The sequence below is a fragment of the Mesorhizobium sp. B2-6-4 genome (assembly GCF_006441495.1).
GTDB lineage: Bacteria > Pseudomonadota > Alphaproteobacteria > Rhizobiales > Rhizobiaceae > Mesorhizobium.
On sequence record NZ_VFUE01000014.1, the window covers coordinates 57,001 to 113,692 of the forward strand.

A 56,692-nucleotide genomic window follows, 5' to 3' on the forward strand; every position below is an offset into this window, starting at 1 on the left:
CGACGATCTCGACCGGCTGGAACATTATCTGGCCGACGCCGTCGCCCGCGTGCCGATCCTGGGCACCGCCGGCCTGTCCAAGGTCATCAACGGCCCGATCCCCTATGCGCCGGACGGCAATCCGCTGATCGGGCCGATGCCGGGCGTCCCCAATGCGTTCGAGGCCTGCGTCTTCACCTTCGGCATCGCGCAAGGCGGCGGTGCAGGCAAGGTGTTGGCCGAATGGGTCACGCAAGGCCAGACCGAATGGGACATGTGGTCTTGCGACCCGCGCCGCTTCACGTCCTTCGCTTCGGCTCCGGATTACTGCGTTGCCAAAGGCATGGAGATCTACGGCAACGAATACGCCATCCAGTTTCCGCGCCATGCCTGGCCGGCGGGACGCGACAGGAAATTGTCGCCGATCCATGATCGCATGAAGGCGTTCGGCGCGCGCTTCGACGCCTATAATGGCTGGGAGCGCGCCACCTGGTATGCGCAGGATGGCGACGACGTCTCGGAGGAAGCAACGCTCACCTTCCGTCGCGACGGGCCGTGGCAGCACCGCGTGCGCGAGGAATGCCTGGCCGTCCGCGACGCCGCCGGCATCCTCGACCTGCCGGGTTTTTCGCGCTTCAACCTCGAAGGTCCGGGCGCCGCCGAATGGCTTAGCCGGCAAGTGACCGGCCTCGTGCCGAAGCCCGGCCGCATCGGTCTCGTCTATTTCTCCGACGACAAGGGCCGCATCGTCACCGAAATGTCGGTGGTGCGCCACGGCGAGGAGTCCATGACGCTGATCACCGCGGCGGTGGCGCAATGGCATGATTTCGAATGGCTGAAATCGCACATGCCCGTGGATGCGACTTTCAAGCTGATCGACCGGACCGAGGAATTCTCCACCCAAATCCTGGCCGGACCCAAGTCGCGGGAAATCCTCGCCGCCGTCTGTGAGGCCGACCTGACCTTGCCGTGGCTCACGCATCAGGAAACCAAGATCGCCGGGCGCTGGGCGAAGCTGGTCCGCGTCTCCTTCGCCGGCGAACTCGGCTGGGAAATCCACACCAGGGTCGACGACACCGCCGCCGTTTTCGACACCATCTGCGCGGCGGGACAGCCGCACGGCCTGAAACCATTCGGCATGTACGCGCTGGATTCGCTGCGGCTCGAAAAGGGCTACCGCACCTGGAAGGGCGACCTTTCGACCGACTATTCGATCCTGCAAGGCGGGCTCGAGCGGTTCGTCAAATGGGACAAGCCCGAGTTCCGCGGCAAGGCAGCGCTGCAGAACGAGAAACAGCAGGGCGTCAGGAAGCGCTTCGTCACGCTGGTGGTGGAAAACCCCGGCGATTGCGACGCGCCCTACATGTCGACGCTGTGGCGTGAAGGCCAGATCGTCGGCGAGACGACGTCGGGCGGCTGGGGCCATCGCGTCGGCAAGTCGATCGCGCTCGGCATGCTGCGTGCCGATCTGGCGGAGCCCGGCACCGCCGTGGAGATCGAGATCTTCGGCGACCGTTTCAAGGCGGTCGTGCAGAACGATGAGCCCTTGTGGGATCCGAAGAACGAAAGGTTGAGAGCCTGATGCCAAAACCATCATCGCGCATTTCAGGCATCGTGCCGTCGGGCAAGGATGGCTGGGAAGTCCACTTCGCCGCATGGGCCCGCAAGGAAGCCGGCGAGGACATCATCATGCTGTCGGTCGGCGATCACGATTTCGACACACCTTCCGAAACGATCGAGGCTTGCGTGACCGCGGTTCGCGGCAGCAATCACCACTATACCCCGTTGCCCGGCCTGCCGCGCCTGCGCAAGGCGATGGCGGCGGCCTCGGTCGCCTGCACGGGCGTCGGGACGACGCCGGACCAGGTCATCGCCACGCCGGGCGGCCAGGCGGCGCTCTACGCCGCCGTGCAGGCCGTGCTCGATTCGGGCGACCACGCCATCGTGGTCGCGCCATACTACGCGACCTACCCCAACACCTTCAGTGCCGCGGGCGCGACCTTCACGGTTGTCGAGACGCCGGCCGAGGACGGTTTCCAGCCCCGCGCCGAGATGATCCGCGCGGCACTTCGGCCGAACACGCGCGCCATCCTGATCAACACGCCGAACAACCCGACCGGAGCCGTCTATTCGCGCGAACGGCTGGAACAGCTGGCCGAGGTCTGCCGCGAGCACGATTTGTGGCTGCTGTCAGACGAAGTCTATTGGACGCTCGGCGGTGGCGAGCACATCTCGCCGCGTTCCCTGCCCGGCATGGCCGAGCGCACGCTGGTCATCAATTCCATGTCCAAAAGCCACGGCATGACCGGCTGGCGCATGGGCTGGCTGACCGGCCCGAGCGAGATGATCTCGCTGCTGACCAACCTCAATCTGGTGACGACCTACGGCCTCCCGGCCTTCATCTCGATCGCTTGCACCGAGGCGCTGGAGAAGGGTTATGGCGTGAAGGAAATCGCCGAACGCTATGCGGCGCGACGCGCCGTCCTGCTCGACGCCGTGCGCGGCATGAACGATGTCCGCGTGCGCGGCTCCGAAGGCGGCATGTATGTCATGCTCGACATATCGGCCGTCGAATCCGACGACGAGAAATTCGCCTTCGCCTTCCTCGACAAGGAGAAGGTCGGCGTCATGCCCGGCTCCAGTTTCGGCGAGGCCGCGGCCGGACATATCCGCGTCAGCCTGTGCCAGCCGGAACCCGTCTTGCGGGAAGCAGCGCTCCGGCTGCGCCGCTTTGTCTCCAGCTACCGCCGCGAGGCCGCATGAACACCCCTTCCCCCAGAACCATTCCCGCCAAGGCAAGAGCCGTCATCATCGGCGGCGGCGTTTCGGGCTGCTCGGTCGCCTATCACCTGGCCAAGCTCGGCTGGACCGACATCGTCCTTCTGGAGCGCAAGCAGCTGACCTCGGGCACGACATGGCATGCCGCCGGCCTGATCGGCCAGTTGCGCGGCTCGCAGAACATGACGCGGCTGGCGAAATATTCGGCCGACCTCTACGTCAAGCTGGAAGCCGAGACCGAGGTCGGCACCGGCATGCGCCAAGTCGGCTCGATCACCGTCGCGCTGACCGAGGAGCGCAAGCACGAGATCTACCGTCAGGCGTCACTCGCCCGCGCCTTCGATGTCGACGTGCGCGAGATTTCGCCCAGGGAAGTCAAGGAGATGTACCCGCATCTCAACGTGTCCGACGTCGTCGGCGCCGTGCATCTGCCGCTTGATGGCCAGTGCGACCCCGCCAACATCGCCATGGCGCTGGCGAAGGGCGCGCGCCAACGCGGCGCCACCATCGTTGAAAATGTGAAGGTCACCAAGGTCCACACCAAGGCAGGCCGCGTCACCGGCGTGTCCTGGGCGCAGGGCGAGGAGCAGGGCACGATCGAGGCCGACATCGTCGTCAACTGCGCCGGCATGTGGGCGCGCGAACTGGGCGCCCAGAACGGCGTCACCATCCCGCTGCACGCCTGCGAGCATTTTTACCTCGTTACCGAGCCGATCCCGGGGCTGAGCCGCCTGCCGGTGCTGCGCGTGCCCGACGAGTGCGCCTATTACAAGGAAGATGCCGGCAAGATGATGCTCGGCGCCTTCGAGCCAGTGGCCAAGCCGTGGGGCATGGATGGCATCCGTGAGGATTTCTGCTTCGACCAGTTGCCCGAGGACATGGACCATTTCGAGCCCATCCTCGAAATGGGCGTCAACCGCATGCCGATGCTGGCCACCGCCGGCATCCATACTTTCTTCAACGGCCCCGAAAGTTTTACGCCCGACGACCGCTACTATCTCGGCGAGGCGCCGGAACTGCGTGGCTACTGGATGGCGACTGGCTACAATTCGATCGGCATCGTCTCGTCAGGCGGCGCCGGCATGGCGCTGGCACAGTGGATCAACGACGGCGAGGCACCGTTCGACCTGTGGGAAGTCGACATCCGCCGCGCCCAGCTTTTCCAGAAGAACCGCCGTTACCTCAAGGAGCGCGTCTCCGAAACGCTCGGCCTGCTCTATGCCGACCATTTCCCCTATCGCCAGATGGCGACGTCGCGCGGCGTGCGCCGTTCACCCCTGCATGAGCATCTGAAGGCGCGCGGCGCCGTGTTCGGCGAGGTCGCCGGCTGGGAGCGCGCCAACTGGTTCGCGCGCGAGGGACAGGAGCGCGAATACCGCTATTCCTGGAAGCGGCAGAACTGGTTCGACAACCAGCGCGAGGAGCACCTCGCCGTCCGCAACAAGGTCGGCCTGTTCGACATGACCTCGTTCGGCAAGATCCGCGTCGAAGGCCGCGACGCCTGCGCCTTCCTGCAAAAACTCTGCGCCAATGAGATGGACGTAGCGCCGGGCAAGATCGTCTACACGCAGATGCTCAACCGGCGCGGCGGCATCGAGAGCGATCTCACGGTGTCGCGCCTGTCGGACACCGCCTATTTCCTCGTCGTGCCCGGCGCCGCGCTGCAGCGCGACCTCGCCTGGCTGCGCAAGCACCTGACAGATGAGTTCGTCGTCATCACCGATGTAACCGCTGCCGAAAGCGTACTCTGCCTGATGGGCCCGGATGCGCGAAAACTGATCCAGAAGGTCAGCCCCAACGACTTCTCCAACGAGAACAACCCATTCGGCACGTTCCAGGAGATCGAGATCGGCATGGGCCTCGCCCGCGCCCACCGTGTCACCTATGTCGGCGAACTCGGCTGGGAGCTCTATGTCTCGACCGACCAGGCGGCCCACGTCTTTGAAGCCATCGAAGCGGCCGGCGCCGATGTCGGCCTCAAGCTGTGCGGGCTGCATGCGCTCGACTCCTGCCGTATCGAAAAGGCTTTCCGCCATTTCGGTCACGACATCACCGACGAAGACAATGTGCTGGAAGCCGGCCTCGGCTTCGCGGTGAAGACGGCCAAGGGCGATTTCATCGGCCGCGACGCGGTGTTGAAGAAGAAGGAAGCCGGATTGAGCCGCCGGCTGGTCCAGTTCCGGCTGAAGGACCCGCAACCGCTGCTCTTCCACAACGAGGCGATCCTGCGCGACGGCAAGATCGTCGGTCCGATCACCTCAGGCAATTACGGCCACCATCTCGGCGGCGCGATCGGGCTGGGCTATGTGCCCTGCCAGGGCGAGACCGAGGCGGATGTGCTGGCCTCGTCCTATGAGATCGAGATCGCCGGCGAGCGGTTTGCGGCAGAGGCATCGCTGAAGCCGATGTATGATCCGAAATCGGAACGGGTGAAGACGTAGCGCGGTTTTCCCTTCTCCCACAAGGGGAGAAGGGCAGTTCGCCCCCTCAAAACCGCTCCAGCTTCGCCCGCACCTTCGCCAGAAACGCGGCCCTCGTCTTCGGCGTCGAGGCGTCCATCAGATAGTGCGCCAGGAAGAAGGTCCGGCAGCGCGTGGCGCACAGCGCGCGCATGCCGCGCAGCAAGGTTTTGCGCCCGGGCTGGCCGACGACGACGCTCCACCATGTCGGCGCGCCGCAGGTGGTGATGACGCCGACCTTGGTCACATGCCGCATCAGCGACTTGATCCGCCCCTTGCCGGCCGGCAGCTTGAAGGCGACGTCCGTCGCCCACACCCGGTCGAGCCAACCCTTCAGCATCGCCGGCAGCCCGTACCACCAGGTCGGATAGACGAAGAGGATTGCCTCGGCCCAGTTGAGCAGCTCGAAATGCGGCTTCAGCGCAAGGTCCTGCGGCGCCTGGTTGTTGTAGAAACGCCGTTCCTCGCAGCTCATCACCGGATCGAACTTCTCGGCGTAGAGGTCGAGCAGCCGCACCTCCCAGCCCTTTCGCGTCAGCACCTCCACGGCGGTGTCGCGGATAGCGGCGCAAAAACTCTCCGGCACCGGATGGCAATAAACCACCAGCGCGCGCATCAGAATCTGTCCATGCTGGCCGTGACCTTGGCCAAGAACGCCTTGCGCGTCTCGTCGCTCGAAATGTTCATCGAATAATGCGCCAGATAGGAAACCGAAGCGCCCGGCTTGACCGTGGCGCGCAGCACGCGCTGGACCAGTTTGCGCGGCGGGTCACCCATCAGCATGGCGCGGAACCGGCTGCCGCCATAGGTGGTGACCGCCGCGATCTTCCTGATGTTGTGCAGCGACGGCTGCGCCTTGCCGTCGACCAGCTTGAACGACACGCCGGGCAGGAAGACGCGGTCGAAGAACCCTTTCAGAATTGCCGGAAAGCCGTAATTCCAGACCGGATAGGAAAGCACCAGCGCATCGGCGCGCAACAGACGTTCGACATACGGCGCCGCAGGGTCGGCGGAGCCGCGCGGATTGTGATAGTCCAGCCGTTCCTGGCGAGAGAGCCGCGGGTCGAAGTCCTCGGCATAGAGGTCGCAGTCGTCAATCGCATGACCGGCAGCCGTCAGTCGCTCGACGATCGTCCGGTGCAGGCCGGCATTGAAGCTGGTTTCGACCGGATGGGCGTGGAGGACGAGGATGTTCATGGTGAGGCATTGCCTGGGTCAGCGCGAGGCACCCCCCTCTGCCCTGCCGGGCATCTCCCCCGCAAGGGGGGAGATCGGACTATCTCCCTGCTTTCGCCAATTGTCAGCGCGGCAGGTTGGCGGCAGCGCTTAAGCTGCCGATCTCCCCCCATGCGGGGGGTGAGGAGTGGTCCGCGCAGCGGACGGGAAGCCGATTTCTTGGCTTTCCGAGCGACGAACGCCCGAAGCGACAGCGAAGGGCCCGGGCCGGAAGGCCAGAGGGGGGTGTTCAAGCGCGAGCCTCTCCTCATCCCGTCCTCTGCAGCCCCTTGAACAGAAAAGTTCGTCCCGAACGGTAGTCATAATCCGGGTTTTCCCAGGCGATCATCTTGCCGGGATTGAGCAGTCCTTGCGGGTCGGTCTCGCGCTTGAAGGCGAGTTGCACCGCATCGGTCTGCTTCATGCCGCCCTCTTCCAGCGTGTAACGATGCGGGTTGAAGATCGGGCAGCCATTCTCCTCATGCAAGCGGATGATCTCGTCGAGCCGCGCCTCGGTGGTGAATTTGATCAGCGGCAGGCCGAAGCAGGTGATGTTGCCATCCAGCCGCACGAACTCCAGATGCGAGAACACTTCGCCCGGAAACATCGCGTCCATCTTCTCGACCAGCGCCAGCTGGTTGGGAAAGGGATAGAGCGACTGCAGATAGGTGATGTCGGGGTCGACCCGCAGCGCTCTGAGCGTTGTGTGATTCCAGGCCAGCTCATAGGCCGGCGGCAGACCCTTTTTCTCCTCCGGCGTCGCCGTCGCGGCATTGAATACCACCTCGCCTCCAGCCCGCCGCGTGAAAGCGAGAAAGGCGTCCAGCCCATGCCGCGCCACCATGACGACGCAGATGTTCTGCCCATCCTTCAGGAATTTCTGGTGGCGCTTGAAATAGAGCTGCGGCACGGGTGCCGCGATCGGCGTGATCAGCTTGGTCAGGATGCCGTCCTGGCAGCCCAGCGCGTTGCCATAGCGCGCCGCATCCATGAACTTGTCGAAGCCGACGATGACATCGACCCACTCATAGGCTGCGGTCAGCGGCATTTCGACTTCCGTGATGATGCCGTTGGTGCCGTAGGCATGCGTCACCTTGTGCAGATCCTCGCCGGTGAGTTCGAGCGCCCTCGGCTCGGCCTCCATGGTTACCACGCGCAGGCGCAGCACATTGCCGAAATCGCGCAAGCCGCCGAAATTGATCGAACCGACGCCGCCCGAACCGCCGGCGATGAAGCCGCCGATCGAGGCGGTGTTGTAGGTGGAGGGTGAGAGCCGCAGTTCCTGGCCGGAATGCGCCCGCGTTGCCTTGTCGATGTCGGCCAGCACAGCGCCCGGCCCGGTCACCACGCGCCCCGGCGCGATCGACTTGATCTCGTTCATCTCGGCGAGATTGAGCACGACGCCGCCCGAGAGCGGCATCGCCTGGCCGTAATTGCCTGTGCCGCTGCCGCGCGGCGTCACCGGGACGCCATGCCGGTGACAGGCGGCGAGCACGCGGATCAGCTCGGCCTCGTTTTTCGGCGTCACGACCATGTCGCCGGTGACGTGATCGAGCTGCTGCTTCAGCACCGGGCTGTACCAGTAGAAATCGCGGCTCTTCTGCTGGACGATGGCCGGATTGTCGTCGAGCTTTATCCCGTCGAGATGGCGTTTCAGCGCGGCGATATCCATCAGTCCACCATCAGCTCGTCGAGTTCGGCATAGTCGGGCAATTGCCGGTCGATCGCTCGCCCGGCGCGCACCACGATGCGATCCGATTCGGGCCGAGACAGCAATTCCGTCCAGCTGCGGCCCTTGAAGACGATGAAGTCGGCATCGCCGCCGGCGGCAAGCGTGCCGAAACCATCGAGCCGCATCACGTGAGCCGGCGTTGCCGTGACGGCCCGCGGCCAATCGGCGACCGGATGATCGAAATGCAGGATGCGCGTCGCCATGCGGTAGACCTCCAGCATGTCGAGATCGCCATAGGCATAGAAGGGATCGCGCGTGTTGTCGGAAGCGACCGCGACCGGAATGCCCCTCGCCTTCATCTCGTGCAGCAGCGTCACCCCACGCCAGCGGGGCGTGGTTTGATCGCGCCGCCGGTCCTGCAGATAAAGATTGCACATCGGCAGCGAAACGATCGCCAGCCCGGCTTTCGCCACCTTGTCCAGCGTGTCCAGCACCTCGAGGTCTGGCTGGCGCGCCAGCGAACAGCAGTGGCCGACGAGGATCTTGCCCTCGAAGCCGTTCCACAGCGACGCCTCGGCGATCTTCTTCAGCGAGATCGCCGCGACGTCGTCGGTCTCGTCGGCATGGAAATCGAGATCGAGGCCATGCTTGACGGCTTGGGAGAAGACATGGTCGAGCAGTTCTTCCAGATCCGGCACCATGTAGGTGACGACGCCAAGCACGCCCTTGGCGGCGGCCACCCTTTTGGCCAGCCTGTCGAACCAATTCTTGTCGCGCACGCCCTCGACGCCAATCAGGCAGGCGCCCTGCAACTCGATGCGGCCGCGCCACCTCTCGCGCATCGTCTCGAACACCGGCCAGGAGATTTCCTCCTGCGGCGGGACACTGTCCAGATGCGTGCGCAGTGCTTTGGTGCCATGCGCGTAGGCGCAGCGCAGCGAGAAATCCATGCGCCGCGCCACGTCCTCGGCACTCCAGCGGTCAGTGCGGTCGGCACCTGTGGCATTCAGCGCCCCGATGAAAGTGCCGTCAGGATTGGGTTTTCGCGGCCAGATATGGCCCTTGTCGATATGGGTGTGGCAATCGATGAAGCACGGCAGGATTATGCGCCCGCCGAGGTGGATCTCATCGGCAGGTGCGTTCGATTTGCCAGGAACAGCAATGCTGGAAATCTTGCCGTCGCCCACCGCGATGTCGGCAAGTGCGAAACCGTCGCCGTCGAAGGGCGCGGCAAGGCCAGGCGTGACGGACCGATGAACGCGTGCGTTGGCGAGTCGGTATGAACCTGTGTTCGGAATCAAGGCGCTACCGCTCCTGCTTCAGCGCGCTCTCGTGCCAGCGCCGTAAGATGAGATGCGAAATCAGCGACAGCACGAGGAAGATCAGGATGCCGGTCAGCGAGATCAGGAACAGCGCCGCGAACAGCCTGGGCGCGTTCAGCCGGTAGCCGGCCTCGATGATGCGCGAGGCGAGGCCCGAAGACTGGCCGGTGGCGCCGGCGACGAACTCGGCCACCACCGCGCCGATCAGCGACAGGCCGCCGGCGATCTTCAGCCCGCCGAGAAAATACGGCATCGCCGCCGGCAGCCTGAGATAGCGCAATTGCTGCCAGCGCGTTGCGCCGTTGAGCTTGAACAGGTCGCGCAGATTGCGGTCGACCGAGTTCAGGCCGAGGGTGGTGTTGGAGAGGATCGGAAAGAAGGCGACAATCCAGGCGCAGAGCAGAAGCTTGGTCGTCTGGTTGTCGACATAGATGTTGATCAGCGGGAAGATGGCCACGATCGGCGTCACTTGCAGCACGATGGCGAAGGGAAAGAACGACATCTCCACCCATTTCGACTGCGCGAACAGCACCGCCAGCCCGACGCCGCCGATGACGGCAAGGAGCAGACTGAGGAAGGTGATGCGCAAGGTGACCAGCAGTGCGGAGAACAGCAGGCCGGCGTCGTTGTAGAGTGTTGCCAGCACCACACCGGGACGCGGCAGGATGTATTGCGGAATTTCATTCCACACACAGATGCGGTCCCACAGCCAAATCGCCAGGATCATGATCGCCAGCGGCAGAACCCAGCGGCCGATCCGCTCGAGCCGCTCCTGGCGCGCGCGGCGTGCTTCCTCGGGGTCGAGTTTCAATGCACCGTCAATGGCCGTCATGATGCGAGCCTGCAATTGAGTTGATGGCCTTGACCAGCACGTCGGACGTCTGCCGGCACAGCGCCGCATAATCGGGTGAGGTGCGAAAGGCCTCGTCGCGCGGATAGGCCGCATCAATGGCAAGCTCGTCGAAGATCCTGCCTGGCCGCGCCGCCATCACGACAACCCTGTTGGACAAAAACACGCTTTCGAAGACGCTATGCGTGACGAAGACGACGGTGAAGCGCTCGTCCTGCCACAACTCCAGCAGATCGTTGTTGAGCTTGAAGCGGGTGATTTCGTCGAGGGCCGCGAACGGCTCATCCATCAAAAGCACGCGCGGTTTGGTCACCAGGGCCCGTGCGATCGAGACGCGCATCTTCATGCCGCCCGACAATTCGCGCGGCACGGCGTTCTCGAAGCCGGTGAGATGAACCCTTGCCAGCATCTCGGTCACCACCGGTGCCGCCTTGGCGCGGCTGACGCCCTTCAGCCTGAGCGGCAGCCAGACATTGTCGAAGACGCTGGCCCAGGGCAGCAATGTCGGCTCCTGGAACACGAAGCCGATGTTCGAGCGGTCGAGCGAACCGCCCGCACGCCAGTCGAGCATGCCGGAGGTCGGCGTCGACAGGCCGGCGATCAGCCGGAGCGCCGTCGACTTGCCGCAGCCGGACGGCCCGAGCAGGCTGAGGAAATCCCCTTCCCGGATCGTCAGGTCGACGTCGGCGAGCGCCGTCACGCCATTGGAAAAGACCTTGCCGACGCCCCGCAGCGCCAACAATGCCGGAGCCGTGTCGGACCCGTTCGCCGGCGCCTGCGCTACCTGTTCCCGCATCATGCTGGGACGGCCTATTTCTTCAGCTCGAGCCCGACGCCCTTGTTGACGAAGGCCAGCGTGTAGGCTTTCGTGATGTCGATGCCGGCGGGCGTGACCTTGGCCTTGACCATCTTGTCGTAAAAACTCTTGATCCGCGCCTCGTTCATGGCGCCGATGCCGAGCTTCTCGGTGTCGCCGGAATCGGCCAGGCCGAACTTCTTCATCTGCTCGATCGAGAAAGCGATCTGCTCATCCGTCATGTCAGGATTGTCTTTCTTGATCATGTCGTTGGCGGCCTTGTTGTCGCCGTAGAGATATTTGTACCAGCCCTTGGCCGAGCCATCGACGAAGCACTGGACCACCTCCGGCTTCTTGTCGATCGTGTCCTGCATCACCTCGATCGTCGTCGAATAGGTGTCCCAGCCATAGTCGGCGAGCAGGAACTGGTTGGGCACGAAGCCGCCTTCCTTTTTGACCGCAAACGGCTCGGAGGTAACATAGCCTTGCTGGATCGACTTCTTGTTGGCAAGGAAGGGAGCAGTGTTGTAGGTGTAGGGCACGCGCTTGGCCGCGTCGAAGCCGAGTTCGATAATCATCCACTGGAAGAAGGTCTGCGCGCCCTCGTCGCCCAGAATGTACTGCTCGGCGTTCTTCAGGTCCTCCCATTTGTCCAGCCCCTCGCCGGGATGGGACATGATGACCTGCGGATCCTTCTGGAAGTCCGCCGCCACCACGCGCATCGGAATGCCTTGCTGGACGGCGTCGAAGGCCGACAGCAGGTTGCCGCCCATGTAGAAATCGATCTTGCCGGCCAGGAGCATCGGCCGGCCGCTGACCTGCGGGCCACCCTGCATGATGGTGACGTCGAGGCCGCAGGCGGCATAGGTGCCGTCGGCCACGGCCTGGTAGTAGCCGCCATGTTCCGGCTCGGCCAGCCAGTTGGTGCCGAAGGTGACTTTTTCATTTGCCGCGGCACCAAGCGTGCTCGCTGCAAGCACGGCCACCGCCGCTACCGACATCTTCAGTTTTCCGTACATCGACACCACCACCCTTTGTTTGCTCCGGCGCGCCACGCGCCAGGCTCGACACCAGAGATTCAAGAAGCAAGACACATGCCACCGGCATCTCGCGCCGGGACCCGCCCGCCTGCACCACAGCCATCTGCGAACGCCGGAAAGGTCGTGCTGCACCGGAGGCATCGTGCCTATTTTTTAAACGCCTGTCCACAATCGCACCGGCGACATGCACCGCCATCTTGAAGCTGTGACGAATCCAGTCTTAGGCTGGCGGTATCCAGGAGATTGCCATGTTCAAGTTTCTCACCCCGAAGTCGATCAAGCCGCCTTTTGCTCGCTACAGTCACGGCGTCGAAGTGCCCCCGGGCAAGCGGCTGGTGTTGTGTTCAGGCCAGGTCGCGATCACGGCGGACGACCAGGTTCCCGAAGACGCCGGCGCCCAGGCCGAGCTTTGCTTCAAGAACATCGCCGCGATCCTCGGCGAGGCGGGGCTGGGGCTCGGCGATATCGTTCGCATCAACGCCTATGTCACCGACCGCGCGCATCTGCGACCCTATATGGATGTCCGCGACCGGCTTTTTTCGAACCCAGCGCCGGCCTCGACCCTGATGATCGTCAGCGGGTTTGCCCGGCCTGAATTCAAGGTGGAGGTCGAGGCCATCGCGGCCGGGTGATCGACACACCGCCTATCTCGCGGTAGGTCTCACCGTTCATCGAAGAGGCATGACATGACCGTAGCAAAAAGACGCGTGTGGTGGGGTGACTATCGGACCACCGAATATGCCTCGATCGATCCCGAAGCGACGATCGCCGTACTGCCGGTGGCGGCGATCGAGCAGCATGGACCGCATCTGCCTGTCTCGACCGACACCTCGATCATGAACGGCATGCTCGACACGGTGATCGCCCGCCTGCCCGACGATCTCGACATCCGCATCCTTCCGGTCCAGGCGGTGGGCAAATCGAACGAGCATCTTCACGCGCCGGGCACGCTTACTTTGCCGGCAACGACGCTGGCGGACGCCTGGACCGAGCTTGGCGTGTCGATTGCGCGGGCAGGCGTGCGCAAGCTGGTCGTCGTCAACTCGCATGGCGGCAACGAGGAGATCATGGGCATCGTCACGCGCGAATTGCGGGTGCGCGAAAAGATGCTGGCGGTGAAGACCAGTTGGCAACGCTTCGGCCGCCCGGCCGGCATGTACACCGAACTCGAGGACCGCCACGGCATCCATGGCGGCGACGTCGAGACCTCGCTGATGCTGCATTTCCGGCCGGATCTCGTCGACATGACCAAGGCCGACAATTTCGTCTCCAACGTCGCCAACGCGGAGCAGGAATTTTCGCTCCTGCGCCACACCGGCACCCACGCCTTCGCCTGGATCGCCAGCGATCTCAATCCGAACGGCGTGGTCGGCGACGCCAGCATTGCCACGGCTGAAAAAGGTCGGCTGACAGCGGAACATCAGGCTGATGGTTTCGTCAGCCTGCTTAGGGACGTACGCAAGGCGAAGCTCGCCGATTGGCTGAAGTAGCCTCTAGCCGTCGATCCTCAGTTCGAACGGGTTGCCTTCAAAGGCATCGGCGCCGCGCCCGATCGCTTCGATTGCCGCGATCATGCGGCCGTCTCGACCAAGCAGCGCGTCGGCCACCGCGATCAGCCGCGGATTGGGCGTCGCCGAAGGCGACAGCGTCCGCAACGTCCGAGCCAGTTCGGCCTCGTCGCGTTTCGGCGCCAGCGCGGCAGCGATGATATAGGCGGAGGCTGTCGAGCGGCTGATGCCGGCATAACAGTGAACGACCATCGGCCTTGCGCGGTCCCAGCGGCGCGCGAAATCGAGCAGATTGCGCACATGCTCCTCGCCCGGCATGGTCATGCCATCCTGCGCCGCCGCGATGTCGTGCATGACCAGGTGCAGATGGTTTTCCCTCATGATCGAGGCCGGGCGGAGCACATCGGTGCCGGCGGCCAACAGCGACAGCAGCCGCTCGGCGCCGGTCCTCGCCACTGTTTCCTCGACCTTTGCCAGCGAGCAGACATGAATCATGGTTCGATACCTTTCGCTCGATCCTCGCGCCGCGCCGCCCATTCGGCAAGGGCGGATTCGAGCCGCAGCCACTCCTCCTCGTTCCCCGGCAGGCCTGCCCGCAGGACGTGCGGGCGGTCGGTGAAATGGCGAAGCAGGATGCCGCGCTCGCCAAGCGCTGCAAACAAGCCGGCGGCATCCGGCAGGCTGAAATAGCGGAACAATGTGGTGCCGCCCGCGGCAGGCAGGCCGAAGCGGCTGAACAGTCCGTCGATCCGAACCGATGCCTCCGCAAGCGATGCGCGCATCGCGTCCTGCCAGCCGATATCGGCAAGTGCGCGAATGCCATATTCCAGCGCCGGGCCGGCGACGGCCCAAGGTCCGAATTGCGTTTCCAGCCGTTGGGCCGTCGGCGCATCGGCAAGCGCGAATCCAAGCCGCAGGCCGGCCAGCCCAAAAAACTTGCCGAAAGAACGCAGCACGACGATGCCGCCCTGGCCGACATCGCCGGCAAGGCTGTGTTCGCGCGGGCCGACATCCATGAACGCCTCGTCGACGACCAGCAGCCCGCCCTTGGCGCGCAAACCGGCGGCCAGCGCCAGCAGCCGGTCGCGCTCGACGATGCGCCCATCCGGGTTGTTCGGGTTGACCACGACGGCAAGGTCGGCATCCGCCAGATCAGCGAAATCGCTGACTTCGATCACCTCGTGCCCCGCGATCGCCGCCGCGCGGGCATGTTCGGCATAGGTCGGCCCCAGTACGAGCGCCTTGCCCGGCGCGACCAGCGATGCCACGCGCGGCAGCAGGATCTGCGTACCGGGCGCAGCGACGACATTGGCTGGCGAGGGCGCACCATAGCTACTGGCCGCGATCGCCGTCAGCTCACGCGCCCGCCCCGCTTCCGGCAATCGCGACAGCGAGGTGGCGGGCAGCTCGAAAAGCGGGTAGGAGTGCGGATTGATTCCGGTCGAGAGGTCGACGAAAGGCTGGGGGGCGTTGGGGAAAAGCGCCCTTGCCCGGCCGAGACTTCCACCATGGTCCACCGCTCCTTCAAGAAGCTTCATGTCAGTCCTGATCGCTTTCCTGTCATTGGCCATCGAATCCGCGCTGGGCTACCCCGACTGGCTGTTTCGCGCCATCGGCCATCCCGTGACGTGGTTTGGCAGGCTGATATCCTTTCTCGATCGCAGGCTCAACCGCGCCACTGATCCCGACGCACTGCGTCGCCAACGTGGTGTCCAGGCGCTTCTGGTCATCGTGCTGGTGCCGGCGCTAATTGGCCTGTGCGTGCAGATCCTGCTCTGGTTCATTCCCCTGGGACTGTTCATCACCGCCCTTCTGGCAACATCGTTCCTGTCGCAGCGGAGCCTTTATGAGCATGTCGAGGCCGTCGCCGATGCGCTCGACTCGGGCGGCCTCGACATGGGCCGCGCCGCCGTCTCGCGCATCGTCGGCCGCGATCCCGAAACCCTCGACAGGGCCGGCGTCTGCCGCGCGGCGATCGAGAGCCTGGCTGAGAATTTTTCCGACGGCATCGTTGCCCCCGCCTTCTGGACGGGCGTCGGCGGCCTCGCCGGCGGCGCCGCCTACAAGGCCGCCAACACCGCCGATTCGATGATCGGCCATCGCACGCCGCGCCACGAAACGTTCGGAAGGGCAGCCGCACGCTTCGACGATTGGATCAACCTGCCGGCGTCGAGGCTGACGGCGTTGCTCATCACGTTGGCGGCTTTCCTGGTGAAAGGCGCCGACGCGAAAGCCGCATGGCAGGCGGTGCGGCGCGACGCGAAAAAGCACCGCTCGCCCAATGCCGGCTGGCCGGAGGCGGCGATGGCGGGCGGGCTCGGCCTGGCCCTCGCCGGGCCGCGCAGCTATGGCGGCGTAACGGTCGACGACGCGTTCATGGGCGAAGGCGGCCGACGCGAAGCCGACAGCATCGACATAAGGCGGGCGCTGAAACTCTACCGCGTCGCCGATTATTTGCTGATTGCCCTGTTCGGCGTGGTTTCGGCGATCGTCATTCTGGCATGATCTCACCCCCCCGTGAGTTCTCTCCCGAAGGGGAGGAAGGGAGCCGGGCTGCAACAGGTTCGCGCCTTTCCTCTCCCCCGTCGATCGGGGAGAGGTGGCTCGGCGAAGCCGAGACGGAGTGGGGGTCGACGAGCTCGGCAGTCGCGTTTCTCGCACCCGCCGGGTTGCGCCTGCCTGTCTACGGACCGCGCGTTCGATAACCGCCTTCCCCCAATCCGTCGCTGCTTCGCAGCGCCACCTTTCCCCCCTCCGGAGGGAAAGGAAGTGAGCCCTGCTGGAAGCGTTTGGCGACCAGACTTGAATGCTCATCCACAAAAGGGGACAACAGCTCTCAAAACTCCACCCCCTGCTGCGCCTTCACTCCCGCCGCGAAATGGTGCTTGGTCAGCCCCATCTCGGTCACCAGGTCGGCCGCCTCGACCAGCGCCGGCTTGGCGTTGCGACCGGTGACGACGACATGCAGGCCCTCGCGGCGCGCTTTCAGCGCGACAACCACCTTGTCCAGATCGAGATACTCGTAGCGCAGCGCGATGTTGAGTTCGTCGAGCACGACGAGACTGATCGACGGATCGGCCATCAGCTCCAGCGCCTTGGCCCAGGCGGCCTCGGCCGCCGCGATGTCGCGCTTCAGATCCTGTGTCTCCCAGGTGAACCCCTCGCCCATCGCGTGCCAGACGACGCGGTCGTCGAAGGCGGCGAAGGCCTCCTTCTCACCCGTATGCCATTTGCCCTTGATGAACTGGACGACCCCGACGCGCTTGCCGTAGCCGAGCATCCGCAGCGCCAGGCCAAAGGCAGCCGTGGTCTTGCCTTTGCCCGGGCCGGTGTTGACGATCAGCAGCCCCTTTTCGACCGTCTTGCTCGCCACCTCGGCGTCTTGGACCGCCTTGCGCTTGGCCATCTTGGCGCGGTGGCGCTCTTCGTCCTTTTCGTCGATGTCGGTCATGTCACTTCACCTTGAGCGGCAGCCCCGCCACCATCAAAAGCACGGTCTCGGCAATCGCCGCGACCTGCTGGTTGAGCCGGCCGGCGGCGTCGCGGAACCGGCGCCCCAGCGCATTGTCGGGCACGATGCCTTGCCCGACCTCGTTGGATACCACGAACCAGGGTCCGCGCGGCCGCGACAGCATGTCAGCCAGCCGCCGACATTCGGCCTCTACATCATGATCGGCCAGCATGTGATTGGTCAGCCAGAGCGTCAGGCAGTCGACAAGCACCGGCTGGTCCTCCGGTAGGGCCTCGAGTGCACCGACAAGGTCTAGCGGTGCATCGATGGTCGTCCAGCCCTCGCCGCGCCGCGACCGGTGCAACGCGATGCGCTGCCGCATCTCGTCGTCATAAGGTTGCGCCGTGGCGATGTAGGCCCATGGCGAAGGCAAGGCGGTCATCAGCGTTTCGGCGTGCGCGCTCTTGCCGGAGCGCGCACCGCCGATGATGAAGGTCAGTCTTCCGCGATCAGGCAAAGCTGTCGCGCAGGCTCGTCGCGCTGCCGGTGAAGCGTCCGCGCACCACGCCGACGACAGCGCCGAGCACGAGCCAGAACACCAGGTTGGTTACGGTTACCGCCACCACGAACTGATGGTGCAGGCCTTCCGGAATCGGCGTCTCGAAACTGTCCGGCTGCGGCGCGCCGACAATATGCGGCGCGACGATCAACACCACGCCCAGAATCGCCAGCGGCAGTGATTTGCGGAAGGCGATCAGGGCAAGGCCGATCGCCGTCGCCGCCACCGTCGCCGTCCACCAGATCTGGCGTGGCAGAAGCTCGGCGGCAGGCATGGCCGGCAGTTCCGGCGGCAGGCCGAGGCCCGGCGCCAGCGTGAACACGGCAAAGCCGGCCAGTCCCCAGAACACGCCCTGGCGCCAGTTGCCGATGCCGCCGGCGAATTCCGAAACCGCGACCAGGACCAGCGCGAAGCCGATGCCGGTGACGATGTTGGCAAGCACGCTGAAGGCGAAGCGCTCGAAGCCGTCGGCCGGCGCCCAGCCTTCCTCTTCAGCCGGAACAGCTTCAGCGGCTGCCGGCGCGGCGGAGCTCATGGCATTGCCCGCCGGGGCGGCAGAGTTCATGGCGTTGTTGTCGGTCGGGGCCGGTGCGGTATGGTCGTGGTGGTGGCCGCCGCCGGCCTGTTCGTAGACTTCCGCCTTCAGGATCAACGGCACGGTGGCATAGGCCTGCATGCAGGCGAGAACGACACCGGCCACGAGCCCTGCGATCGCCGCGATGAACACGACGTTGCGAAACAGGTTCATGATGTCAAATCCCTATCAGTGGCAGGGAAACGCCATCGAGTGGCGATAGTCGTGCGCGGCATTGTGGACCGCGTCGATATGCGAGAAACCGACAAAGCCTACGACGAAAACGCCGAGCAGCGCCGCGAGCGCGAGCTGCAGGAGGCGCGACTGCGAGGAGATGGAGGCGCCGAGGGAGACGGAAGCGGTATTCATGTCTTGTCCTTTCACCCTCCACCCGAGGGCATCGAAGTCAGTTTCCTGTCGCCGGCAGGTCTCCTGGCTCGCGGATCAGCGCCCTTCCCCACCTTCCCGAAGAAAATCTTCAGTGGCATATGGAGAGGACTACCGCACACAGTTGCGGGGGCAGCCACGGCATTGGGCAACAAATCTGCCCGCACCGCATTCCCTCTTGGCTCCAATCGGAACCGACGACGAAGGTGACTATAGGGAAAATCGCCGCATCCGGCAAACCAAATTCCGACGGCGACAAGCGCTTTAGCGCCGTCCGGCCGCTTGCTCCGCTGCAATTGACAATTTCCGTGGCCGGGTGTCGGCTGCCATCCTCACAGGAGGCCAGCCATGCAGCCCGTCCAGAGCCAGCACGCCCCCTATAACGGCCTCACCCGGGCCGAGCCGACATTGCCGTCCTCGGCCTATTGGGATGCGGCGGCCTACCAGCGCGACCTCGACGCCATCTGGTACAGGAACTGGCTGCTCGTCTGCCGTGAAGCTGATCTCGCCCAACCGCTGGCTTTCCGCACCTTCCGTGTCGGCACCCAGGAGATCGTCGTGCTGCGTGACGATACCGGCGAACTGCGCGCCTTCCACAACACCTGCCGGCATCGCGGCTCGCAGCTTTGCCAGGAACGCGAGGGGCGGCTGAAGGCGCGGCTGATCACCTGCCCCTACCACGCATGGTCCTATTCGCTGCGCGGCGATCTCGTGCGCGTGCCATCGAAAACGCTGCCCGAAGGTTTCGACAAGGCGGACCATCCGCTCTATCGCGTCGCGCTGTCGGTCTGGCGCGGCTTCGTCTTCGTCAATCTCGCGGAAGATGCCGCCGGCTCGGCGCACTCATCCTTCGACCCGGCCTCCGGCGATCTCGGCAACTGGCCGCTGGAATCGCTGGTATCGGGCCATGTGCTGCGCAAGGTGATGAACTGCAACTGGAAGATCTTCTGGGAAAACTTCAACGAATGCCTGCATTGCCCCGGCGTCCACAAGGACCTGTCGCGGCTGGTGCCGATCTACGGCCGCGGCCTGATGGGCCGGCATGACGACCCCGAATGGACCCGCCATGCCGACAATGACGCGCCGGAATTTTCCGGCGGGCTGCGGGCGGGTGCCGAAACATGGTCACGTGACGGCCAGGCGCATGGGCCGGTCTTTTCGGGCCTGACGCCGGCCGAGCACGCCGCCGGCCAGACCTACGCCACCAGCCTGCCCTCGATGTTCATCGTCGGCCACGTCGACTATGTCAGGTCCGTACGGCTGGTGCCGCTTGGCCCCGAGCAGACCGAATTGACCGCCGAATGGCTGTTCGCGCCCGACGCGCTCGCCGCCACCGACATCGACAACATCGTCGGATTCGGCACCCAGGTGCTGGAGGAGGATGCCGCGATCTGCGAGGTCAACCAGAAAGGGCTGCGCTCCATGCGCCATAAGGCCGGCGTGCTGATGCCGGAGGAGTACGACCTCCACCGCTTCCACGATTGGGTACGCGAACGACATGCTGCGCTTGTGCCGTAAGCTTCACAGCGACTTCGGCAGATACTGCCAGGTGACATAACCGCAGACCGCCGCAAGCAGGCCGAGCGTGACGAAAACCGAGCCCAGTCCGAAAAAGGCCAGCACCACCGAGTAGACCAGCGGCGGCGTCAGTTCGGAAAAGTCGAGATAAGTGCGGTAGACCGCAGCCATCTGCGCCCGCTCGTAAGAGCGGACCGAGCGCATGAAGGCGGTCGAGCCCAGCGCGTCGAGCGCGATGGTGAAGAAGGCGCCGCACAGCAGCAAGGCGCCGGTGACGAGCGGCGCGCTTTCGCCGACGGCACCCGCCGCCAGCAGCACCACCGACATGGCGAAATAGGCAAAAGTCATGGTCCTGCGGCCGCCGAAGCGCTTGCCGGCCTTGCCCCAGAAAATCGCCATGAACAAAAGCGCGTTGCCTGCCGAAACCAGAATGCCGCCGGCAAGTTCGCCCTCACCGGTGATGACCATGAACAGCGGGCCATAGACGAAAAATGTCGTCCAGAAGCAGGAGCGGCCGAAGGCGATCAGCCAGGCCAGCCTCAGCCTCGGCTGCGCGACGAAGCGGCCGATATTGGCCAGCGGGTTGACCGGGCGCGTCTTGCCCGGCCGGATCGAGGGATTGTCGCCGAGCCGGTAGGTCCAGAACAACGCCAGCAGGGCCAAGGCGAATACGGCGACCGCGCCATGCGCGGCATAGATGCCGAAGCGTGTGTAGAGAAAGATGCCGAGCGTCGGCCCACCCGTCCAGGCAAACATCGACCACGCCATGCGCAGCGATTCGGCCTGCATGAAATCGGTCTTGCGGATGTGGTCCATGATGTAGAGGTTGAGCGTGATCGACAGCGCGCTGGCGCCCATGACACGGCACAGCATGCCGGCCAATTGCCCGGCGAGCGTATGCGTGACGAAGAACAACGAGCCGATCGCCAGCAGGCAGGCGCCCGCCGTGTAGACCCAGCGCCGTGCGAAGCGCTGGATCAGCATCGGCATGAACAGGGTCACCGACAGGCCGAGCATCGCCACTATGGTGTAGAGGATCGAGACGATCTGCTCGTTGTGGAGGATCTCGTAGGCCTGGATCGGGATGACGCTCGACACCGTGGCGCGAGCGAAGGATTCGACCGCGTAGAGCGAGGCGAAGGTGCGGGCATCCGCGGCCTTGAGGGCCGGTAGCCAGATCGGATGGCGCACATGCGTGGACATTGCTTCCCCAAAGCAGAATCAGCAGCCAAATCTGCGGCCATCAGTTCGCGACCGGTAACAGGAAACCGACGTGCCCCGGATAAAAACGAAGCCGGTCAAAGGCTTTCCGGTGCTGGCCTAAAGGGGTGCCTGATGCAGCGCCGGCTGACTGTCTGTATCGAAGCTCACGGCCTTCTTTTGTCCGGCGTAACCGTGATAGTCCTCGTACGGGGCTGAATCAGATCGCGAGACCATGAGCATCCAGACGCCGACCATGCCCGCCGCGGAGTTGCCGAAGACCAAGCGCATCGTCGCCATCGACATGCTGCGCGGCATCGCGCTGATCGCCATGGCGAGCTACCATTTCACCTGGGACCTGGAATTCTTCGGCTACACCGATCCCGGCCTGACCGCCTTCGGCTGGTGGAAGTTCTATGCTCGCTGCATCGCCTCGACCTTCCTGTTCCTGGTCGGCGTCAGCCTGTATCTCGCCCATGGCAAAGAGATCCGCTGGAACGGCTTCTGGAGACGCTTCGCCATGGTCGCCGGAGCGGCGATCGCCATTTCGGTCGCCACCCGTATCGCCACGCCGGACGGGTGGATCTTCTTCGGCATCCTGCACCAGATCGCGCTGGCGAGCCTGCTCGGGCTGGCATTCCTGCGCCTGCCGGCGCTGCTCACACTGCCGATCGCCGCGGCGGTCATCGCCATTCCCTTCTATTTTCGGCTGGAATCGTTCGATCACCCCTGGCTGTGGTGGGTCGGCCTTTCCGCGGTCAACCCACACTCCAACGACTATGTCCCGCTGTTCCCGTGGTTCGGTGCGGTGCTTGTGGGCCTCGGAGCGACCAAGCTTGCCTCCGGCTTCGGCGCCTTGGCGCGCCTGGCAGATGTGGCACCCGGGCGCTGGTCCAACCCGCTGGGCTTCATCGGCCGGCACAGCCTGGCCTTCTACCTGATTCACCAGCCGCTGCTGATCGGCAGTGTCTGGTTGTTCTCGCAAGTAATGCCGGCCAAGGTCGAAACCCCGCAGGTGAACTTTCTCAAGACCTGCCAGATCTCGTGCGAGCAGCAGCGCGACAGCAAGTTCTGTTCGAGCTATTGTGGGTGCATGCTGGACACGCTGGAGGGCGAGGCAACGCTTGATCGGCTCTACAAGAACGACCAGACCGCCGAATGGAGAGCGCATCTGGCGGATCTCGCCGGCACCTGCACGGCCCAGACCGACAGCAAGATGACGGAGGAAGGTGTCGAATGACCGAGACCCCGCCCAAACCTGGGCTGATACCGTGGCCGCCGCTGATCTACATCGCCGCCATCGCCATCAGTATCGCGCTCGGCCTGCTCTTTCCCCTGCCCTGGATCGGCGACCTCCTGGGCGACCTCCTCTACGCGGCCGGCTGGGTGGCGCTGTTCGGCGTCGCCGCACTCTGGTTCACCGCCATCCGCACCATGACGCGGGCCAAGACCACGCTCAACCCCAACGCCGTGCCGGACCATCTCGTCACCACGGGTCCTTTCGGCGTCACCCGCAATCCGATGTACCTCGCCAACACGCTGCTGTTGATTGGCGTCGCCTTCATCTCCGGGATCGTCTGGTTCCTGCCGCTGGCGTTCATCGCTGCCTTCGTCACGCAGAAGGTCGCGGTGGAAAAGGAAGAAAAGATGCTGGCGGCAAAGTTCGGCAAGAAATACCGCGACTATGCCAAAAGAGTGCGGCGCTGGATTTGATCCGCGCCATGGTTTCCGCCGTGAATCGCATTTCGGCCATTAGCCGAAACGTCCATTCCGTCGTCATCCTGGGGCGAAGCAAGGAGCGCAGCAACGCAGCGCATACCCTAGGATGAAGTTCGGAGGGCTCGGCTAATCTCGAATGTTTGCCATGGCCGCTCAAACGCGGTCCGCTATGTGTTCACCCCGAGCTCGACCAGCCGCTCAACGCAGGATTCCTCGGCCTGGTCGAGTTCGGCCAATGTCTCCTCGAGGTCGCGGCGCTTTTGCCTCAGATCCTCGCGCTTTTCCTCGATGCGCTTGATCATCAGCTTGAGCTGGCCGACCTCGCCGGGCGGTTCCTTGTACATCTGAATGATTTCGCGGATCTCGTTGATCGAGAAGCCGAGCCGTTTTCCGCGCATGATCTGCCGGATCAGGTGTCGGTCGGATGGACGAAACAGCCGCGTGCGGCCCCGCCGCACCGGCTGCACCAGTCCCTCGTCCTCGTAGAACCGCAGCGTCCGCGTCGACACGTCGAATTCGCGCGTCAGCTCGGTGATCGAATAATATTCCCGCATTCTCGCCCCATAGCCGGAGATTGGCGACTGCTGCTCTCCGTCCGCGGCAGACCTGCCGGAATCGGCCGCAGTCTGCCTGTCGCCGAGCCTCGCACGGCATTTACGTAAAAGTCAATTGAGCCGGATCAATGGACGCCGAACCACCACGTGGCAAGGCCCAGAAAAGCGAAGAAACCAACGACGTCGGTGACCGTGGTGACAAACACCGCCGAAGCGACCGCGGGATCGACCTTGAAGCGGTCGAGCAGCAGCGGGATCAGGATGCCGGCAAGGGCCGCAACGAACATGTTGATGATCATGGCCGCGGCGATGATGCCGCCCAGATTGGCATCGCGGAACCAGACGGCGGCTACGATGCCGATCAATATGGCGAAAACCATGCCGTTGATGAAGCCCACGCCTATCTCGCGGCGAATGATGCGGCCGGCATTGTAGATGTCGAGATCCCTTGTCGCCAGCGCCCGCACGGTGACGGTCATGGTCTGCGAACCGGCATTGCCGCCCATCCCGGCCACGATCGGCATCAGCACGGCGAGCGCCACGATGCGCTCGATCGTGTGGTCGAACAGACCGATCACCGATGCCGCGAGGAAGGCGGTCAGGAGATTGACAAGCAGCCATGGAACACGCGAACGCGAGGTCGAAAAGATGCTGTCGGAAAGCTCTTCGTCGCCGACGCCGCCCATGCGCAGGAGATCTTCCTCGGCTTCCTGCTGGATGACGTCGACGACGTCGTCGATGGTCAGCACGCCGACCAGCCGCTCGTTCTCGTCGACGACGGCGGCCGACAGAAGGTCATATTGCTCGAACTCCCGCGCGGCCTCTTCCTGGTCCATCGTGGCCGGAATGGCGTGCCGCGTCTCATGCATGACCTCCTCGACCTTGACCGAGCGCTTGGTGCGCAGGATCTGGTCGAGGTCTATGGCGCCAAGCAGCTTGAAACTCGGGTCGATGACGAAGATCTGGCTGAAGCGGTCGGGAAGGTTCTTGTCCTCGCGCATGTAGTCGATGGTCTGGCCGACCGTCCAGAACGGCGGCACCGCGACGAACTCCGTCTGCATGCGCCGCCCGGCGGTCTCCTCGGGGTAGTCGAGCGAGCGACGTAGCCTGATGCGCTCGGTAAACGGCAGCTGCGACAGGATCTCGTCCTGGTCCTCCGGTTCGAGGTCCTCGAGGATGTAGACAGCGTCGTCGGAATCGAGTTCCTGCACCGCCTGGGCAATCTGCGCGTTGGGCAGATTGTCGACGATGTCCATGCGGATCGCCTCGTCGACCTCGGTCAGCGCGGAAAAATCGAAGTCGGCCCCCAAAAGCTCGACAAGGGCGCGCCGCTGGTCGGGATGCAGCGCCTCGATCAGGTCGCCCATTTCAGACTGGTGCAGGTCGTCGACCTCACGCTTGAGCGTGAGCGTATCGCGGTCGGCGATCGCCGCGCCGATCTGGGCGAGAAAGGACGAAAGGACAGCGCCGTCCTCACCGTAGATGTCGGCGCGGTGTTCGTCAGCGCCCCCAGCGCCGGTCGTCCGTTCGTCCTGGCCTTCCACCAGCGCCTCCCGCCATTGCAATCCTGGAAAAGGTGCGTCTCAGGTCTAGAACATCGGACCCGAAAGTGGAAACCGGTTTCGGGAAAATCCGACGCCCAAAAAGAAACTGGCGTAACGCGCGGGAATATCAAACGAAATGCGCGGTGCCCGTAGGGCTGGAGGTGCCGCTACAAATCAGATTCTGGGGAGAGAGAATGGTGCGGTCGAGAAGACTCGAACTTCCACGGGTTGCCCCACAGCGACCTCAACGCTGCGCGTCTACCAATTCCGCCACGACCGCACGTGGTAGGAGCCGGAACCGACCGGCTCGCGGCGTGTAGCAAATCGTTTCCGGCGAAACAAGTGCGCCCCGAGCATTTAATCGCTGGGAATTGCCATAACGGATCAAAGCGCCAAAATGCGCCGCGAACTGGACGTTTCGGCCCGATATCGCCATATGGAGTACAACAAGGGACACCCCATGCCAGAACGCAGCCAGATCGCCACGTCGTTCCTGCCTTTGCCCGGTTCGGCGCCCGTCGAATGGGCGATCGAGCCCGGCCTCACCGCCTATCCCGAGGCGCTTGCCTTCATGGAGGCGCGCGCCGAAGCGATCCGCAGCGGGGCCGCCGGCGAGATGGTCTGGCTGGTCGAGCATCCGCCGCTCTATACCGCCGGCACCAGTGCGCGCAGCGAGGACCTGATCGACGCCAACCGGTTCCCGGTGTTTTCGGCCGGCCGCGGCGGCGAATACACCTATCATGGGCCGGGCCAGCGCGTCGCCTACGTCATGCTCGACCTGAAACGCCGCCGCGAGGATGTGCGCGCCTTCGTCGCCGCCCTCGAACAGTGGATCATCGGCACGCTCGCCGCCTTCAACGTCAATGGCGAGCGCCGTGAGGATCGCGTCGGCGTCTGGGTGGTGCGGCCCGATCGCCCTGCCCTGCCGGACGGCTCTGCCGCGGAGGACAAGATCGCGGCAATAGGTATTCGGCTCAGGCGCTGGGTGAGTTTTCACGGCATCGCCATCAATGTCGAGCCGGACCTCGGCCATTTCAGTGGTATCGTGCCGTGCGGCGTGCAGGACCACGGCGTCACCAGCCTCGTCGATCTCGGGCTGCCGGTGACGATGGCCGATCTCGACCTGGCGCTGAAATCAGCGTTCGAGGATGTCTTCGGCCCAGCCACGGCCTTGCCCGTGGAAACAGCCCGCGAGGCCGGCTGAACGCTTCCCGGACAGCTCAGATCAGCCGTGCCGACGCCCAGAGCACTCCATAACCGTGGATGAGGAACACCGCCAGCAGCGCGCCGGCGATGACGAAACGGTCGGCCGTGCGGATCGGCTTCAGTTCGTGGCGCGGCTTCACCCCGCTGCCCGCTGTCAGAAGGCTGAGGATTGCAAAGACCGCGCCGGCCGCGAGCAGAAAGCCAATGGAAAAGCCGGCCCGCCAGCCAAGCGCCAGGAAGGCCGAGAGCAGGAAGAAGGAGGCCAGCGCCAGCGCGACCGGCCCTGGGCAGATCTGGCGCAGCACCTGGCCGCCGTCGAATTTCCACACCGGCACCAGATTGGCGATGTTGAAGAGCGCAGCACAGCCCGCCAGTGTCGCCAGCAATGTCGCGGTGAGCCAGTGCCCTTCCGCGCTTGCAAACGTACTGCCCACCATTGCCAACGGCACCAGGAAAGCAGAGAACCCGGCGCCCATCAGCGCCACGAACGCAACTTCGAAACGGCTGTCATAGGGCCGGCCGCCAATGGCGACGCCGCCGAGCAGCGGGATGAAGATCATGCGCGCCCTGCGATGGCCCATCAGGCGGAATGCCGCCATGTGGCCGAGCTCGTGCAGGGCGACAACGGAAGTCAGGATCGCGGCCAGAGCAAGCCCGCCGCGGTGAAGCCCGAAGAACGGCCACAGGATGAACGCCGAGAGAGCGGCGAAGCCGAGCTGGCTCAGCGGATGTTCGAACCAGCCGCCCTTGCGATACCGCCCTGTCCTGGCCCAGCCATCCAGCTTGGCGAGTTCGCGGCGCATGGCGAAATAGCGGAACGCCAGGAAGGCCGCGCCGCGGTAACGGTCGGTCTGGGTGAGCGTCACCCGGGTGGCCTCGCCAATCGAGACCAACTGCGCGGTTTCCCGATAATGCGCCCAGAAAGACGGATCGAGCGCCGTGTCTTCGATGACGCGCATCGAAAAGCACCTGCCGTGCACGACATTCTCGAACAGGGCCTTGCGTTCGATCGGCCGGCCGTCCCGGCCCTCCCAGGACATTCTGGTACGGACCACTCCCTCGCCCAGCATCTCCGCCGAGAGGATTTCGCCGGACCAGCCGGCATTGCTCCCGAGCGGCCACAGCGCCTGCCACAGGCGCTGCCGGTCGGCCGCGACCGTGCGGCTGAGCCTGATTGTGCGCAAACCAAGCGGCACGCTCATCAGGAGAAAAATCAGCCCTAGATTGCTGGCCACGAGGAAGGCGGCGACGATGGGCGACACGCGGCGCTCCTGCTTTCAGGAGCGACACCCTAGCGCCATGGGCGGCAAGAAAGGCTTAACGGCAAAGCGGACTTTCGTCCGCCGGAACAGCGACGGCGGAGACAGTCACCTCACATGGCTCCGATCCAGATCGCCATGGAAATGAGGAAGGTGCTCATGCAAACCAGCGAGATGACATCCTGAACCAGATCGGTCATAACTCTCTCCTGTTGTTGATATGTTCGCAATTTGTTCTAATTTTGTTTCAAAGTCAACGAGCGGAATCCGTCCGCAGCCGGAATTTTCGAGCGATCAAACCGGCAGGGTTAAGAAAAGGTTGACGGCGCGGGACCTATCAACAGGTCAGGAAGATGTCGGCGACGCTATCGTCAGTTAGCGTATGGGATGAGCGCCTGCTGCCCTCAATCTCAGTAGAGACAATAGTGGGTAAGCTACGACTGCCGAGTGATGGACGTGAGGCAACATCAAGGCGCCAATCAAGCTGATCGCTGGCGAAAGCGCATGAGGCAAGGCCGCCGGTGGCGCCTCTCGCGCAACTTTGTAACCCTGGCTGCTCATCCTGGCGATGACCGCGATCTCTTCCGCCCTGATCGCACTGAAGGCTCACTGGCGGTTCTGATCCAGAGGACTCCCGGAGGGATCAGTATCCCCGAAGGCAAACTAAACCCGCGGAAATCTCGCTGGACGTTGTTAAGGTTGAACCCAATCTCGCAGCGGACATCAACGTTCTACAGCGGCACCACCTTGCCCTCGGCCAGGGTGACGCGCCGGTCCATGCGCGCTGCCAGCTGGTGATTGTGGGTGGCGATCAGCGCCGCGAGGCCGGATTGCCGCACCAATGCCTCCAGCGCCTCGAACACATAGGAAGCAGTGACCGGGTCGAGATTGCCGGTCGGCTCGTCCGCCAGCAGCACCAGCGGCGCATTGGCGACCGCACGCGCGATTGCCACGCGCTGCTGCTCGCCGCCCGACAGTTCGGACGGCCGGTGCGATGCACGCTTGCCGATCTGCATGTAGTCGAGCAGCTGCGCCGCGCGCTCGGCCGCCTCCTTGCGCGGCAGCCCTTTGATGAGCTGCGGCATCATGATGTTTTCCAGCGCCGAAAACTCCGGCAGCAGATGGTGGAACTGGTAGACGAAGCCGACATCGTTGCGGCGGATCGAGGTGCGCTCGTCGTCGGATAGCCGGCCGCAGGCCCGGCCGGAGAGAATCACGTCGCCGGCATCGGGCCGCTCCAGGAGCCCTGCCGTATGCAGCAGCGTCGATTTGCCGGTGCCGGACGGCGCCACCAGTGCCACCATCTCGCCGCGCTTCAGCGAGAAGTCCGCGCCGTTCAGAATGGTGAGCTTGCGCGGTCCCTGGACATAGTGCCGCTCGACGCTCTTCAACTCGATAATGGCCTGCGCCATCATTCGTACCTCAGCGCTTCGACCGGATCGAGGCGGGCCGCGCGCCATGCCGGAAACAATGTCGCCAGGAACGACAGGGCGAGCGCCATGATGACGACATAGGTCGTCTCGCGCGGATCCATCTTCGCCGGCAACTGGCTGAGGAAATAGAGCTCCGGATTGAACAGCACCTTGCCGGTCATCCAGGAGAAGAACTCGCGGATCGATTCGATGTTGAGGCAGATGACCACGCCGAGCAGCACGCCGGCGATGGTGCCGGTGACGCCGATCGCCGCGCCCGTCATCAGGAATATGCGCAGGATGGCGCCGCGCGAGGCGCCCATGGTGCGCAGGATGGCGATGTCGTGCCCCTTGTCTTTCACCAGCATGACCAGCCCGGAGATGATGTTGAGCGCCGCCACCAGAACGATCAGGGTCAGGATCATGAACATGACGTTGCGCTCCACCTGCAGGGCGGAAAAGAAGGTCTCGTTGCGCTGCCGCCAGTCGACGAGGTCGATGGGTCGCTGCGCCGCCTCTTCCACCTTCGGTTTCAGCGCGTCGACATCATCGGGATTGTCGACATAGATCTCGATCGTCTGCGCCCGTCCGTCCATGTTGAAATAAAGCTGCGCTTCCGAGAACGGCATGTAGACGATGGAGGCGTCATATTCCGACATGCCGACTTCGAAGATCGCCGCGATCTTGTAGCCCTTCATGCGCGGCGTCGTGCCGAGCGGCGTCACGTCGCCGTCCGGCGAGATGAGCGTGATCGTGTCGCCGAGCGCCAGGCCGAGATTCTCCGCCATGCGCTTGCCGATGGCGACGCCCTCGCCCGTGTCGAAATCGGCGATCGAGCCCTGCTTGATGTTGCTGGCGACGATGGCGATCTTGCCCAGGTCCTCGCCCCTGATACCGCGCACCAGCGCGCCGGAGCCGCCGCCGACATTGCCTTGCGCCAGCACTTGGCCGTCGATCAGCGGAATGGCGTATTTGACGCCGGCCACGCCGTTGATGCGGCCGGCGACCTGCGCATAGTCCTCAAGCGGCGAATCCAGCGGCTGCACGATCAGATGGCCGTTTACGCCGAGAATGCGGGTGAGCAGCTCGGCCCTGAACCCGTTCATGACGGCCATCACCACGATCAGCGTCGCCACCCCCAGCATGATGCCGAGGAAGGAGATCGAGGCGATGACCGAGATCACCGTCTCCTTGCGTCGCGAGCGCAGATAGCGCCACGCCACCGTGCGTTCGAAGATGGAAAACGGTCCGGCGCCTGCCGGTCTCGCTGCCGCCGCCTCGCTCATGCGGCGGCACCGAAGCGTTTTTTCGCATCGGCGATCGGCAGCGTCACGCGCTCGCCGGTCTTGCGGTTCTTGATCTCGACCTCGCCGGCGGCCACGCCGCGCGGTCCGACGATCACCTGCCAGGGCAGGCCGATCAGGTCGGCGGTGGCGAACTTGCCGCCCGGCCGCTGGTCGGTGTCGTCATAGAGCACATCCTTGCCGGCGGCAGTGAAAGCTGCGTTGAGTTCATCGCAGACGCGGTCGCAATCGGCATCGCCGGCTTTCATGTTGATCAGGCCGATGTCGAACGGCGCCACCGCTTCCGGCCAGATGATGCCGTTCTCGTCATGGCTGGCTTCGATGATCGCCGCAACCAGCCGCGACGGGCCGATGCCGTAGGAACCGCCGGAAGCGAAATGATCTTTGCCGTCGGGCCCGGTCACCTTAGCGCCCATCGGCTTGGAGTATTTCTCGCCGAAATGGAAGATATGGCCGACTTCGATGCCGCGCGCCGAAACCTTGTCGCTGTCGGGAACCTCAGCCCAGGCCGCTTCGTCATGCATTTCGTCGGTGGCCGCGTAAGGCGTCGTCCAGGTCTTGACGATGCCTGATATCTCGGCGTCGTTGGAGAAATCGGTGTTGGCTCCGGGCACGCCGAGCGACAGATAATCGCGATGGCAGAACACCTGGCTCTCGCCGGTGTCGGCCAGGATGATGAATTCATGGCTGAGATCGCCGCCGATCGGGCCGGTGTCGGCCCGCATCGGGATCGCCTGCAGGCCCATGCGGGTGAAGGTCCGGAGATAGGACACGAACATCCTGTTGTAGGCGGCTCTCGCGCCTTTGAAGTCGAGATCGAAGGAGTAGGCATCCTTCATCAGGAATTCCCGGCTGCGCATGACGCCGAAGCGCGGCCGCACCTCGTCGCGGAACTTCCACTGGATGTGGTAGAGGTTGAGCGGCAGGTCCTTGTAGGACTTTACATAGGCGCGGAAGATCTCGGTGACCATTTCCTCGTTGGTCGGGCCGTAGAGCATGTCCCGGTCCTGGCGGTCTTTGATGCGCAGCATCTCCTTGCCATAGTCGTTATAGCGGCCGCTTTCGCGCCACAGGTCGGCCGACTGGATGGTCGGCATCAGGATTTCCAGCGCGCCGGCGCGGTTCTGTTCCTCGCGGATGATCTGGCAGACCTTGTCCAGGACCCGTTTGCCCAGCGGCAGCCAGGAAAAACTGCCCTGCCCCTGCTGGCGGATCATGCCGGCGCGCAACATCAGCCGATGCGAGACGATCTCCGCCTCGCGCGGATTCTCTTTGAGGATGGGCAGGAAATAGCGCGACAAACGCATGGACTGGTCCGTGAATGAGGAGGCCGCGCCAGAATCGGTGCGACGCAGGCTTGCTTGCCCCGGCTTCATAGCCATTTCGTGGCGCAATGGGAACCCGGACGCATCGACCCCGAAATCGGAATTCAGCTTACGAACGGCGTGGTGCGCGGAATGAAAAGGGTTTTGAGCACCCCTCGCGCGCGCCGCGAATGCTGGACGATCGAAGGAGCCACGGTTGCATAAAACGCCCTGCTGGTGGTTTCCCAAGCAAAGCCTGCCGTACTATTGTGCAGTGCAGCACGAGAATGCCCGTTTCAAGGCAAAATTCTTCGTGACATTTTCATTTCCGTTGGGCTAATGTGCCCCGATAACCGAGAGAGCAGAGAAAAATCTGTTCTCCTACGCGGTCAAAGTCTTGGGAGGATGCGATCTAGGCGCGGTTACTCGCTGCCGCCGGAAACCGGAAACAGATCGGACGCGTTTAAATTGCAAGGCCTTGTGCCTTGCATTTTTTTTGTGCAATCACCTGCTTAGCGCAATGCGTTGCCAAACCACCTTACCCTCGCGTCACGATTTTTGAAGCCTGAACAGATGAGCCGGCGCCGAATGGCGGCGTGACCTCGCCCGAAGCGCAAGAGCCCGGTTTGAATGCTGCTATTTTGCCGTGGCCTGGCCGAATTCCGGCACGATGTGCGGGATGTCGTTGAGGCTATATCCCAGCCCGTGCGTCAGGCCGTAGAAAATGCCCATGAGCACCGCCGTGGCGACGGTGGTGCGGATCACCGCACGCAGCATATGTGGTCCGCGCGGCGCGCTCGGCACCGTGCCCAGCGTCACGTCACGGTCGTCATCCTGCGTCCTGACGCTGAACGGCAGAACGGCAAACAGCACCACCCACCAGGTCGCGAAAAACAGTGCGGTGAACGAAACCCAGCTCATGATTGCTCCAGTTCGATCAGCGTGCCGAAGAAATCTTTCGGATGCAGGAACAGCACAGGTTTGCCATGCGCGCCGGTCTTCGGCTTGCCGTCGCCCAAAACCCGGGCGCCAGCTGCCTGGAGCCGGTCCCGCGCGGTAAGGATATCGTCGACCTCGTAGCAGAGATGGTGCATGCCGCCCGACGGGTTCTTCTCGAGGAAAGCCGCGATCGGCGAGCCCTCGCCGAGCGGCTCCAGCAACTCGATTTTGGTGTTGCCGACATTGACGAACACCACGGTGACGCCATGCCCGAGCAGCGCCTGTGGTTCGCTCACTTCGGCGCCTAGCGTGTCGCGATAACAAGCGACAGCCGCAGCCAGATTCGGCACCGCAAGCGCGACATGGTTCAGGCGTCCAAGCACAGAGCGCTCCGCTTTAGGGGAGTAGGGAAGAAGAAAAGCAACGGCTCATTCTCCCCTACTCCCCTACTGCCTTATTCCCTTATTCCCCTATTCGTCACCGCGTGACGAATACAGTCACCAGCGGTTTCTTGCCCCAGGCTTCGTTGGCGGCGCCACGTACGGCACGGCGTACCGCCTCCTGCACCAAATCGAGATCTTTTCGGCGCTGACGGGGGATGGAGTCCACCGCGCCGATTGCCGCATCGATCATCAGGTCCTCCAGCGTCTCGCCCCTGGCGTCGGCCTCGGCGACGCCGATTGCGACGAGATCGGGATCGCCGGCGAGCTCATACTTCTCGTCCAGCACCACATTGACCGCGACATGGCCGGCAAAGGACAGTTTGCGACGGTCGCGAATGCCCATCGCCTGGTCGGTGCCGATCAACCTGCCGTCCTTGTAGATGCGGCCGAACGGCACCTGGTCGATGATCGTGGCAGGCCCGGGAGCAAGCCGCAGCATGTCGCCGTCGCGCACCTGCGCCACCTGGCCGATGCCCGACGTCGACATCAGCGAGCCCTGGGCCACCAGATGCGCGGCCTCGCCATGCACTGGAACGCCGATCTGCGGCCGTACCCATTCATACATCTTGCGCAATTCGCTGCGCCGCGGATGGCCGGAGACATGCACCAGCGCATCGCCGTCCTCGATGATCTTGATGCCGAGATCGACGAGGCGGTTCTTGATTTCGAGGATCGCCTTCTCGTTGCCGGGAATGGTGCGCGAGGAAAACACCACCGTGTCGCCGGCCGTCAGCGACACCGACTTCATCTCGTCGCGCGACAGCTTGGCCAACGCCGCCAGCGGCTCGCCCTGGCTGCCGGTGCAGATGACGACCAGGTTTTCGCGCGGAATGAAGCCGAAATCCTCCTCGGCTATGAACTCCGGCAGACCGTCCATGTAGCCGAGTTCGCCGGCGACATCGATGACGCGCTTCAGCGAACGACCGAGCACCAGGCACTGACGGCCGGCATCGCGCGCCGCCTTGGCGATGGAAACGATACGGCCGACATTGGACGAGAAGGTGGTAACGGCGACGCGGCCCTTGGCGGCCTGGATAACCCCTTTCAGCCCCTCGCCGACCGCGACTTCCGATGGCGATTCGCCTTCGCGCATAGCATTGGTCGAATCGCAGACCAGCGCCAGCACGCCCTTGTCGCCATAGGCGCGGAACCGTGCTTCGTCGGTCTTGGGTCCGATCGTCGGCGCCGGGTCGATCTTCCAGTCGCCGGTGTGGATGACGGTGCCTGCCGGCGAGGTGATGGCCAGCGACATCGGTTCGGGAATCGAATGCGCGACCGGGATCGCCTCGATTTCGAACGGACCGACGGTGAATTTTTCGCCCGCGCGGTAGATGGTCAGCGGGATCTTCGGCGCGCCCTGCTCGCCCTGGCGCTTGGCTTCCAGCAGCCCGGCGCTGAACGGCGTCATCCACACCGGCGCCTTGAGCCTCGGCCAGATATCCAGCAGCGCGCCATAGTGGTCCTCATGCGCGTGGGTGATCACGATACCGCGCAAATTGGCGATGTTCTCTTCGATGAAGCGCGTGTCGGGCAGGATCAGGTCGACGCCCGGATGCGCCGCGTCGGGAAAGGTGACGCCGACGTCGATGACGATCCATTCGCGCGCGCTCGGCGGACCATAGCCGTAGAGAGCGAAGTTCATACCGATCTCGCCGACGCCGCCCAGCGGCACGAAGACGAGTTCGGCGTTTTCCGCTTTCGCCATGATTTTTTCCTTCCTGGCCCTCAGGCCAAGCCATTGAAGCAATTCCGGGAAAAGTCTGTAACGGTTTTCCGTCTGGAATTGCGCAAAAACAAAACTATACCCGGGCGGATGCGACCGCGCCGAAATGCACATCGCCGGCGGCGATCGTCAAAACCGAGCCCTCATCGTCGCGGATCACGAAACGGCAGTCCTCGTCAATGGTCTCGAACACCCCGCGCACCACATTACCGTCAATTCTGACAGCAACCTCGCCGCCAAGCCCTGCCGCGCGTGCCAGCCAGCGCCGCCTGACGGCGGCAAGTCCGCGCCCGTCGTCCCACAGGCGGGCATTCTCGCTCCAGGCATCCGACAGCGCCAGGAACAGCGTTTCGGCATCGCATGCCGCACCCAGTGCGTGAAGCGACGTCGCGGGATACGGCAAATCCTCAGGGTACGCCACAACATTGACGCCGATGCCGACCGCCACCGCGAAACGGCCGCCGTCCAGCATGGCCGATTCCAGCAGGATGCCGGCGAGCTTGGCGCCGGAGGCGAGCACGTCGTTCGGCCATTTCAGCTCGAAACGGTTCTTGCCTTCATTGCCGCCGTCGAGGCCGATGGCGATCCGGCCCGCCGGCACCACGGCATCGAGCGCATCGGCCAGCGCCAGGCCGGCGACGAAACCGAGCGTCGCGGCGAGTCGAAGCTCGCCCCCGGTGAGGACGAGCAGCGTCGCCGCCAGATTTCCCTCGGGTGTCGCCCAGACGCGGCCGCGCCGCCCGCGCCCGCTTTCCTGTTTCTTGGAAACGACCCACAATCTGCCGGGGTCGCCGGCCCGGGCGTGATCCAGCGCCAGCGCATTGGTGGAGCCGACGCTGTCATGCGCCTCCAGCCGGAATCCTTCCGACGCCGAGGTTGGAGCCAGCCGAAATGCCATCCCGTCAGAAGAATGTCTTGGCGGCGGCTTCGGCATAGGTGCCGATCGGACCGCCGATCAGCACATAGAACAGCACGAAAGCGCCGGAGACACCGAGTACGAGGCGCAATTCACTGGCCATCGGCACGAAGCCGCCGACCGGTTCGTCGAACCACATGATCTTGATGATGCGCAGGTAATAATAGGCGCCCACTACCGAGGCCAGCACGCCGATTATCGCCAGCGCGTAGAGGTTGGCATTGATGGCGGCGAGAAAGACGTACCACTTCCCCCAGAAGCCGGCAAGCGGCGGGATGCCGGCCAGCGAGAACATCAGGATGGTCAGGATCGTCGCCATGATCGGGTTGGTCGAGGACAGGCCTGCCAGGTCGCTGATCTGCTCGACATTGCCTTCCTTGCGCCGCATGGCGAGGATGAAGGCGAAGGTGCCGAGCGTCATCACCAGATAGATCAGCATGTAGATGGCGACGCCGCGCACGCCGGCCTGGCTGTTGGCGGCAAGGCCAACCAGCGCGTAGCCCATATGGCCGATCGAGGAATAGGCCATCAGGCGCTTGATATTAGTCTGGCCGATCGCCGCGAAAGAGCCGAGCGCCATCGACGCGATCGAGATGAAGACGATGATCTGCTGCCAGTCGGAAGCGATCGGCTTGAACGCGCCCATGGTGACGCGCACGATCAGCGCCATAGCCGCCATTTTGGGTGCCGCCGCCAGGAAAGCCGTCACCGGTGTCGGCGCACCCTCATAGACGTCGGGCGTCCACATGTGGAACGGCACCGCCGAGATCTTGAAGGCGAGGCCGGCCAGCACGAAGACCAGGCCGAAGACGAGGCCAAGCTGGCGCTCTCCGCCGCCCAGCGCCGTCGCGATCTCCTGGAACCCGGTGTTGCCGGTATAGCCATAGACCAGGCTGATGCCATAGAGCAGCATGCCCGATGATAGCGCGCCGAGGACGAAGTACTTCAGGCCCGCCTCGGTCGAGCGCAGGTTCTCGCGGTTGATCGCGCACAAGACATAGATCGCCAGCGACTGAAGCTCGAGGCCGAGATAGAGCCCGATCATGCCGTTGGCGGAGATCATCAGCATCATGCCGAGCGTGCACAGAAGGATCAGCACCGGATATTCGAACTTGTCGAACCGCTCCGCCCTGGCGAAGCGCATCGACATGATCAGCGTCACCGCCGAGCCCACCAGCGCCAGCAGCTTCATGAAGCGGGCAAAGGAATCCTGGATGAAGGCATTGCCATAGGCGCTGCCCTGCCCGGTGGAGAAGATCAGCCAGGCGCCCGATATCACCAGCACGGCAACGGCAAGGCCGGTCACGGTGTTGGCGGTGTTGGCGCGCGAATAGGCCCCGACCATCAGCAGCGCGAGCGCGCCGATGGCAAGGATCAGCTCGGGCGTCGAGAGCGACAGGCTGGAGAGAAGGTCCGGCGTCATGGTTCGCAAAACCCCTGGGTCAGTTCGCCGCCGCGGTCTGCGCGGCGCCGACGGATGCGGTGACATTGGTGACGAGCGACTTGACCGACTGGGCCGTCGCGTCGAAGACGGGAGCGGGATAGACGCCGAAGAAGATGACCAGCACAACCAGCGGATAGATGATCGCCTTCTCGCGTGTCGACAGGTCGAGCAGGCCCTTGAGGCTGTCCTTGGTCAGCGCGCCGAAGATCACCCGGCGGTAGAGCCAGAGCGCGTAGGCGGCCGACAGGATGACGCCGGTGGCAGCGAAGAACGCCACCCAGGTATTGACCCGGAACACGCCGAGCATGGTCAGGAACTCGCCGACGAAGCCTGACGTGCCCGGCAGGCCGACATTGGCCATGGTGAAGATCAGGAACACGGTGGCGTATTTCGGCATGTTGTTGACCAGGCCGCCATAGGCGGCGATCTCACGCGTGTGCATGCGGTCATAGATGACGCCGACGCACAGGAACAGCGCGCCCGAGACCAGGCCGTGGCTGAGCATCTGGAAGATCGCGCCCTGCACGCCTTCCTGGTTCATGGCGAAGATGCCCATGGTCACGAAGCCCATATGGGCGACCGACGAATAGGCGATCAGCTTCTTCATATCCTCCTGCATCAGCGCCACCAGCGAGGTGTAGATGATGGCGACGACCGAAAGCGCGAAGACCAGCGGCGCGAACATCTCGGACGCCAGCGGGAACATCGGCAAGGAGAACCGCAGGAAGCCGTATCCGCCCATCTTCAGCAGAATGGCGGCCAGGATCACCGAACCGGCTGTCGGCGCCTCGACATGCGCATCCGGCAGCCAGGTATGCACCGGCCACATCGGCATCTTCACCGCGAACGAAGCGAAGAAGGCGAGCCACAGCCATGTCTGCATGTTGGCGGGGAAATTGTGCGTCAACAGCGTCGGGATATCGGTCGTGCCGGACTGGTAGAACATCGCCATGATGGCGAGCAGCATCAGCACCGAGCCGGCGAGCGTGTAGAGGAAGAACTTGAACGAGGCATAGACGCGCCGCTTGCCGCCCCAGACGCCAATGATGATGAACATCGGGATCAGGCCGGCTTCGAAGAAGACGTAGAACAGCACGATGTCGAGCGCGCAGAACACGCCGATCATCAGCGTCTCGAGCAGCAGGAAGGCGATCATGTAGGCCTTGACGCGCTTTTCGATCGCTTCCCACGACGCCAGGATGCAGAGCGGCATCAGGAATGTCGTCAGGATGACGAACAGCATCGAAATGCCGTCCACGCCCATATGGTAGGAGATGCCGGAATCGAGCCAGGCGACCTTCTCGACGAACTGGAAGCCGGCTTGCGAATTGTCGAAGCCGGTCCAGATGAACAGCGAGACGATGAAGGTGAACGTCGTCGTCAGCAGCGCGATGGCGCGGATGTTGCGGCGTGCGTTTTCGCTGTCGTCGTTGATGAACAGGATGAGCAGCACACCAACCAACGGCAGGAAGGTGACCAGCGAGAGAATTGGCCAAGCGGTCATCAGAGCATCATCCAGGTGACGAATGCGGCAACGCCGATCAGCATGGCGAAGGCATAGTGATAGAGATAGCCGGTCTGCAACTTGACGACGCGGTTGGTGACATCGACGACGCGTGCCGAAATGCCGTCAGGCCCGAGACCATCGATGACGGTGCCGTCGCCGGTCTTCCACAGGAAGGAACCGAGGCGTTTGGCCGGCCGCACAAAGAGGAAGTCATAGAGCTCGTCGAAATACCATTTGTTGAGCAGGAAGGCATAGAGCCCGCGATGCTGGGCGGCCAGATTGACCGGCATTTCCGGCGAGCGGATGTAGAACTTCCACGCCAGCGCCAGGCCGATCAGCATGGCGATGAACGGCGACAGCTCGACCCATAGCGGCAGTTCGTGAATGTCGTGCAGGATGTGATTGTCCGGCAGTGTGAACAGCGACGCCTTCCAGAATTCGGCATAGCCTTCGCCAATGAAGGCACCGTGGAAGATGATGCCGGCAAACAGCGCGCCCGCCGCCAGCACGAACAGCGGCACCAGCATCACCGGCGGCGATTCATGGACATGGTGCATCACCTCATGGCTCGCCCGCGGCCTGCCGTGGAAGGTCATGAAGATCAGCCGCCAGGAATAGAAGGAGGTGAAGCCGGCGGCGATCACCAGCAGCACGAAGGCGAGGCCCGCCACGGAATTATGCCCGGCAAAGGCCGTCTCGATGATGGCATCCTTGGAGAAGAACCCGGCGGTGCCGATAACGGTGACCGGAATGCCGACGCCGGTCAGCGCCAGGGTGCCGATTACCATCATCCAGTAGGTCGTCGGGATCAGCGTCCTCAGGCCGCCCATCTTGCGCATGTCCTGCTCGTCGGAAACCGCATGGATGACCGAGCCCGAGCCGAGGAACAGCAGCGCCTTGAAGAAGGCATGCGTGAACAGGTGGAAGATCGCCGCACCATAGGCGCCGACGCCGAGCGCCACGAACATGTAGCCAAGTTGCGAGCAGGTCGAATAGGCGATGACGCGCTTGATGTCGTTCTGGACGAGGCCGACGGTCGCCGCGAAGAAGGCGGTGAAGGCGCCGATGAAGGTCACCACCGTCAGCGCCGAATGCGACAACTCGAACAGCGGCGACAGCCGCGCCAGCATGAACACGCCGGCCGTCACCATGGTGGCGGCATGGATGAGCGCCGAGACCGGCGTCGGGCCTTCCATGGCGTCCGGCAGCCAGGTGTGCAGCGGCACCTGCGCCGACTTGCCCATGGCACCCATGAACAGCAGCAGGCAGACGATCGTCATCGCTGCCTGCTTATCCAGCGCATAACCGAGGAAGGTCAGCACCGCAGCACCTTGCGGGGCGCCTTCAGCCGGGATGAACGTCGCCGCATTGGCGAAGATGGTGCCGAGATTGACCGAGCCGAACAGCACGAACACGCCGAAGATGCCGAGCGCGAAGCCGAAATCGCCGACGCGGTTGACGACGAAGGCCTTGATGGCCGCGGCGTTGGCCGAGGGCTTCTTGTACCAGAAGCCGATCAGCAGGTAGGACGCCAGGCCCACCCCTTCCCAACCGAAGAACATCTGCACGAGGTTGTCGGCCGTCACCAGCATCAGCATGGCGAAGGTGAACAGCGACAGATAGGCAAAGAAACGCGGCCGGTTCGGATCGTGGTGCATGTAGCCGATCGAGTAGATATGGACCAGCGCCGACACGGTGTTGACCACCACCAGCATGACCACCGTCAGAGTGTCGATCCTGAGCGCCCAGGACGCCTCCAGTCCGCCGGACTGGATCCAGCGCAGCACCGGCACGGTGAACACCTCGCCATGGCCGAAGCCGACGGTGAAGAAAGCAACCCACGACAGCACCGCCGCGATCACCAGGAAGCCGGAGGTGATGTATTCGGACGCCTTGGCGCCGAGCGACGTGCCGAACAGGCCGACGATCAGGAAGCCGAGCAGCGGAAGGAAGACGATGGCCTGGTACATGGTGGTTCCGTCAACCCTTCATCATGTTCACGTCTTCGACCGCGATCGAGCCGCGGTTGCGGAAGAAGACGACGAGAATGGCAAGTCCGATGGCGGCCTCCGCCGCCGCGACCGTCAGCACGAACAGCGCGAACACCTGGCCGACGAGGTCGCCGAGAGCCGCCGAAAAGGCGACGAAATTGATATTGACCGCAAGCAGGATCAACTCGACCGACATCAGGATGACGATCACGTTCTTACGGTTCAGGAAGATGCCGAACACGCCGAGCGTGAAAAGGATCGCCGATACGGTCAGATAATGTGCGATGCCGACGACCATCTCAGACTCCTTCGCCCGACTTGACCTTGCGGATTTCCATGCCCGTCGCCGCCGTGCGGGCGACCTGGGCTGCGATCGACTGCCGCTTGACCCCTTCCTTGTGGCGCAGCGTCAAAACGATGGCACCGATCATGGCCACCAGCAGCACGAGGCCCGAGATCTGGAAGTAGTAGAGGTAGTCCGTATAGAGGATGTCGCCGAGCGCTGCCGTATTCGAGCGCGCCGCGAGATCGGGAATCGGCTTCGATACCGTCGAGGCGAGCTGCGGCGCGAAGGTATAGCCGCCGAGCACCACGATCAGTTCCGCCGCCAGGATCAGTCCGACCAGCGCGCCGATCGGCGCATATTGCAGAGCGCCCTCCTTCATCTCGGCGAAGTCGACGTCGAGCATCATGACGACGAACAGGAACAGCACCATGACAGCGCCGACATAGACGACGAGCAGGATCATCGCCAGGAACTCGGCGCCCGTCAGCATGAACAGGCCGGCGGCGTTGAAGAAGGTCAGGATCAGGAACAGCACCGAATGCACGGGGTTGCGCGACGAAATGACCATGAACGCCGACGCCACGGCGACAAAGGCGAAGAGGTAGAAAAAGGCCGCCTCTAGTCCACTCAGCATTGGGGTTCCCCCGGGTTCCTGTCCAAACAGGACGTTCGTCCTGTTTGTTGTCTGTGGCTTCGTTCCGCCTCCGGTGCGAAGCCGCGTTGTCCTAGCCCATGTTCCAACCGGGTTGAAAGACCCGGCGCAAAGAAACATGGGCAACTCTGAAGTCCTGAGGGATGACCTTGCCTGAAATGCTTCGGGTCATCCCCGGACAAGGGCCCTCGCCCCTGTCCATGCGATATCAGCGGTACGGTGCGTCCAGCGAGATGTTGCGCGCCAGTTCGCGCTCCCACCGGTCGCCATTCGCCAGCAGCCTGTCCTTGTCGTAGTAGAGTTCCTCGCGCGTCTCGGTCGCGAATTCGAAATTCGGCCCCTCGACGATGGCGTCGACCGGGCAGGCTTCCTGGCAGAAGCCGCAATAGATGCACTTCACCATATCGATGTCGTAGCGCACGGTACGGCGCGTGCCGTCGTTGCGGCGCGGGCCGGCCTCGATGGTGATGGCCTGCGCCGGACAGATCGCCTCGCACAATTTGCAGGCTATGCAGCGTTCCTCGCCATTGGGATAACGGCGCAAGGCATGCTCGCCGCGGAAGCGCGGGCTCACCGGCCCTTTCTCGTGCGGATAATTGATCGTCTCCTTCGGCGCGAAGAACTGGCGCATCGACAAGAAGAAGGCGCTGACGAAATCCTTCAGCAGCAGCGATTTGGCGGCCTGGGACAGAGCGGACATCACGCAAACCCCGTGATCTTGAGGAAGGCGGCGGTCAGCACCACCATGAACAACGAGATCGGCAGGAACACCTTCCAGCCAAGCCGCATCAGTTGGTCGTAGCGGTAACGCGGCACGAACGCCTTCACCATGGAGAACATGAAGAACATCAGGCAGATCTTGAGCACGAACCAGATCACCCCCGGCACCCAGGTGAAGGGCGCGAAGTCGAACGGCGGCAGCCAGCCGCCGAGGAACAGGATGGTGGCCAGCGCGCACATCAGCACGACGGCGACATATTCGCCGAGGAAGAACAGCAGGAACGGCGTCGACGAATATTCGACCATGTGGCCGGCGACCAGTTCCGATTCGGCTTCGACGAGGTCGAAAGGCGGGCGATTCGTCTCGGCTAGCGCCGAGATGAAGAAGATGACGAACATCGGCAACAGCGACAGCCAGTGCCAGTCGAGGAAGGTGTTGGGCAGGCCGAGCCTGGTGCCCAGCCCATCCTGCTGCGACAGCACGATGTCGGACAGGTTGAGCGAGCCGACGCAAAGCAGCACGGTGACGATGACGAAGCCGATCGAGACCTCGTAGGACACCATTTGTGCGGCCGAACGCAGCGCCCCGAGGAACGGATATTTCGAATTGGACGCCCAGCCGCCCATGATCACGCCATAAACCTCGAGCGAGGAGATGGCGAAGACATAGAGGATACCGACATTGACGTTGGCGACGGCCCAGCCCTGGCTGACCGGAATGACCGCCCAGGCCGAGATCGCCAGAACCGCCGATACCAATGGCGCCAAAAGGAACACGCCCTTGTTGGCGCCGGACGGGATCACCGGCTCCTTGAAGACGAACTTCAACAGGTCGGCGAAAGCCTGCAGCGTGCCCCAGGGGCCGACGACGTTCGGGCCGCGGCGCAGTTGCACCGCCGCCCAGATCTTGCGGTCTGCATAGAGCAGGTAGGCGACGGCGATGAGAAGCACGACGATCAGTACGACCGACTTCAACACGATGATCAGCGCCGGCAGCACGTAAAAGGAGAAGAAGGTGTCCATGCTTATTCCGCCGCCTGCTTGAAGCCGCTCTTGGCAAGCGCCGAGCATTCCGCCATCACGGCAGAGGCCCGCGCAATCGGGTTGGTCAGGTAGAAGTCCTGCACCGGCGACGTGAACGTGCCCTTGTTCAGCCGTCCGCCAAGCTTCGCCACATTGGCGATATCCTCAGCATTGCCCGCAGCAACCTGGTCGATGCGGGCAAGATGCGGGTACTCGCCGTAGAGTTTAGCGCGCAGCTGCGGCAGTGAATCGAACGGCAACTTCTTGCCCAGTACATCCGACAATGCCCTGATGATGGCCCAATCCTCGCGCGCGTCGCCCGGCGCGAAGCCGGCGCGGTTGGTCTGCTGCACGCGCCCTTCCGTGTTGACGTAAGTGCCCGATTTCTCGGTATAGGCGGCACCCGGCAGGATGACGTTGGCGCGGTGCGCGCCGGCGTCGCCATGGGTGCCCACATAGACGACGAAAGCGCCGCCGGTCTTTGCCATGTCGATCTCGTCGGCGCCGAGCAGGAACAGCACGTCCGTCTCGCCCAGCATGCCGGCGACGTTCCTGCCGCCCTCGCTCGGCACGAAGCCAAGGTCGAGGCCGCCGACGCGTCCAGCCGCATTGTGCAGCACGGCAAAGCCGTTCCAGTCCGCGCGCGCGGCGTTCACGGCCATGGCGAGCTTCGCTGCCTGGCCGAGCACCGCCGCGCCATCGGGGCGTGCCAGCGCGCCCTGGCCGACGATGATGAGCGGATGCGTGGCCTTCTTCAGCACCTGGAAGAACTTGCCATCGCCGTCAGCCAGATCCTTGAGCGATTCCGGTCCTGCGCCCAGCAGTTCGTAGTCATAGCGTGTATCCCCGACATCGCCGATGACGCCGACCGGCAGATTGCCGACCCGCCAGCGCTTGCGGATGCGGGCGTTGAGCACCGAGGCTTCGAAGCGCGGATTGGCGCCGATGATCAACACCGCGTCCGCCTGTTCGATGCCTTCGATGGTGGGGTTGAAAATGTAGCTTGCCCGGCCAAGCGACGGGTCGAGCGCGGCGCCGTCCTGGCGGCAATCCATGTTCTTCGAACCGAGTGCGGCCATCAGGAGCTTCAGCGCGTAGATTTCCTCGACCGCGGCAAGATCGCCTGCTATGGCGCCGATCTTCTCGGGCGTAGTCTTCGACACGGCGTCCTTGATTGCCGCGAAGGCCTCGGCCCAGCTCGCCGGGGCCAGCTTACCGTCCTTGCGCACATAGGGCCGGTCGAGGCGCTGCGTGCGCAGGCCGTCCCAGATGAACCGGGTCTTGTCGGAGATCCATTCCTCGTTCACCGCCTCGTTGACGCGCGGCAGGATGCGCATCACCTCGCGGCCGCGGCTGTCGACGCGGATCGCCGAGCCGACGGCATCCATGACGTCGATGGATTCGGTCTTGGTCAGTTCCCACGGCCGTGCCTGGAAGGCGAAAGGCTTGGAGGTCAGCGCGCCGACGGGGCACAGGTCGATGACATTGCCCTGCAGCTCCGAGGTCATCGCCTGCTCGAGATAGGTGGTGATCTCGGCATCCTCGCCGCGGCCGATCAGGCCGAGTTCGGAAATGCCGGCAACCTCGGTGGTGAAGCGAACGCAGCGCGTGCAGTGGATGCAGCGGTTCATCACCGTCTTGACCAGCGGGCCGATATACTTGTCTTCGACCGCGCGCTTGTTCTCGTGATAGCGCGAGGAATCAACGCCGAAGGCCATCGCCTGGTCCTGCAGGTCGCATTCGCCGCCCTGGTCGCAGATCGGGCAATCCAGCGGATGGTTGATCAGCAGGAATTCCATCACGCCTTCCCTGGCCTTCTTGACCATCGGCGTGTTGGTGAAGATTTCCGGCGCTTCTCCGTTCGGACCGGGACGCAGGTCGCGCACGCCCATGGCGCAGGACGCTTGCGGCTTGGGCGGCCCGCCCTTCACCTCGATCAGGCACATGCGGCAATTGCCGGCGATCGACAACCGCTCGTGGAAGCAGAAGCGCGGCACTTCGGCGCCCGCGTCCTCTGCCGCCTGCAGCAGCGTGTAATGGTCGGGTACAGTGATTTCTTTCCCGTCGACCTTGAGCTTTGCCATCAATTGCCCCCGGCGGTCTTCGCCGTCTCATATGCATGGAACAGGTCGCCGAGGCTGATGCCATTGATCATCATGCCGGCGACCTGCGCGTTTTCTATCTTCACATTGCTCATATTCACATTGGTGAAATGCGCATTCGAAAGGTTTGCGTCTTCCACCTTGGCGTTGCTCAGGTTGGCGCGCAGGATCATCGCCACCGACAGGTTCACATTGTGCAACCGCGTGTTGGACATGGTCACGTCATCGAAACTCGAATTCATAAGGATGGCGCTGCGCACATCAAGGACATCGCGCTGGTCGTGAACCTGCATCGCCGCCCCCTATTTCCTGGCCTTGCCGGCAGGCGCGAGCGCGGCCGCCTGGGCAATCCAGTCGTCGCGCACGATACGGCCGTTGAACGACAGGTAGTCGTCGACCCAGGCGATCTCTTCGGGCGACCAGTCGGCGATCTGGCGGAACGTCCATATGCCGAGCCCGTTGAGCACCGTCTCCAGCTTCGGGCCGATGCCCGATATCTTCTTGAGATCCGAAGGCTTCGCCGGTCTCTCAATAGCCTTGGGCTGCCGGAAATCCTCGGGCAGCAGCACATCCGAAAGCTCGTCCGCTGACCGCCCCGCCTGTGCCGCCGGCACCGTGGTGGCGGCCTCCCTGGCGGCAATGTCGGTGACTTCCTGCGCGAAGGACTGCGCCTCCGCAATCAGGGTCTTGGCCGTCCCCCGCGCTCTGGTGGATGAAAGGCTCGCATCCTCGAATTGTTCGACGCGCGCCTCGAAATCCTCGATGAGCGGCTGCATGAGGCGTTGCGACGCCTCGGCTGCGCCCGACAGCGCGCCCAACCAGACGCCGAAAGCGTGGTTGGCGAGCCCAAGTCCCAGAGCCGACATCGCCGCCGCGCCCGCGACAGGGTGCGCCAGAAGGTTGACGGCGCCGGCCATCTCCTTCGGCATCATCCTGGTCAGGTCCTGGTTCATCTTCTCGATCTGGTCCAAATTGGGCATCAACGGGTGGGGTGTCGAATACGGCGCCATAGAATTCTCCTGGTCGTTTCTTCGTTCGCCCCGCCCCGTTCTTCTCGCTCCGGGCTATCGCCCATTCAATGCTTCTCTATTCCGCCGCCACCAACACCGGCTCGGCCCGGTGCGCGTTGCGCGAAAATTCGTCGATGCGCCGCTCCACCTCGCCGCGGAAGTGCCGCATCAGGCCCTGGATCGGCCAAGCGGCCGCGTCGCCCAGCGCGCAGATCGTGTGGCCTTCGACCTGCTTGGTCACGTCGAGCAGCATGTCGATCTCGCGCTTCTGCGCCTCGCCGCGCACCAGCCGCTCCATCACCCGCCACATCCAGCCGGTGCCTTCACGGCACGGCGTGCATTGGCCGCAGCTCTCATGCTTGTAGAAGTAGGACAGCCGCGCGATGGCTTTGACGACATCGGTCGACTTGTCCATGACGATGACGGCCGCCGTGCCGAGGCCGGATTTGAGGTCGCGCAGCGCGTCGAAATCCATCGGCGTATCGATGATCTGCTCGGCCGGCACCAGCGGCACCGAGGCGCCGCCAGGAATGACCGCCAGAAGATTGTCCCAGCCGCCACGGATGCCGCCGCAATGCGTCTCGATCAGCTCGCGGAATGGGATCGACATCGCCTCTTCGACGGTGCACGGATTGTTGACGTGGCCGGAGACGCAGAACAGCTTGGTGCCGACGTTGTTGGGCCGGCCGAAGGATGAGAACCAGGCCGCGCCCCGGCGCAGGATCGTCGGCGCCACCGCGATCGATTCGACGTTGTTGACGGTGGTCGGGCAGCCATAAAGGCCGACATTGGCCGGAAATGGTGGCTTCAGCCTGGGCTGGCCCTTCTTTCCCTCGAGGCTTTCGAGCAGCGCCGTCTCCTCGCCGCAGATATAAGCCCCGGCGCCATGGTGCATATAGACGTCGAAATCGTAGCCTGAAGTGTTGCCCTTGCCGATCAGCTTGGCCTCATAGGCCTCGTCGATGGCACGCTGCAGCGCCTCGCGCTCGCGGATGAACTCGCCGCGCACATAGATGTAGGCCGCGACCGCGCCCATGGCGAAGCCGGCGAGCAAGGCGCCTTCGACCAGCGTGTGCGGATCGTTGCGCAGAATGTCGCGGTCCTTGCAGGTACCGGGCTCGGATTCGTCGGCATTGATGACGAGATAGCTCGGCCGGCCGTCACTCTGCTTGGGCATGAACGACCATTTCAAGCCGGTCGGGAAACCGGCGCCGCCGCGGCCGCGCAGGCCCGACGCCTTCATCTCGTTGACGATCCACTCGCGCCCCTTGGCGACGATGCCGGGCGTGTTGTCCCAGGCGCCGCGCGCCATTGCGCCGGCCAGCGACTTGTCGAAGAGGCCGTAGATGTTGGTGAAGATGCGGTCTTTGTCCTGAAGCATTGTTCGTCCCTCAGACCGGCTTCTTGCCGAAGACGCGGATATATTCGGCGACGCCGCCCTTGGCGAGCGCCTTGGCCTGCTTGACCCAGTCGTCTCGCTCGATGCGGCCGCGGAAGGAGAGATAGCTGTCCACCCACTCCCGTTCGGCCTTCTTCCAAGACGCAACCTGGGCGAAGGTGAAGATGCCGAGCGAATGCAGGATGCTCTCGGTCCTCGGGCCGACGCCGGAGATCAGCTTGAGATCGTCGACCAGCGCCGGCCTGGCGATGCCGGCCGGCCGGTTCTTGTCTTCCAACGAAGGCTTGGCCGCTTTGGCGGGAAGCTTGGTTTCCGGCGACTTGAACGCGGAAGCCGGCTCAGCCTTGTTCAGGGGGCCGCTGCGCGGCTTCAAAACTTTCTCGACCTCGGGCGCCGCCTTGTTGGCGTTTGTCGCCGAGTGGCGGGGAGCCGCGACGCTCGCCGCTTTTTCCGTTGCTGACGCGACCTTGGCCGGCGACGGCGTTTTCAGCGCCGGGCTGGTTTCAGCCGCATCGGTTTTCGGCTTGCTGGCATTGGACGGCGCGACAGGGGTGGCGGCCGGCGTTGGCACCGGCGCCGCGATGATCGCGTCGGGTGCCGCCTTGGCGGCCTTGGCGGCTTCCCTGGCCTCCCTGTCACGGGTCGACTTGAGGATCGCCTTCTCGCTTTTCAGCGTCGTGAGGCCGGCGGCCGGCTCCGAGCCGGTGCGGCCGTTCTGCGGCCCCGGCGTCACCGAGGCCCCCTTGCCCGCATCGTAGAGATCAATGATTTCGGCCAGCCGTTCCGGCGTCAGGTCTTCGAACGTGTCCTTGAAGATCATGACCATCGGCGCGTTGACGCAGGCGCCGAGGCATTCGACCTCTTCCCACGACAGCGTTCCCTTGTCGTTGGTGTGGAACTGGTCATGGTGGATCTTGGAGCGGCACACGTCCATCAGCGCTTCCGAGCCGCGCAGCATGCAGGGCGTGGTGCCGCAAACCTGGATGTGCGCCCGCGTGCCGACAGGATTCAGCTGGTACTGCGTGTAGAAGGTCGCGACCTCGAGCCCGCGGATGCGCGGCATGCCGAGCATGTCCGAAATCGTCTCGATCGCCGCCTTGGTGACCCAGCCTTCCTGCTCCTGCGCCAGCATCAGCAGTGGAATGATCGCAGACTGTTCCCGGCCCTTCGGGTACTTCTTGATCCATTGCTTGGCCGCGGCCGCGTTCGCCCGGTTGAAGGCGAAGGATGCTGGCTGGACGCTGGCTTCTGCGAGACGACGGACTGACATTTAGCGATCGACCTCACCAAACACGATGTCGAGGGAGCCGAGGACGGCGGTGACGTCGGCCAGCATGTGACCGCGGCACAGGAAATCCATGGCCTGGAGATGCGCGAAACCGGGCGCGCGCAGCTTGCAGCGATAAGGCTTGTTGGTGCCGTCGGAGACCAGATAGACGCCGAACTCGCCCTTGGGCGCCTCGACCGCCGCATAGACCTCGCCGGCCGGCACGCGGTAGCCCTCGGTGTAGAGCTTGAAGTGGTGGATCAGCGCTTCCATCGAGCGCTTCATCGCCTGGCGCTTTGGCGGCACGACCTTGCCGTCGAGGTTCGACACCGGCCCGGCGCTTTCCTTGCCGAGCAGGAGATCGATGCACTGGCGCATGATCTTCGCCGACTGGCGCATCTCTTCCATGCGCACGAGGTAGCGGTCGAAACAGTCGCCGTTCTTGCCGATCGGAATATCGAAATCGAGCTCCGAATAGCATTCATAGGGCTGCGATCTGCGCAGGTCCCAGGCAGCGCCCGAGCCGCGCACCATGACGCCGGAAAAGCCCCAGGCCCAGGCGTCGGCCAGCGAAACCGTGCCGATATCGACATTGCGCTGCTTGAAAATGCGATTGCCGGTCAGCAACTGATCGAGGTCGTCGATCGACTTCAGGAACGGATCGATCCACTTGCCGATGTCCTCGAGCAGCTTCTGCGGCAGGTCCTGGTGAACGCCGCCCGGACGGAAATAGGCGGCATGCATGCGCGAACCCGAGGCGCGCTCATAGAACACCATCAGCTTTTCGCGCTCGACGAAGCCCCACAGAGGCGGCGTCAGCGCGCCGACGTCCAGCGCCTGCGTCGTCACATTGAGGATGTGCGACATGATGCGGCCGATCTCGCAGTAGAGCACGCGGATCAGCTGACCGCGCTTCGGCACCTCGATGCCGAGCAGGCGCTCGGCGGCCAGTGCGAAGGCATGCTCCTGGTTCATCGGCGCGCAATAGTCGAGCCGGTCGAGATAAGGCACTGCCTGCAGGTAGGTTTTGTGCTCGATCAGCTTTTCGGTGCCGCGATGCAAGAGCCCGATATGCGGATCGACACGATCGACCACTTCGCCGTCCAACTCCAGAACCAATCTCAAAACACCATGCGCGGCAGGGTGTTGCGGTCCGAAGTTGATGTTAAAATTGCGGACGGAGGTTTCAGCCATTACTGCTTTGCCTTCTCATCCCCTGGCAGCACGTAATCGGTGCCTTCCCACGGGGACAGAAAATCGAAATTGCGGAATTCCTGCTTCAGTTCCACCGGCTCGTAGATGACGCGCTTGGCTTCGTCGTCGTAGCGCACCTCGACGAAGCCGGTCAGCGGGAAATCCTTGCGCAGCGGGTGACCGTCGAAACCGTAGTCGGTGAGGATGCGCCGCAGATCGGGGTGGCCCGAAAACAGCACGCCATAGAGATCGTAGGTCTCGCGCTCGAACCAGTCGGCGCCGGGATAGACGCCGGTGATCGACGGCACCATCGTCTCCTCGTCGGCCTGCACCTTGATGCGGATACGCACATTCTGCTTCGGCGACAACAGGTGATAGACGACGTCGAAGCGCTTGGCCCGCGACGGATAATCGGCGCCGCAGACATCGATGACCGAGATGAATTGGCAGCGCGGATCGTCGCGCAGGAAAGTCACCACTTCGATCAGATCGCGCGGTTCGACATGGATGGTGAGTTCGCCATAGGCGAACACTGCTTCATTGACGCGGCCAATCAATTTTTCGCCGAGATAGGTCGACAGTTCGCTCAGGGATGCGGCCATGGATTTACCGTTCGATCGTGCCGGTGCGGCGGATCTTCTTCTGCAGCAGAAGAATGCCATAGAGCAGCGCTTCGGCGCTCGGCGGACAGCCGGGCACATAGATGTCGACCGGCACGATGCGGTCGCAGCCGCGCACCACCGAATAAGAATAGTGGTAATAGCCGCCGCCATTGGCGCAGGAGCCCATCGAGATGACGTAGCGCGGCTCCGGCATCTGGTCGTAGACCTTGCGCAGCGCCGGGGCCATCTTGTTGGTCAGCGTGCCGGCAACGATCATGATGTCGGACTGGCGCGGAGACGCGCGAGGAGCAACACCGAACCGCTCCGAATCGTAGCGCGGCATCGAGGTGTGGATCATCTCGACGGCGCAGCAGGCGAGGCCGAAGGTCATGAACATCAGCGAGCCGCTGCGCGCCCAGGTGATCAGCGCCTCGGTCGAGGTGACGAGAAAGCCCTTGTCGGCGAGTTCGTTGTTGATTTCGAGGAAGAACGGATCATCGGACCCAACCGGCCTGCCGGTATTGGGATCGATCAGACCCTTGGGCTTCGGCGCGACGAGCGTGCCGGAACTGTCGCTCAATCCCATTCGAGCGCTCCTTTTTTCCATTCATAGGCAAAGCCGATGGTCAGCACCGCCAAAAACACCATCATCGACCAGAAACCGAGCATGCCGATTTTCGAGAACGACACCGCCCACGGAAACAGGAAGGCCACTTCCAGGTCGAAGATGATGAACAGGATCGACACCAGGTAGAAGCGGATGTCGAACTTCATACGGGCGTCATCGAACGAGTTGAACCCGCATTCGTAGGCGGAAAGCTTTTCCGGGTCGGGATTGCGATAGGCCACCAGGAACGGCGCCACGATAAGCGCGACGCCGACAGCCGCCGCCACTGCGATAAACAGGACGATGGGCAGGTACGAACTGAGAAGTGCGTTCATGCTGCGGCTTTCCGTTGGCGCCAATCCATTTTGATTACAGCACCAGACCCTATTGCGGAAGCGTGACAGTTTAACCGCTGAACCGTTTTAAGGGGCCTTTGCTGCAACGCGGCGAGGGTTAGCGCAGCGCTTCCGGCGAAGCAAGTCAAACCTTGTTCAAAACACTGGCCTGGACGGCAGAAGGGAAGAAACTGGTCCGATCCGCTCCTGTTTGATTTCCTTCGCTTTTTACTCCACTTTTCTCTCCTGACAGAGTTGCCGCCAAAACCCTGCTAGCATGGCCGGAATCAACCGTCCGAACGACGCTCAACAAGCCATCAGAGTCGCATCCGAATGAAGGAAAAGATCTCGCTTGCCACGGCCCGGCGCATCGCGCTCGCCGCCCAAGGGTTCACTGATCCCCGCCCCGCCGGCACGCCCGACCGACGCCACTTCGCCCGCGTGCTCTCGCGTACCGGCCTGCTGCAGATCGATTCCGTCAGCGCGGTGGTGCGCGCTCACTACATGCCGCTCTATTCGCGCCTTGGTCCCTACCCGTTCGCCTTGCTCGACAACGCCGCCGTCACGCGCAAGCGCACGGTTTTCGAATACTGGGCGCACGAGGCTTCCTTCCTGCCGGTCGAGACCTATCCCCTGATGCGTTGGCGCATGCAGCGCGCGGAGCGTGGCGATGAAATGTATCTGGGTCTCGCCAAATGGGGCCGCGAGCACGCCGCCTATATCGAAGAGATCTACCGCGAGGTCGCGGAGCGCGGCCCGATCGCCGCCTCCGCGCTCGAAGGCCAGAAAGGGTCCGGCGGCTGGTGGGGCTGGAGCCACGCCAAGCATGCCTTCGAATGGCTGTTCTGGGCAGGACGCATCACCACCGCGCACCGCCGTGGCTTCGAACGCTTCTACGATCTGCCCGAGCGCGTGCTGCCGCAGGCGATCCTCGATCTGCCGGTGCCGTCAGCCGAGGACGCGCATCGGGAATTGCTGCGGATATCCGCCCGCGCTCATGGCGTCGCGACAGCAAGCGACCTGCGCGACTATTTCCGCCTGTCGCCGGCCGACATGAAGGGCCGGCTGGAGGAGCTGGTTGAAACAGGCGAGCTGGTGCCGGTGCGTGTCGAGGGCTGGAACAAACCGGCTTACCTCCATAAGGAGGCCCGTATTCCACGAAAAATCGAGGCCCGCGCCTTGCTGGCGCCGTTCGATCCGGTCGTTTTCGAGCGCTCGCGCACGGAGCGGCTGTTCGATTTCCACTACCGCATAGAAATCTACACCCCTGCCGAAAAACGGCAATACGGCTATTACGTCCTGCCGTTCCTGCTCGGCGACAGGATCGTGGCGCGCGTCGACCTCAAGGCCGACCGGCCGGCCAGCGTGCTACGCGTCCACGCGGCCTATGCCGAGCCCGGCGCGCCGCCTGAAACCGCCGCGCAACTCTTCCAGGAATTGACGCAGATGCAGGGCTGGCTCGGCCTCGAACGGATCGAGGTTACGCCCGCCGGCGACCTTGGGCAGCCGCTCGCCGACATTGCCGTGTCGTAGACGCGCGTTGACACCGCCGCCTGCAAGAGCCTAAATCCATTCCAGACGGTCTCCTCTCGGCAAAGGGAGGAGCCAAGAGGGAATGCGGTGCGAAATCTCGATTTCAAATCCGCGGCTGTCCCCGCAACTGTAAGCGACGAGCCAAGGCCGAAAACCACTGGGACGGTCCCGGGAAGGCGGCACGAAGGCGATGACCCGCGAGCCAGGAGACCTGCCGTCTGAGACATAAGAATCCGATCGCCCGGCGGGTTTTCCGGGCAAGGAGCCCGATTTGGAACGCGACAGCAGTTTCCCGGCTGAAACAGCGGACATTTTGTCTGGCGATAGCGACTTGTCTGGCGATAGCGACGCCTTGGCCGGCGTCACTGTCATCATCTGCGCTTCCTGCCGCGACGAGACCGGTTCCGATGCCCATCCCCGCGCCGGCGAAGTTTTGGCTCAAGATACGCGCCAAGCCGCAACGGCCGACAATGTCCGTGTCCGCACCGTCGAATGCCTCGGCAACTGCAAGCGCCGTCTCAGTGCCGCGATTCTTCGCGACGGCTGCTGGAGTTATGTCTTCGGCGACCTGAACATCGCCAGCGGCGCCGATCTCGTCACCGGCGCGAAACTCTTCGCCGCTTCGACCAACGGCCTCATTCCGTGGCGTGGTCGCCCGGATTCCCTCAAGCGCGGCCTCGTCGCCCGCATTCCTCCCCTCGACATGCTGAAGGACTGATCATGACCGCCGCAGTTTCCGCCGCCACTCTCTCCCGCGTCCCCTGTACCGTGGTCACCGGCTTCCTGGGTGCCGGCAAGACCACGCTGGTCCGCCATCTCCTGGAGAACGCGGGCGGCAAGCGGATCGCCATCATCGTCAACGAATTCGGCGACATCGGAATCGACGGCGAGATCCTCAAGGGCTGCGGCATCGACACCTGCCCGGAGGAAAACATCGTCGAACTGGCCAATGGCTGCATCTGCTGCACCGTCGCCGACGATTTCGTCCCGGCGCTCGACCAGATCCTGTCGCTGACGCCGAAGGTCGACCACATCCTGATCGAGACCTCAGGCTTGGCTCTGCCCAAGCCGCTGGTCCAGGCCTTCCAGTGGCCGACAGTGAAGAGCCGGGTGACAGTCGACGGCGTAATCGCCGTGGTCGACGGTCCGGCATTGGCCGAGGGGCGCGTCGCCAACGACATGGACGCCCTGCAGGCGCAACGCGCGCAGGACCAGACACTGGACCACGACGACCCCGTCGAGGAGGTGTTCGAGGACCAGATCGCCTGCGCCGACCTCATCATCCTGTCGAAGAGCGACCTGATGGATGCCGCAGGTTCGGCTCGCGCCAACGCCATCATTGGCGAACACTCCGCCCGCGCCGTGAAGGTCGTGCCGACGGCTCATGGCAAGGTCGATCCGTCCGTGCTGCTCGGGCTAGGCCTCGCCGTCGAGGACGACATCGAGAACCGCAAGTCCCATCATGACGGCGCCTTCGACCACGAGCACGACGACTTCGATACGTTCATCGTCGACATCCCCTCGATCGCCAACCCGGACGACCTGGCAAAGCGCGTCGCGACCGCCGCCGAACAGGAGAACGTGCTGCGGGTGAAAGGCTTCGTCGAGGTCGGCGGCAAGCCGATGCGGCTTTTGCTCCAGGCCGTTGGTCCGCGCGTCAATCATTACTACGACCGCGCCTGGACGGCTGACGACGACCGCCGCTCGCGCCTGGTCGTCATCGGCCTCAAGGGGCTGAACCGCCCGGCGATCGAGCATATCCTCGCCGGCTGAGGCAACACCGACCGCGATGCACATCCTCACCACCACATCCGCCTCGCTCGACGATCTCGCCGAGCCGGTCGATCTGCGGCAGACGCCGGCGGAAATGGTGGCGCTGTCCTTCACGGACAGCGACCTGGCCGGACTGGCAGCGGCCTGGAAAGGCGACGCCGATCGGCTGCCCACGATGCGGCTGGCCGCGCTGCGCGACCTGCGCCACCCCATGTCTGTCGACCTCTGGATCGACAGCGTCGCCCGTAACGCCAAAGTCATTCTGGTGCGTATTCTCGGCGGTTACGAGTGGTGGCGCTACGGCTGCGACCAGTTGGCCGTGGTTGCCCGTGAGCGCGGCATAAAGCTGGCACTGCTTCCCGGTGAAAGCCACGACGAGGATATCAGGCTGATCGAAGCCTCGACGCTGCCGCGCGAGGAACTGGACGGGCTGCTCAATTATTTCCGCCAGGGCGGCCCGGCCAATATGAGCGCGCTGGTGCGCAGGCTGGCGCGGTTGGCGGGGTCTGATGCCGAACTTGCCGAACCGGTTAGCGTGCCGAAAGCCGGGTTTTATGAGCCGGGGCGCGGAGTCGTGGAGAAGCCGCACTTATCGAATGTTGACGATCCTACACACCCCCCTCTGTCCGGCAGGACATCTCCTCCGCAAGGGGGGAGATCGGCTGTCATCAAGGCCGGCTCCTCTTCTGTCCCCTTGGACAGGGATTTATCTCGACCATCCGCGATAGGCGAAATCGTCGATGAAAGAGCAATCTCCCCCCTTGCGGGGGAGATGTCCGGTAGGACAGAGGGGGGTGTGACGGAACTCGACGCCGGCAACGTCAACCCACCCGTGATTCCCGTCCTCTTCTACCGCTCGATGCTGCTCGCCGCCGATGTCGCGCCGATCGACGCGCTTTTCGAGGCGCTACGGCAGCGCGGCATGCTCCCGGTGCCGATCTTCGTCTCCAGCCTGAAAGACCCGGAATCTCTGGCTTTTGTTGAAACCGCGATTGCCCAGCCCGCCGCCATCATCACTGCGACCGCGTTCGCGTCCGGCGCCGAACCCGGCGTCGAGACCCTGTTCGACCGCGCCGGCGTGCCGGTCTTCCAGGTGATCGTCGCCACCACCCGCCGCGACGTATGGGAGAAGAACCAGCGCGGGCTTGCGCCCGCCGACCTCGCCATGCATGTCGTGCTGCCCGAACTCGACGGCCGCATCCTGGCCGGCGCCGTTTCGTTCAAGGGCGAGAGCGAGACCGACCCGGCGCTCGGCCACCGCGCCTTTGCCAACCGGCCGGAACCCGATCGCGTCGAACAGGTGGCGGACCGGGTCGCGGCCTTCATCAGGCTTCGGGAGACGCCCCGCGCGGAGCGCAAGCTCGCTATCCTGATCCCCGATTACCCAAGCGCTCCCGGCCGCACCGGCTATGCGGTCGGGTTGGACGTGCCGTCCAGCGTGCTGGCGATGCTGCACGACCTCAAGGAACAGGGCTATGCGGTTGAAGGGATCCCGCAATCGCCGCGTGCGTTGCTGGATTTGCTGGAGTCCGGCAAGGCCGGGCTGGGGCTGGATGAGTACCTTGCCCTCTCAACGGAATTGCCGGGCGCAGCAATTGCTGCCGTAGAAGCAGCTT

54 protein-coding genes, 1 tRNA gene and 2 riboswitches (2 of these 57 running past the window's edge) are annotated in these 56,692 nt (G+C 63.8%); of the genes, 14 read left to right on the plus strand and 41 right to left on the minus strand.

Annotated features, from left to right (window positions below):
* The 3 genes in view from FJ426_RS20175 to FJ426_RS20185 are tightly spaced (each overlapping or abutting the next) and all read left to right on the plus strand, a layout consistent with a single transcriptional unit that may run on beyond the window.
* On the plus strand, positions 1–1,561 hold the 3' portion of the coding sequence (locus FJ426_RS20175) for an FAD-dependent oxidoreductase (protein WP_140495620.1). Its footprint begins 893 nt before the window's first position; the window shows 1,561 of its 2,454 coding nt (coding positions 894–2,454); its start codon lies off the left edge, out of view; its stop codon occupies positions 1,559–1,561.
* Complete coding sequence (locus FJ426_RS20180) at positions 1,561–2,742, plus strand: pyridoxal phosphate-dependent aminotransferase (RefSeq protein WP_140559597.1); 1,182 nt, start codon at positions 1,561–1,563, stop codon at positions 2,740–2,742. The genes FJ426_RS20175 and FJ426_RS20180 overlap by 1 nt, the downstream gene beginning before the upstream one ends.
* On the plus strand, positions 2,739–5,198 hold the full coding sequence (locus FJ426_RS20185; protein WP_140559596.1) for an FAD-dependent oxidoreductase: 2,460 nt from the start codon (positions 2,739–2,741) through the stop codon (positions 5,196–5,198). Before FJ426_RS20180 ends, FJ426_RS20185 begins: the two co-directional genes overlap by 4 nt.
* 46 nt (positions 5,199–5,244) lie before the next feature.
* Here FJ426_RS20185 and FJ426_RS20190 read toward each other — a convergent pair whose 3' ends face one another.
* The 7 genes from FJ426_RS20190 to FJ426_RS20225 all read right to left on the minus strand — a co-directional run bounded on the left by FJ426_RS20190 (position 5,245) and on the right by FJ426_RS20225 (position 12,090).
* Positions 5,245–5,832: an NAD(P)H-dependent oxidoreductase gene (locus FJ426_RS20190; RefSeq protein ID WP_140521127.1), complete on the minus strand. Its 588-nt coding sequence runs from the start codon at positions 5,830–5,832 to the stop codon at positions 5,245–5,247.
* Positions 5,832–6,413 (minus strand): NAD(P)H-dependent oxidoreductase, encoded by a 582-nt coding sequence (locus tag FJ426_RS20195; protein WP_140555020.1) that lies wholly within the window; start codon positions 6,411–6,413, stop codon positions 5,832–5,834. Before FJ426_RS20195 ends, FJ426_RS20190 begins: the two co-directional genes overlap by 1 nt.
* A 286-nt stretch (positions 6,414–6,699) precedes the next feature.
* Positions 6,700–8,103 carry an FAD-binding oxidoreductase gene (locus FJ426_RS20205; RefSeq protein WP_140559594.1) on the minus strand — a complete coding sequence of 468 codons (1,404 nt, stop codon included), beginning with the start codon at positions 8,101–8,103 and terminating at the stop codon, positions 6,700–6,702.
* Positions 8,103–9,404, minus strand: a complete 1,302-nt coding sequence (locus FJ426_RS20210) for a cytosine deaminase (RefSeq protein WP_140559593.1) — start codon at positions 9,402–9,404, stop codon at positions 8,103–8,105. Before FJ426_RS20210 ends, FJ426_RS20205 begins: the two co-directional genes overlap by 1 nt.
* A 4-nt stretch (positions 9,405–9,408) precedes the next feature.
* The gene (locus FJ426_RS20215) at positions 9,409–10,257 is read right to left on the minus strand and encodes an ABC transporter permease (RefSeq protein WP_140495613.1); all 849 of its coding nucleotides are present in this window, start codon (positions 10,255–10,257) and stop codon (positions 9,409–9,411) included.
* Positions 10,244–11,074: an ABC transporter ATP-binding protein gene (locus FJ426_RS20220; protein ID WP_140495612.1), complete on the minus strand. Its 831-nt coding sequence runs from the start codon at positions 11,072–11,074 to the stop codon at positions 10,244–10,246. The genes FJ426_RS20215 and FJ426_RS20220 overlap by 14 nt, the downstream gene beginning before the upstream one ends.
* Before the next feature lie 11 nt (positions 11,075–11,085).
* Complete coding sequence (locus FJ426_RS20225; protein WP_140495611.1) at positions 11,086–12,090, minus strand: ABC transporter substrate-binding protein; 1,005 nt, start codon at positions 12,088–12,090, stop codon at positions 11,086–11,088.
* Between the two features lie 269 nt (positions 12,091–12,359).
* On the opposite strand from FJ426_RS20225, the gene FJ426_RS20230 reads away from it, so the two are divergent.
* Positions 12,360–12,743: a RidA family protein gene (locus FJ426_RS20230; protein WP_140559592.1), complete on the plus strand. Its 384-nt coding sequence runs from the start codon at positions 12,360–12,362 to the stop codon at positions 12,741–12,743.
* Between the two features lie 54 nt (positions 12,744–12,797).
* Complete coding sequence (locus FJ426_RS20235) at positions 12,798–13,601, plus strand: creatininase family protein (protein WP_140547725.1); 804 nt, start codon at positions 12,798–12,800, stop codon at positions 13,599–13,601.
* A gap of 3 nt (positions 13,602–13,604) precedes the next feature.
* Here FJ426_RS20235 and FJ426_RS20240 read toward each other — a convergent pair whose 3' ends face one another.
* Positions 13,605–14,114 (minus strand): tyrosine phosphatase family protein, encoded by a 510-nt coding sequence (locus FJ426_RS20240; RefSeq protein ID WP_140559591.1) that lies wholly within the window; start codon positions 14,112–14,114, stop codon positions 13,605–13,607.
* Positions 14,111–15,157 (minus strand): threonine-phosphate decarboxylase CobD, encoded by a 1,047-nt coding sequence (gene cobD / locus FJ426_RS20245; RefSeq protein WP_140559590.1) that lies wholly within the window; start codon positions 15,155–15,157, stop codon positions 14,111–14,113. The genes FJ426_RS20240 and cobD overlap by 4 nt, the downstream gene beginning before the upstream one ends.
* Here cobD and cbiB point away from each other — a divergent pair.
* The gene (cbiB, locus tag FJ426_RS20250; protein ID WP_140495606.1) at positions 15,156–16,124 is read left to right on the plus strand and encodes an adenosylcobinamide-phosphate synthase CbiB; all 969 of its coding nucleotides are present in this window, start codon (positions 15,156–15,158) and stop codon (positions 16,122–16,124) included. The two genes, cobD and cbiB, sit on opposite strands and share 2 nt — an antisense overlap.
* A 331-nt stretch (positions 16,125–16,455) precedes the next feature.
* Here cbiB and cobO read toward each other — a convergent pair whose 3' ends face one another.
* From cobO to FJ426_RS20270, 4 genes are read right to left on the minus strand one after another with little or no spacing between them, the layout of a single operon-like run.
* On the minus strand, positions 16,456–17,070 hold the full coding sequence (cobO, locus tag FJ426_RS20255; protein ID WP_140559589.1) for a cob(I)yrinic acid a,c-diamide adenosyltransferase: 615 nt from the start codon (positions 17,068–17,070) through the stop codon (positions 16,456–16,458).
* A gap of 1 nt (position 17,071) precedes the next feature.
* Positions 17,072–17,587, minus strand: coding sequence for a bifunctional adenosylcobinamide kinase/adenosylcobinamide-phosphate guanylyltransferase (cobU, locus tag FJ426_RS20260; protein WP_140555011.1), 516 nt, complete (start codon positions 17,585–17,587; stop codon positions 17,072–17,074).
* The gene (locus FJ426_RS20265; protein ID WP_140555010.1) at positions 17,580–18,377 is read right to left on the minus strand and encodes a CbtA family protein; all 798 of its coding nucleotides are present in this window, start codon (positions 18,375–18,377) and stop codon (positions 17,580–17,582) included. The genes cobU and FJ426_RS20265 overlap by 8 nt, the downstream gene beginning before the upstream one ends.
* A gap of 15 nt (positions 18,378–18,392) precedes the next feature.
* Positions 18,393–18,572 (minus strand): CbtB domain-containing protein, encoded by a 180-nt coding sequence (locus FJ426_RS20270; RefSeq protein ID WP_140495602.1) that lies wholly within the window; start codon positions 18,570–18,572, stop codon positions 18,393–18,395.
* A 35-nt stretch (positions 18,573–18,607) separates the two neighbouring features.
* Positions 18,608–18,804, minus strand: a riboswitch (cobalamin riboswitch).
* Positions 18,805–18,938: 134 nt separating this feature from the next.
* On the opposite strand from FJ426_RS20270, the gene FJ426_RS20275 reads away from it, so the two are divergent.
* Entirely contained in the window at positions 18,939–20,108 is a 1,170-nt protein-coding gene (locus tag FJ426_RS20275; RefSeq protein ID WP_140559588.1) for an aromatic ring-hydroxylating dioxygenase subunit alpha, read from the plus strand.
* 3 nt (positions 20,109–20,111) lie between these two features.
* Here FJ426_RS20275 and FJ426_RS20280 read toward each other — a convergent pair whose 3' ends face one another.
* The gene (locus FJ426_RS20280; RefSeq protein WP_140559587.1) at positions 20,112–21,311 is read right to left on the minus strand and encodes an MFS transporter; all 1,200 of its coding nucleotides are present in this window, start codon (positions 21,309–21,311) and stop codon (positions 20,112–20,114) included.
* 232 nt (positions 21,312–21,543) lie between these two features.
* On the opposite strand from FJ426_RS20280, the gene FJ426_RS20285 reads away from it, so the two are divergent.
* Positions 21,544–22,548, plus strand: a complete 1,005-nt coding sequence (locus FJ426_RS20285; RefSeq protein ID WP_140559586.1) for a DUF1624 domain-containing protein — start codon at positions 21,544–21,546, stop codon at positions 22,546–22,548.
* On the plus strand, positions 22,545–23,021 hold the full coding sequence (locus tag FJ426_RS20290; RefSeq protein WP_140559585.1) for an isoprenylcysteine carboxylmethyltransferase family protein: 477 nt from the start codon (positions 22,545–22,547) through the stop codon (positions 23,019–23,021). The genes FJ426_RS20285 and FJ426_RS20290 overlap by 4 nt, the downstream gene beginning before the upstream one ends.
* Before the next feature lie 173 nt (positions 23,022–23,194).
* Here the strand turns inward: FJ426_RS20290 and FJ426_RS20295 are convergent, their stop codons facing one another.
* The 3 genes from FJ426_RS20295 to FJ426_RS20305 form a co-directional block, all read right to left on the minus strand.
* A complete protein-coding gene (locus tag FJ426_RS20295) occupies positions 23,195–23,581 on the minus strand; it encodes a MerR family DNA-binding transcriptional regulator (RefSeq protein WP_006203215.1) in 387 nt (128 codons plus the stop codon).
* A 125-nt stretch (positions 23,582–23,706) separates the two neighbouring features.
* Complete coding sequence (gene mgtE / locus FJ426_RS20300; protein ID WP_140516400.1) at positions 23,707–25,125, minus strand: magnesium transporter; 1,419 nt, start codon at positions 25,123–25,125, stop codon at positions 23,707–23,709.
* A 195-nt stretch (positions 25,126–25,320) separates the two neighbouring features.
* Positions 25,321–25,405, minus strand: a tRNA-Leu gene (locus FJ426_RS20305).
* 180 nt (positions 25,406–25,585) lie between these two features.
* Between FJ426_RS20305 and lipB the strand changes: the two genes are divergently transcribed.
* The gene (gene lipB / locus FJ426_RS20310) at positions 25,586–26,329 is read left to right on the plus strand and encodes a lipoyl(octanoyl) transferase LipB (RefSeq protein ID WP_140555005.1); all 744 of its coding nucleotides are present in this window, start codon (positions 25,586–25,588) and stop codon (positions 26,327–26,329) included.
* Between the two features lie 16 nt (positions 26,330–26,345).
* Here the strand turns inward: lipB and FJ426_RS20315 are convergent, their stop codons facing one another.
* The 24 genes from FJ426_RS20315 to FJ426_RS20430 form a co-directional block, all read right to left on the minus strand.
* On the minus strand, positions 26,346–27,593 hold the full coding sequence (locus tag FJ426_RS20315; RefSeq protein WP_140559584.1) for a site-2 protease family protein: 1,248 nt from the start codon (positions 27,591–27,593) through the stop codon (positions 26,346–26,348).
* A 728-nt stretch (positions 27,594–28,321) separates the two neighbouring features.
* The gene (locus FJ426_RS20320) at positions 28,322–29,005 is read right to left on the minus strand and encodes an ABC transporter ATP-binding protein (protein WP_181165304.1); all 684 of its coding nucleotides are present in this window, start codon (positions 29,003–29,005) and stop codon (positions 28,322–28,324) included.
* Entirely contained in the window at positions 29,002–30,288 is a 1,287-nt protein-coding gene (locus FJ426_RS20325; RefSeq protein ID WP_140559583.1) for a lipoprotein-releasing ABC transporter permease subunit, read from the minus strand. The genes FJ426_RS20320 and FJ426_RS20325 overlap by 4 nt, the downstream gene beginning before the upstream one ends.
* Positions 30,285–31,613, minus strand: a complete 1,329-nt coding sequence (gene proS, locus FJ426_RS20330) for a proline--tRNA ligase (protein WP_140559582.1) — start codon at positions 31,611–31,613, stop codon at positions 30,285–30,287. Before proS ends, FJ426_RS20325 begins: the two co-directional genes overlap by 4 nt.
* Positions 31,614–32,246: 633 nt before the next feature.
* Positions 32,247–32,531, minus strand: a complete 285-nt coding sequence (locus tag FJ426_RS20335; protein WP_140495592.1) for a DUF1467 family protein — start codon at positions 32,529–32,531, stop codon at positions 32,247–32,249.
* A complete protein-coding gene (mce, locus tag FJ426_RS20340; RefSeq protein ID WP_140559581.1) occupies positions 32,528–32,932 on the minus strand; it encodes a methylmalonyl-CoA epimerase in 405 nt (134 codons plus the stop codon). Before mce ends, FJ426_RS20335 begins: the two co-directional genes overlap by 4 nt.
* A 94-nt stretch (positions 32,933–33,026) precedes the next feature.
* A complete protein-coding gene (locus FJ426_RS20345; protein WP_140495590.1) occupies positions 33,027–34,697 on the minus strand; it encodes a ribonuclease J in 1,671 nt (556 codons plus the stop codon).
* A 94-nt stretch (positions 34,698–34,791) separates the two neighbouring features.
* On the minus strand, positions 34,792–35,613 hold the full coding sequence (locus FJ426_RS20350) for a biotin--[acetyl-CoA-carboxylase] ligase (RefSeq protein ID WP_140516406.1): 822 nt from the start codon (positions 35,611–35,613) through the stop codon (positions 34,792–34,794).
* A gap of 4 nt (positions 35,614–35,617) precedes the next feature.
* A complete protein-coding gene (gene nuoN, locus FJ426_RS20355) occupies positions 35,618–37,054 on the minus strand; it encodes an NADH-quinone oxidoreductase subunit NuoN (protein ID WP_140495588.1) in 1,437 nt (478 codons plus the stop codon).
* A 19-nt stretch (positions 37,055–37,073) separates the two neighbouring features.
* Complete coding sequence (locus FJ426_RS20360) at positions 37,074–38,579, minus strand: NADH-quinone oxidoreductase subunit M (protein WP_140559580.1); 1,506 nt, start codon at positions 38,577–38,579, stop codon at positions 37,074–37,076.
* Positions 38,579–40,552 carry an NADH-quinone oxidoreductase subunit L gene (gene nuoL, locus FJ426_RS20365; protein ID WP_140516407.1) on the minus strand — a complete coding sequence of 658 codons (1,974 nt, stop codon included), beginning with the start codon at positions 40,550–40,552 and terminating at the stop codon, positions 38,579–38,581. The genes FJ426_RS20360 and nuoL overlap by 1 nt, the downstream gene beginning before the upstream one ends.
* Positions 40,553–40,562: 10 nt before the next feature.
* Complete coding sequence (nuoK, locus tag FJ426_RS20370) at positions 40,563–40,871, minus strand: NADH-quinone oxidoreductase subunit NuoK (RefSeq protein ID WP_019858930.1); 309 nt, start codon at positions 40,869–40,871, stop codon at positions 40,563–40,565.
* 1 nt (position 40,872) lies between these two features.
* Positions 40,873–41,493, minus strand: coding sequence for an NADH-quinone oxidoreductase subunit J (locus FJ426_RS20375; protein ID WP_140495585.1), 621 nt, complete (start codon positions 41,491–41,493; stop codon positions 40,873–40,875).
* 226 nt (positions 41,494–41,719) lie between these two features.
* Positions 41,720–42,211: an NADH-quinone oxidoreductase subunit NuoI gene (nuoI, locus tag FJ426_RS20380; protein WP_140495584.1), complete on the minus strand. Its 492-nt coding sequence runs from the start codon at positions 42,209–42,211 to the stop codon at positions 41,720–41,722.
* The gene (nuoH, locus tag FJ426_RS20385; protein ID WP_140495583.1) at positions 42,211–43,254 is read right to left on the minus strand and encodes an NADH-quinone oxidoreductase subunit NuoH; all 1,044 of its coding nucleotides are present in this window, start codon (positions 43,252–43,254) and stop codon (positions 42,211–42,213) included. Before nuoH ends, nuoI begins: the two co-directional genes overlap by 1 nt.
* Before the next feature lie 2 nt (positions 43,255–43,256).
* Positions 43,257–45,338 (minus strand): NADH-quinone oxidoreductase subunit NuoG, encoded by a 2,082-nt coding sequence (gene nuoG, locus FJ426_RS20390; RefSeq protein ID WP_140559579.1) that lies wholly within the window; start codon positions 45,336–45,338, stop codon positions 43,257–43,259.
* Complete coding sequence (locus FJ426_RS20395) at positions 45,338–45,649, minus strand: pentapeptide repeat-containing protein (RefSeq protein WP_140516410.1); 312 nt, start codon at positions 45,647–45,649, stop codon at positions 45,338–45,340. Before FJ426_RS20395 ends, nuoG begins: the two co-directional genes overlap by 1 nt.
* 9 nt (positions 45,650–45,658) lie before the next feature.
* Positions 45,659–46,366, minus strand: a complete 708-nt coding sequence (locus FJ426_RS20400) for an NADH-ubiquinone dehydrogenase (protein ID WP_140559578.1) — start codon at positions 46,364–46,366, stop codon at positions 45,659–45,661.
* Between the two features lie 76 nt (positions 46,367–46,442).
* Complete coding sequence (gene nuoF / locus FJ426_RS20405) at positions 46,443–47,747, minus strand: NADH-quinone oxidoreductase subunit NuoF (protein ID WP_140521143.1); 1,305 nt, start codon at positions 47,745–47,747, stop codon at positions 46,443–46,445.
* A gap of 10 nt (positions 47,748–47,757) precedes the next feature.
* A complete protein-coding gene (locus tag FJ426_RS20410) occupies positions 47,758–49,035 on the minus strand; it encodes an NADH-quinone oxidoreductase subunit E (protein ID WP_140495579.1) in 1,278 nt (425 codons plus the stop codon).
* On the minus strand, positions 49,036–50,226 hold the full coding sequence (locus FJ426_RS20415) for an NADH-quinone oxidoreductase subunit D (protein ID WP_140495578.1): 1,191 nt from the start codon (positions 50,224–50,226) through the stop codon (positions 49,036–49,038).
* On the minus strand, positions 50,226–50,828 hold the full coding sequence (locus tag FJ426_RS20420; RefSeq protein ID WP_140495577.1) for an NADH-quinone oxidoreductase subunit C: 603 nt from the start codon (positions 50,826–50,828) through the stop codon (positions 50,226–50,228). The genes FJ426_RS20415 and FJ426_RS20420 overlap by 1 nt, the downstream gene beginning before the upstream one ends.
* 4 nt (positions 50,829–50,832) lie before the next feature.
* Positions 50,833–51,414 (minus strand): NADH-quinone oxidoreductase subunit B, encoded by a 582-nt coding sequence (locus FJ426_RS20425; RefSeq protein WP_140495576.1) that lies wholly within the window; start codon positions 51,412–51,414, stop codon positions 50,833–50,835.
* Complete coding sequence (locus FJ426_RS20430) at positions 51,405–51,770, minus strand: NADH-quinone oxidoreductase subunit A (RefSeq protein WP_140495575.1); 366 nt, start codon at positions 51,768–51,770, stop codon at positions 51,405–51,407. Before FJ426_RS20430 ends, FJ426_RS20425 begins: the two co-directional genes overlap by 10 nt.
* Before the next feature lie 333 nt (positions 51,771–52,103).
* Here FJ426_RS20430 and FJ426_RS20435 point away from each other — a divergent pair, with 333 nt between their 5' ends.
* The 4 genes from FJ426_RS20435 to FJ426_RS20450 form a co-directional block, all read left to right on the plus strand.
* The gene (locus tag FJ426_RS20435) at positions 52,104–53,303 is read left to right on the plus strand and encodes a winged helix-turn-helix domain-containing protein (protein ID WP_140495574.1); all 1,200 of its coding nucleotides are present in this window, start codon (positions 52,104–52,106) and stop codon (positions 53,301–53,303) included.
* A gap of 29 nt (positions 53,304–53,332) precedes the next feature.
* Positions 53,333–53,537, plus strand: a riboswitch (cobalamin riboswitch).
* A 37-nt stretch (positions 53,538–53,574) separates the two neighbouring features.
* On the plus strand, positions 53,575–54,021 hold the full coding sequence (locus FJ426_RS20440) for a DUF1636 family protein (RefSeq protein ID WP_140495573.1): 447 nt from the start codon (positions 53,575–53,577) through the stop codon (positions 54,019–54,021).
* Positions 54,022–54,023: 2 nt separating this feature from the next.
* Complete coding sequence (cobW, locus tag FJ426_RS20445; protein ID WP_140495572.1) at positions 54,024–55,076, plus strand: cobalamin biosynthesis protein CobW; 1,053 nt, start codon at positions 54,024–54,026, stop codon at positions 55,074–55,076.
* 16 nt (positions 55,077–55,092) lie between these two features.
* On the plus strand, positions 55,093–56,692 hold the start of the coding sequence (locus tag FJ426_RS20450) for a cobaltochelatase subunit CobN (RefSeq protein ID WP_140825512.1). 2,138 nt of this gene lie beyond the right edge of the window; only the first 1,600 of its 3,738 coding nucleotides appear in the window; it begins with the start codon at positions 55,093–55,095; its stop codon lies off the right edge, out of view.

Bases quoted from the DNA above. Each gene is read 5' to 3' on its own strand.
- FJ426_RS20180 (WP_140559597.1), top strand. From the start codon at position 1,561: ATGCCAAAACCATCATCGCGCATTTCAGGCATCGTGCCGTCGGGCAAG.
- FJ426_RS20185 (WP_140559596.1), top strand. From the start codon at position 2,739: ATGAACACCCCTTCCCCCAGAACCATTCCCGCCAAGGCAAGAGCCGTC.
- FJ426_RS20190 (WP_140521127.1), bottom strand. From the start codon at position 5,832: ATGCGCGCGCTGGTGGTTTATTGCCATCCGGTGCCGGAGAGTTTTTGC.
- FJ426_RS20195 (WP_140555020.1), bottom strand. From the start codon at position 6,413: ATGAACATCCTCGTCCTCCACGCCCATCCGGTCGAAACCAGCTTCAAT.
- FJ426_RS20205 (WP_140559594.1), bottom strand. From the start codon at position 8,103: ATGGATATCGCCGCGCTGAAACGCCATCTCGACGGGATAAAGCTCGAC.
- FJ426_RS20215 (WP_140495613.1), bottom strand. From the start codon at position 10,257: ATGACGGCCATTGACGGTGCATTGAAACTCGACCCCGAGGAAGCACGC.
- FJ426_RS20220 (WP_140495612.1), bottom strand. From the start codon at position 11,074: ATGATGCGGGAACAGGTAGCGCAGGCGCCGGCGAACGGGTCCGACACG.
- FJ426_RS20225 (WP_140495611.1), bottom strand. From the start codon at position 12,090: ATGTACGGAAAACTGAAGATGTCGGTAGCGGCGGTGGCCGTGCTTGCA.
- FJ426_RS20230 (WP_140559592.1), top strand. From the start codon at position 12,360: ATGTTCAAGTTTCTCACCCCGAAGTCGATCAAGCCGCCTTTTGCTCGC.
- FJ426_RS20235 (WP_140547725.1), top strand. From the start codon at position 12,798: ATGACCGTAGCAAAAAGACGCGTGTGGTGGGGTGACTATCGGACCACC.
- FJ426_RS20240 (WP_140559591.1), bottom strand. From the start codon at position 14,114: ATGATTCATGTCTGCTCGCTGGCAAAGGTCGAGGAAACAGTGGCGAGG.
- cbiB (WP_140495606.1), top strand. From the start codon at position 15,156: ATGTCAGTCCTGATCGCTTTCCTGTCATTGGCCATCGAATCCGCGCTG.
- cobD (WP_140559590.1), bottom strand. From the start codon at position 15,157: ATGAAGCTTCTTGAAGGAGCGGTGGACCATGGTGGAAGTCTCGGCCGG.
- cobO (WP_140559589.1), bottom strand. From the start codon at position 17,070: ATGACCGACATCGACGAAAAGGACGAAGAGCGCCACCGCGCCAAGATG.
- FJ426_RS20265 (WP_140555010.1), bottom strand. From the start codon at position 18,377: ATGAACCTGTTTCGCAACGTCGTGTTCATCGCGGCGATCGCAGGGCTC.
- FJ426_RS20270 (WP_140495602.1), bottom strand. From the start codon at position 18,572: ATGAATACCGCTTCCGTCTCCCTCGGCGCCTCCATCTCCTCGCAGTCG.
- FJ426_RS20275 (WP_140559588.1), top strand. From the start codon at position 18,939: ATGCAGCCCGTCCAGAGCCAGCACGCCCCCTATAACGGCCTCACCCGG.
- FJ426_RS20280 (WP_140559587.1), bottom strand. From the start codon at position 21,311: ATGTCCACGCATGTGCGCCATCCGATCTGGCTACCGGCCCTCAAGGCC.
- FJ426_RS20285 (WP_140559586.1), top strand. From the start codon at position 21,544: ATGAGCATCCAGACGCCGACCATGCCCGCCGCGGAGTTGCCGAAGACC.
- FJ426_RS20290 (WP_140559585.1), top strand. From the start codon at position 22,545: ATGACCGAGACCCCGCCCAAACCTGGGCTGATACCGTGGCCGCCGCTG.
- FJ426_RS20295 (WP_006203215.1), bottom strand. From the start codon at position 23,581: ATGCGGGAATATTATTCGATCACCGAGCTGACGCGCGAATTCGACGTG.
- lipB (WP_140555005.1), top strand. From the start codon at position 25,586: ATGCCAGAACGCAGCCAGATCGCCACGTCGTTCCTGCCTTTGCCCGGT.
- FJ426_RS20320 (WP_181165304.1), bottom strand. From the start codon at position 29,005: ATGATGGCGCAGGCCATTATCGAGTTGAAGAGCGTCGAGCGGCACTAT.
- FJ426_RS20325 (WP_140559583.1), bottom strand. From the start codon at position 30,288: ATGAGCGAGGCGGCGGCAGCGAGACCGGCAGGCGCCGGACCGTTTTCC.
- proS (WP_140559582.1), bottom strand. From the start codon at position 31,613: ATGCGTTTGTCGCGCTATTTCCTGCCCATCCTCAAAGAGAATCCGCGC.
- FJ426_RS20335 (WP_140495592.1), bottom strand. From the start codon at position 32,531: ATGAGCTGGGTTTCGTTCACCGCACTGTTTTTCGCGACCTGGTGGGTG.
- FJ426_RS20345 (WP_140495590.1), bottom strand. From the start codon at position 34,697: ATGGCGAAAGCGGAAAACGCCGAACTCGTCTTCGTGCCGCTGGGCGGC.
- FJ426_RS20350 (WP_140516406.1), bottom strand. From the start codon at position 35,613: ATGGCATTTCGGCTGGCTCCAACCTCGGCGTCGGAAGGATTCCGGCTG.
- nuoN (WP_140495588.1), bottom strand. From the start codon at position 37,054: ATGACGCCGGACCTTCTCTCCAGCCTGTCGCTCTCGACGCCCGAGCTG.
- FJ426_RS20360 (WP_140559580.1), bottom strand. From the start codon at position 38,579: ATGACCGCTTGGCCAATTCTCTCGCTGGTCACCTTCCTGCCGTTGGTT.
- nuoL (WP_140516407.1), bottom strand. From the start codon at position 40,552: ATGTACCAGGCCATCGTCTTCCTTCCGCTGCTCGGCTTCCTGATCGTC.
- nuoK (WP_019858930.1), bottom strand. From the start codon at position 40,871: ATGGTCGTCGGCATCGCACATTATCTGACCGTATCGGCGATCCTTTTC.
- FJ426_RS20375 (WP_140495585.1), bottom strand. From the start codon at position 41,493: ATGCTGAGTGGACTAGAGGCGGCCTTTTTCTACCTCTTCGCCTTTGTC.
- nuoI (WP_140495584.1), bottom strand. From the start codon at position 42,211: ATGTCCGCTCTGTCCCAGGCCGCCAAATCGCTGCTGCTGAAGGATTTC.
- nuoH (WP_140495583.1), bottom strand. From the start codon at position 43,254: ATGGACACCTTCTTCTCCTTTTACGTGCTGCCGGCGCTGATCATCGTG.
- nuoG (WP_140559579.1), bottom strand. From the start codon at position 45,338: ATGGCAAAGCTCAAGGTCGACGGGAAAGAAATCACTGTACCCGACCAT.
- FJ426_RS20395 (WP_140516410.1), bottom strand. From the start codon at position 45,649: ATGCAGGTTCACGACCAGCGCGATGTCCTTGATGTGCGCAGCGCCATC.
- FJ426_RS20400 (WP_140559578.1), bottom strand. From the start codon at position 46,366: ATGGCGCCGTATTCGACACCCCACCCGTTGATGCCCAATTTGGACCAG.
- nuoF (WP_140521143.1), bottom strand. From the start codon at position 47,747: ATGCTTCAGGACAAAGACCGCATCTTCACCAACATCTACGGCCTCTTC.
- FJ426_RS20410 (WP_140495579.1), bottom strand. From the start codon at position 49,035: ATGTCAGTCCGTCGTCTCGCAGAAGCCAGCGTCCAGCCAGCATCCTTC.
- FJ426_RS20415 (WP_140495578.1), bottom strand. From the start codon at position 50,226: ATGGCTGAAACCTCCGTCCGCAATTTTAACATCAACTTCGGACCGCAA.
- FJ426_RS20420 (WP_140495577.1), bottom strand. From the start codon at position 50,828: ATGGCCGCATCCCTGAGCGAACTGTCGACCTATCTCGGCGAAAAATTG.
- FJ426_RS20425 (WP_140495576.1), bottom strand. From the start codon at position 51,414: ATGGGATTGAGCGACAGTTCCGGCACGCTCGTCGCGCCGAAGCCCAAG.
- FJ426_RS20430 (WP_140495575.1), bottom strand. From the start codon at position 51,770: ATGAACGCACTTCTCAGTTCGTACCTGCCCATCGTCCTGTTTATCGCA.
- FJ426_RS20435 (WP_140495574.1), top strand. From the start codon at position 52,104: ATGAAGGAAAAGATCTCGCTTGCCACGGCCCGGCGCATCGCGCTCGCC.
- cobW (WP_140495572.1), top strand. From the start codon at position 54,024: ATGACCGCCGCAGTTTCCGCCGCCACTCTCTCCCGCGTCCCCTGTACC.